At 33.9% G+C, this 57,671-nt stretch carries 44 protein-coding genes, 1 tRNA gene, 3 pseudogenes, 1 riboswitch and 2 other annotated features; of the genes and pseudogenes, 38 read left to right on the top strand and 10 right to left on the bottom strand.

The window, feature by feature from the left end:
- Nucleotides 1–6 precede the first annotated feature (6 nt).
- The 13 genes from BCR26_RS11525 to BCR26_RS11465 all read left to right on the top strand — a co-directional run bounded on the left by BCR26_RS11525 (nt 7) and on the right by BCR26_RS11465 (nt 15,388).
- Nucleotides 7–1,143, top strand: a complete 1,137-nt coding sequence (locus BCR26_RS11525; RefSeq protein WP_069699141.1) for a glycosyltransferase family 4 protein — start codon at nt 7–9, stop codon at nt 1,141–1,143.
- Nucleotides 1,144–1,294: 151 nt separating this feature from the next.
- Nucleotides 1,295–2,077 carry a glycosyltransferase family 2 protein gene (locus tag BCR26_RS11520; protein WP_069699140.1) on the top strand — a complete coding sequence of 261 codons (783 nt, stop codon included), beginning with the start codon at nt 1,295–1,297 and terminating at the stop codon, nt 2,075–2,077.
- A complete protein-coding gene (locus BCR26_RS18785) occupies nt 2,077–2,910 on the top strand; it encodes a glycosyltransferase (protein ID WP_069699139.1) in 834 nt (277 codons plus the stop codon). Before BCR26_RS11520 ends, BCR26_RS18785 begins: the two co-directional genes overlap by 1 nt.
- Complete coding sequence (locus tag BCR26_RS18780; RefSeq protein ID WP_069699138.1) at nt 2,911–3,630, top strand: glycosyltransferase family 2 protein; 720 nt, start codon at nt 2,911–2,913, stop codon at nt 3,628–3,630.
- A 115-nt stretch (nt 3,631–3,745) separates the two neighbouring features.
- Nucleotides 3,746–4,615: a glucose-1-phosphate thymidylyltransferase RfbA gene (rfbA, locus tag BCR26_RS11505; RefSeq protein ID WP_069699137.1), complete on the top strand. Its 870-nt coding sequence runs from the start codon at nt 3,746–3,748 to the stop codon at nt 4,613–4,615.
- A gap of 13 nt (nt 4,616–4,628) precedes the next feature.
- Nucleotides 4,629–5,201, top strand: a complete 573-nt coding sequence (rfbC, locus tag BCR26_RS11500) for a dTDP-4-dehydrorhamnose 3,5-epimerase (RefSeq protein WP_069699136.1) — start codon at nt 4,629–4,631, stop codon at nt 5,199–5,201.
- 23 nt (nt 5,202–5,224) lie between these two features.
- The gene (rfbB, locus tag BCR26_RS11495) at nt 5,225–6,253 is read left to right on the top strand and encodes a dTDP-glucose 4,6-dehydratase (RefSeq protein ID WP_069699135.1); all 1,029 of its coding nucleotides are present in this window, start codon (nt 5,225–5,227) and stop codon (nt 6,251–6,253) included.
- Nucleotides 6,254–6,359: 106 nt separating this feature from the next.
- On the top strand, nt 6,360–7,196 hold the full coding sequence (rfbD, locus tag BCR26_RS11490; protein WP_069699134.1) for a dTDP-4-dehydrorhamnose reductase: 837 nt from the start codon (nt 6,360–6,362) through the stop codon (nt 7,194–7,196).
- Between the two features lie 214 nt (nt 7,197–7,410).
- Nucleotides 7,411–8,580, top strand: coding sequence for a nucleotide sugar dehydrogenase (locus BCR26_RS11485; protein ID WP_069699133.1), 1,170 nt, complete (start codon nt 7,411–7,413; stop codon nt 8,578–8,580).
- 123 nt (nt 8,581–8,703) lie between these two features.
- Entirely contained in the window at nt 8,704–9,504 is an 801-nt protein-coding gene (locus BCR26_RS11480) for an ABC transporter permease (protein WP_069699132.1), read from the top strand.
- A 2-nt stretch (nt 9,505–9,506) separates the two neighbouring features.
- Nucleotides 9,507–10,733 carry an ABC transporter ATP-binding protein gene (locus BCR26_RS11475; protein WP_069699131.1) on the top strand — a complete coding sequence of 409 codons (1,227 nt, stop codon included), beginning with the start codon at nt 9,507–9,509 and terminating at the stop codon, nt 10,731–10,733.
- A 75-nt stretch (nt 10,734–10,808) separates the two neighbouring features.
- On the top strand, nt 10,809–13,925 hold the full coding sequence (locus BCR26_RS11470; protein WP_069699130.1) for a rhamnan synthesis F family protein: 3,117 nt from the start codon (nt 10,809–10,811) through the stop codon (nt 13,923–13,925).
- Between the two features lie 212 nt (nt 13,926–14,137).
- A complete protein-coding gene (locus BCR26_RS11465) occupies nt 14,138–15,388 on the top strand; it encodes a glycosyltransferase family 4 protein (protein ID WP_069699129.1) in 1,251 nt (416 codons plus the stop codon).
- 50 nt (nt 15,389–15,438) lie between these two features.
- Here the strand turns inward: BCR26_RS11465 and BCR26_RS19230 are convergent, their stop codons facing one another.
- Both BCR26_RS19230 and BCR26_RS19000 read right to left on the bottom strand, forming a co-directional pair.
- On the bottom strand, nt 15,439–15,555 hold the full coding sequence (locus tag BCR26_RS19230) for a hypothetical protein (protein WP_425387529.1): 117 nt from the start codon (nt 15,553–15,555) through the stop codon (nt 15,439–15,441).
- Between the two features lie 26 nt (nt 15,556–15,581).
- A pseudogene (locus tag BCR26_RS19000) lies at nt 15,582–16,241 on the bottom strand (transposase); the annotation flags it as partial.
- Nucleotides 16,242–16,767: 526 nt separating this feature from the next.
- Between BCR26_RS19000 and BCR26_RS11450 the strand changes: the two are divergent.
- Nucleotides 16,768–19,236 carry a GBS Bsp-like repeat-containing protein gene (locus BCR26_RS11450; protein ID WP_069699126.1) on the top strand — a complete coding sequence of 823 codons (2,469 nt, stop codon included), beginning with the start codon at nt 16,768–16,770 and terminating at the stop codon, nt 19,234–19,236.
- Between the two features lie 256 nt (nt 19,237–19,492).
- Nucleotides 19,493–20,980 carry a glucosyltransferase domain-containing protein gene (locus BCR26_RS11445; protein ID WP_245341952.1) on the top strand — a complete coding sequence of 496 codons (1,488 nt, stop codon included), beginning with the start codon at nt 19,493–19,495 and terminating at the stop codon, nt 20,978–20,980.
- A 105-nt stretch (nt 20,981–21,085) separates the two neighbouring features.
- Here BCR26_RS11445 and BCR26_RS11440 read toward each other — a convergent pair.
- Nucleotides 21,086–22,196: pseudogene (locus BCR26_RS11440) on the bottom strand (ISL3 family transposase).
- Nucleotides 22,197–22,452: 256 nt separating this feature from the next.
- On the opposite strand from BCR26_RS11440, the gene BCR26_RS11435 reads away from it, so the two are divergent.
- The 17 genes from BCR26_RS11435 (at nt 22,453) to BCR26_RS11355 (ending at nt 44,758) form a co-directional block, all read left to right on the top strand.
- Nucleotides 22,453–23,193 carry a glycerophosphodiester phosphodiesterase gene (locus BCR26_RS11435; RefSeq protein WP_069699125.1) on the top strand — a complete coding sequence of 247 codons (741 nt, stop codon included), beginning with the start codon at nt 22,453–22,455 and terminating at the stop codon, nt 23,191–23,193.
- Between the two features lie 5 nt (nt 23,194–23,198).
- A complete protein-coding gene (gene miaA, locus BCR26_RS11430; protein ID WP_069699124.1) occupies nt 23,199–24,125 on the top strand; it encodes a tRNA (adenosine(37)-N6)-dimethylallyltransferase MiaA in 927 nt (308 codons plus the stop codon).
- On the top strand, nt 24,125–25,360 hold the full coding sequence (gene hflX, locus BCR26_RS11425) for a GTPase HflX (protein ID WP_069699123.1): 1,236 nt from the start codon (nt 24,125–24,127) through the stop codon (nt 25,358–25,360). Before miaA ends, hflX begins: the two co-directional genes overlap by 1 nt.
- A 227-nt stretch (nt 25,361–25,587) precedes the next feature.
- Nucleotides 25,588–25,971 (top strand): MerR family transcriptional regulator, encoded by a 384-nt coding sequence (locus tag BCR26_RS11420; RefSeq protein ID WP_069699122.1) that lies wholly within the window; start codon nt 25,588–25,590, stop codon nt 25,969–25,971.
- 41 nt (nt 25,972–26,012) lie between these two features.
- Nucleotides 26,013–27,353 carry a type I glutamate--ammonia ligase gene (gene glnA / locus BCR26_RS11415; RefSeq protein WP_069699121.1) on the top strand — a complete coding sequence of 447 codons (1,341 nt, stop codon included), beginning with the start codon at nt 26,013–26,015 and terminating at the stop codon, nt 27,351–27,353.
- 242 nt (nt 27,354–27,595) lie between these two features.
- A complete protein-coding gene (gene nifJ, locus BCR26_RS11410) occupies nt 27,596–31,285 on the top strand; it encodes a pyruvate:ferredoxin (flavodoxin) oxidoreductase (RefSeq protein ID WP_069699120.1) in 3,690 nt (1,229 codons plus the stop codon).
- A 160-nt stretch (nt 31,286–31,445) separates the two neighbouring features.
- The gene (gene cdaA / locus BCR26_RS11405) at nt 31,446–32,333 is read left to right on the top strand and encodes a diadenylate cyclase CdaA (RefSeq protein WP_069699248.1); all 888 of its coding nucleotides are present in this window, start codon (nt 31,446–31,448) and stop codon (nt 32,331–32,333) included.
- Nucleotides 32,330–33,433, top strand: a complete 1,104-nt coding sequence (locus BCR26_RS11400) for a CdaR family protein (RefSeq protein WP_069699119.1) — start codon at nt 32,330–32,332, stop codon at nt 33,431–33,433. Before cdaA ends, BCR26_RS11400 begins: the two co-directional genes overlap by 4 nt.
- Before the next feature lie 35 nt (nt 33,434–33,468).
- Nucleotides 33,469–34,824, top strand: a complete 1,356-nt coding sequence (gene glmM, locus BCR26_RS11395; protein WP_069699118.1) for a phosphoglucosamine mutase — start codon at nt 33,469–33,471, stop codon at nt 34,822–34,824.
- 61 nt (nt 34,825–34,885) lie between these two features.
- Nucleotides 34,886–34,985: riboswitch (TPP riboswitch) on the top strand.
- 51 nt (nt 34,986–35,036) lie between these two features.
- Nucleotides 35,037–35,612 (top strand): energy-coupled thiamine transporter ThiT, encoded by a 576-nt coding sequence (thiT, locus tag BCR26_RS11390; protein WP_069699117.1) that lies wholly within the window; start codon nt 35,037–35,039, stop codon nt 35,610–35,612.
- 271 nt (nt 35,613–35,883) lie between these two features.
- A complete protein-coding gene (locus BCR26_RS11385; RefSeq protein ID WP_069699116.1) occupies nt 35,884–36,741 on the top strand; it encodes an SAM hydrolase/SAM-dependent halogenase family protein in 858 nt (285 codons plus the stop codon).
- 13 nt (nt 36,742–36,754) lie between these two features.
- Nucleotides 36,755–37,306, top strand: coding sequence for an ECF-type riboflavin transporter substrate-binding protein (locus BCR26_RS11380; RefSeq protein ID WP_069699115.1), 552 nt, complete (start codon nt 36,755–36,757; stop codon nt 37,304–37,306).
- Between the two features lie 163 nt (nt 37,307–37,469).
- A complete protein-coding gene (locus BCR26_RS11375; protein WP_069699114.1) occupies nt 37,470–39,179 on the top strand; it encodes an ABC transporter ATP-binding protein in 1,710 nt (569 codons plus the stop codon).
- The gene (locus BCR26_RS11370; RefSeq protein WP_069699113.1) at nt 39,176–40,009 is read left to right on the top strand and encodes an energy-coupling factor transporter transmembrane component T family protein; all 834 of its coding nucleotides are present in this window, start codon (nt 39,176–39,178) and stop codon (nt 40,007–40,009) included. The genes BCR26_RS11375 and BCR26_RS11370 overlap by 4 nt, the downstream gene beginning before the upstream one ends.
- A 567-nt stretch (nt 40,010–40,576) precedes the next feature.
- Nucleotides 40,577–42,388, top strand: coding sequence for a glutamine--fructose-6-phosphate transaminase (isomerizing) (gene glmS / locus BCR26_RS11365; protein WP_069699112.1), 1,812 nt, complete (start codon nt 40,577–40,579; stop codon nt 42,386–42,388).
- A gap of 200 nt (nt 42,389–42,588) precedes the next feature.
- Nucleotides 42,589–43,287: a response regulator transcription factor gene (locus BCR26_RS11360; protein WP_069699247.1), complete on the top strand. Its 699-nt coding sequence runs from the start codon at nt 42,589–42,591 to the stop codon at nt 43,285–43,287.
- Nucleotides 43,277–44,758 (top strand): sensor histidine kinase, encoded by a 1,482-nt coding sequence (locus BCR26_RS11355; protein WP_069699111.1) that lies wholly within the window; start codon nt 43,277–43,279, stop codon nt 44,756–44,758. The genes BCR26_RS11360 and BCR26_RS11355 overlap by 11 nt, the downstream gene beginning before the upstream one ends.
- A gap of 249 nt (nt 44,759–45,007) precedes the next feature.
- On the opposite strand, the gene BCR26_RS19225 is transcribed toward BCR26_RS11355, so the two are convergent.
- On the bottom strand, nt 45,008–45,931 hold the full coding sequence (locus BCR26_RS19225; RefSeq protein WP_069699110.1) for a C40 family peptidase: 924 nt from the start codon (nt 45,929–45,931) through the stop codon (nt 45,008–45,010).
- A 717-nt stretch (nt 45,932–46,648) separates the two neighbouring features.
- Between BCR26_RS19225 and BCR26_RS11345 the strand changes: the two genes are divergently transcribed.
- Together BCR26_RS11345 and BCR26_RS11340 are read left to right on the top strand one after the other, a co-directional pair.
- Entirely contained in the window at nt 46,649–46,939 is a 291-nt protein-coding gene (locus tag BCR26_RS11345; protein ID WP_069699109.1) for a hypothetical protein, read from the top strand.
- A 151-nt stretch (nt 46,940–47,090) separates the two neighbouring features.
- Complete coding sequence (locus BCR26_RS11340) at nt 47,091–48,068, top strand: hypothetical protein (protein WP_245676966.1); 978 nt, start codon at nt 47,091–47,093, stop codon at nt 48,066–48,068.
- A 105-nt stretch (nt 48,069–48,173) separates the two neighbouring features.
- Here the strand turns inward: BCR26_RS11340 and BCR26_RS11335 are convergent, their stop codons facing one another.
- The 5 genes from BCR26_RS11335 to BCR26_RS11315 form a co-directional block, all read right to left on the bottom strand.
- Nucleotides 48,174–48,950 (bottom strand): TIR domain-containing protein, encoded by a 777-nt coding sequence (locus BCR26_RS11335; protein WP_069699107.1) that lies wholly within the window; start codon nt 48,948–48,950, stop codon nt 48,174–48,176.
- Nucleotides 48,951–49,873: 923 nt separating this feature from the next.
- On the bottom strand, nt 49,874–50,275 hold the full coding sequence (locus BCR26_RS11330) for a hypothetical protein (RefSeq protein ID WP_069699106.1): 402 nt from the start codon (nt 50,273–50,275) through the stop codon (nt 49,874–49,876).
- A 603-nt stretch (nt 50,276–50,878) separates the two neighbouring features.
- Nucleotides 50,879–50,951, bottom strand: a tRNA-Thr gene (locus tag BCR26_RS11325).
- Between the two features lie 177 nt (nt 50,952–51,128).
- Complete coding sequence (locus tag BCR26_RS11320) at nt 51,129–51,512, bottom strand: VOC family protein (RefSeq protein ID WP_069699105.1); 384 nt, start codon at nt 51,510–51,512, stop codon at nt 51,129–51,131.
- 54 nt (nt 51,513–51,566) lie between these two features.
- Nucleotides 51,567–52,385 carry a DUF6597 domain-containing transcriptional factor gene (locus tag BCR26_RS11315; RefSeq protein ID WP_069699104.1) on the bottom strand — a complete coding sequence of 273 codons (819 nt, stop codon included), beginning with the start codon at nt 52,383–52,385 and terminating at the stop codon, nt 51,567–51,569.
- A 152-nt stretch (nt 52,386–52,537) separates the two neighbouring features.
- Nucleotides 52,538–52,772: a binding site (T-box leader), on the top strand.
- Between the two features lie 44 nt (nt 52,773–52,816).
- Nucleotides 52,817–53,066: a binding site (T-box leader), on the top strand.
- A gap of 66 nt (nt 53,067–53,132) precedes the next feature.
- On the opposite strand from BCR26_RS11315, the gene BCR26_RS11310 reads away from it, so the two are divergent.
- The 4 genes from BCR26_RS11310 (at nt 53,133) to BCR26_RS11295 (ending at nt 57,206) form a co-directional block, all read left to right on the top strand.
- A complete protein-coding gene (locus BCR26_RS11310) occupies nt 53,133–54,203 on the top strand; it encodes a methionine ABC transporter ATP-binding protein (protein ID WP_069699103.1) in 1,071 nt (356 codons plus the stop codon).
- 262 nt (nt 54,204–54,465) lie between these two features.
- Nucleotides 54,466–55,146, top strand: a complete 681-nt coding sequence (locus BCR26_RS11305; protein ID WP_069699102.1) for a methionine ABC transporter permease — start codon at nt 54,466–54,468, stop codon at nt 55,144–55,146.
- Between the two features lie 16 nt (nt 55,147–55,162).
- Nucleotides 55,163–55,996, top strand: coding sequence for a MetQ/NlpA family ABC transporter substrate-binding protein (locus BCR26_RS11300; RefSeq protein WP_069699101.1), 834 nt, complete (start codon nt 55,163–55,165; stop codon nt 55,994–55,996).
- Nucleotides 55,997–56,009: 13 nt separating this feature from the next.
- On the top strand, nt 56,010–57,206 hold the full coding sequence (locus BCR26_RS11295) for an amidohydrolase (protein WP_069699100.1): 1,197 nt from the start codon (nt 56,010–56,012) through the stop codon (nt 57,204–57,206).
- 33 nt (nt 57,207–57,239) lie between these two features.
- Here BCR26_RS11295 and BCR26_RS11290 read toward each other — a convergent pair.
- Nucleotides 57,240–57,671 (bottom strand): annotated as a pseudogene (locus tag BCR26_RS11290) (transposase); the annotation flags it as partial.

The following is a 57,671-nucleotide window of genomic DNA, read 5'->3' as shown; positions in this document are numbered from 1 at the left end:
ACCTTTATGTCCAATTTAGTTTTTGAGGTGTTCATTCGTCTATTTTTGACGTTTATTCTGTCTCTTATAGTTACACCGATAGTTAAATTGCTTGCTTTTCGAATTGGAGCTTACGACGCCCCAGGAGAAAGACGAATCAATACCAAAAATATGCCAACAGCTGGAGGTTTGGCAATTTTCAGTGTCTTCTCTTTTTCTAGTCTATTCTTATTCCAGTTTATTATACCGACTAGTTACATATGGCCTATTATTTTAGGAAGCGGTATTGTTGTTTTGACAGGTCTAATTGACGATATAAAAGAGTTGTCACCTAAGAAAAAAACGCTAGGGATTCTGTTGGGAGCTTTAGTGATCTATTTTGTTGCAGAGATTCGCGTCGATTTTGTAACCCTTCCTTTTTTTGGGCAAATTGATTTACGTTGGTTTAGTTTACCAATTACGTTACTTTGGATATTAGGGATTACCAATGCCGTGAATTTGATTGATGGATTGGATGGCTTAGCTTCAGGTGTTTCGATGATTAGTCTGACAACGATTGGTATTGTAGGTTATTTTTTCTTACATGCTAAAACGATTTATATCCCAATCGTGATTTTTGTTTTAGTGGCAAGTATTGCTGGTTTTTTTCCCTATAATTTTTATCCAGCTAAAATATTTCTTGGAGATACTGGGGCTTTATTCTTAGGATTCATGATTTCTGTTATGTCTCTACAAGGATTGAAAAATGCAACATTTATTACATTTTTTACGCCAATGCTAATACTAGGTGTTCCGATTACAGATACAGTCTACGCTATTATTCGCCGACTAATGAACAAACGACCAATTTCTTCTGCTGATAAAATGCATTTGCATCATCGACTGCTTTCTTTAGGCTTTACACATAAAGGAGCTGTTATGACGATTTATGCATTGGCTCTCGTCTTTTCTTTTGTAGCATTGTTATTTAGCTATGCAAGTAATATTGCTTCGATATTATTGATTGTGTTTTCTCTAATCGGCTTAGAATTATTTATAGAAATGATTGGGTTAGTAGGGGAAAATCATCAACCGTTGATGTATGTACTAAGACTTTTTGGAAATAAGGAATTCAGGCGGGAACAAATGAAAAAAAGATTAGGGAAACATTCTAAAAGAAAGTAAAGAATCATTGAAGAAGCCTTTGCTGTCTTAGGGTCATATGATATAATCTGTTTAGAAATATAATGGAGCATATGTATTAGAACATATGCTTTTTTGATTAAATAAAGATTACTAAGGAAGAACGATAATTGCTTTAGATTGAGGTGTAGATTTGGATAATGGTATAATTATTTCTATCGTTACTTATAATAGTCGTCATATTTTTGAAATACTAGACAACTTAGTTATGGAGTTAAAGGAAGATTCGCGTTATTCTGTCCACATCTATGACAATGGTTCAGAAGCTAACTATTTAGAAAAAATGAAAACTTATGAACCTTTTGTGACAATTCATTCCGCAAAAGATAATCTTGGATTTGGCTATGGTCATAATAAGGTTTTCGAAAAGGCAAATTCAAAATATGGTTTTATTTTTAATCCAGATGTGTTGGCTACCAAAGAAGTACTAGATAATTTAGTGAAAATGATTCAAGCAGATGAAAACTTGGCAGCTGTTTGTCCTAAAGTGTTAAATGAAGATGGAACGACACAACATTTAGTTCGTAGAAAATTAGACGTTTTTGATTATATGCTGAGATTTGTTCCATTTAAAATAGTAAAGAGGCTATTTAACAAACGTTTAAGCTACTATGAATGCAGAGATTTATCAGAGAGTGAATTGACCTATATTAAAATGGGTTCTGGATGTATGATGCTGATTGATATAGGAAAATTCAACCAAATTGGTGGATTTGACGAGCGATTCTTTATGTACTTTGAGGATAATGATTTGTGTTTACGTTTCGGAGAAGAAGGTTATAAAATTTTATATACTCCTTTTGAGACCGTTGTTCATTTGTATGAAAAGGGAGCGCATAAGAGTGCAAAACTATTTAAAGTTTTTATAGAATCAATGATTAAGTTTTTTAACAAGTGGGGATGGCGATTTTTTTGATGGAAAATATCATAGTCACAGTTTTAGTGATTTACAAAGAAAACGTAAACCAAACACCTAGCTATTTATTGTTAAAGAAATTTTTGAAAGAAAAAAGCAATTTCTATTTATTAGTTTATGACAATAGTCCCGAGAAACAAATAGATGAATTGCTTGGCTTTAAAAATGTACGATATATTCATAATAAAGAAAACGCTGGTCTAGCTGAAGCATATAATGAAGGAATTGTTTATTTAGATCAAGTCTCTGGGGATTTCTTATTATTGTTGGATCAAGACACAGAGCTTAAATCAAGGTATTTAGAATTGGCTTTACAATTAGAAAGACAATCGTCTACAGGAGCATATGTTCCTAAAGTAATTTCTGGAAAAAGACAGATTTCTCCAGTATTTAGTGAAGAATATGTTACTATAAATTCTGAAAAACCAGTAGCTGGTCTTTCAGAAAAAAGGGTCATGGCAATTAATTCGGGAACACTTTTACCTAAAGAAACTTTAAAGAAAATTGGAAGATTTAATGTTGAGTTTTCTTTAGATTTTTTAGATCATTGGTTGTTTTGGGAATTGTATCAAAAAAATCTACAGGTGATGGTGTTAGACCGGACTATTACTCATGATTTGTCTGTATTAAGTCATGATTTTGTGAGCATTGAACGATATAACGAAATGTTAATAGCAGAAACTAATTTTTATAAAGAATATGATGTGAAGCAGTTAAAGCGGCATAAAAAACAGCTCTTTTTGAGAACAGTCAAACAATTACTACTGGTTAAAAATCGTTTGATTTGGAAAAGAACATGGCAAGAATTTTATAAGGTAATGAAAGGAAAGTAAATGATTTCTGTTTGTATTGCTACTTATAATGGAGCGTTGTATATAGAAGAACAGCTAGAAAGTATTCTTCCACAATTGGGTCAAGAAGATGAACTTATTTTGTCAGATGATGGATCAACAGATGAAACATTATCTATTTTAAAAAAATATCAGCAAAAAGATTCCAGGGTTAAGCTATTTAATGGACCAGGTAAGGGAGTAGTAGCGAATTTCAATTATGCTATTTCAAAAAGTTCTGGAGAGATCATATTCTTGGCGGATCAAGATGATGTCTGGTTGCCTGAAAAAGTGTTGACAATCATGGTTTTTTTCGCAGAACACCCCAAAGTAGAATTAGTGATTAGCGATCTAACGATTGTTAATGAAAAGTTGGAAATAATTGAACCTTCATATTTTTCATTTCGTGGTGTTAAATTAGGGTTTTTAAGAAATCTTATAAGAAATAGCTATATTGGTGCAGGAATGGCGTTTAAGAGTACGCTAAAAAAAGATGCGTTGCCTATTCCAGCTAAAGTTCCAATGCATGATATGTGGTTGGGACTAATTGCGGATGTCCAGAAAAAAAGTGCAATTGTATCTCGGACGCTAACGTTATATCGACGTCATGAATTTAATGCTAGTCAGATTAAAACGAAAGCAAGTCTCTATCAAATGCTAAAGTGGCGTGTTTCTATTAGTAAAGCTCTTTTTAGGCGATTAATACTAAAAAAAGGACATTAAGACTAGTTTACAATTTTGTGAAATATCGATAAAACACATGACATTTTTCTTTGATAATGTAATAATAGTGAATGATGTGAAAAAATGAAAATACAAACTAAAGGAGTTTTTTTCCATGAAAGGAATTATTTTAGCCGGAGGTAGTGGTACAAGATTATATCCACTGACAAAAGCGACATCCAAGCAATTAATGCCAATATACGATAAACCAATGATTTATTACCCAATGTCTACATTGATGTTAGCTGGGATTAAAGAAATATTAATTATTTCCACACCAGACGACACACCAAGATTTGAGAGCTTATTTGGAGACGGCAGTGATCTAGGAATTCACATTGAGTATGCTGTTCAAGAAAGTCCTGATGGTCTGGCGCAAGCCTTCATTATCGGAGAAGAATTTATAGGTGATGATAGCGTATGTCTTGTATTAGGAGATAATATTTATTATGGTGGTGGGCTTTCCAATATGTTACAGAGAGCTGCCTCTAAAAAAAATGGAGCAACGGTATTTGGCTATCATGTAAATGACCCTGAACGTTTTGGTGTAGTGGAGTTTGACGAAGAAATGACGGCTCTTTCCATTGAAGAGAAACCAGCTAAACCTAAGTCTAATTATGCAGTGACGGGCTTGTACTTTTATGATAACGAAGTCATAGAAATTGCTAAAAACATTAAACCATCTGAACGCGGAGAACTTGAAATAACAGATGTGAATAAAGTTTATTTAGAGAAGAATAAGCTGTCTGTTGAGGTTATGGGTAGAGGGTTTGCTTGGTTAGACACAGGAACTCATGAATCGCTTTTAGAAGCGTCCATGTTTATTGAAACGATTGAAAAAAGACAGAATCTTAAAGTAGCTTGTTTAGAGGAAATTGCTTTTCGTATGGGCTATATTACGAAAGAACAACTAGTCGATTTAGCACAACCGTTGAAGAAAAATGGCTACGGACAATATTTATTACGCCTAACAAATGTAGAGTAGGAGCAAGCAATCAATGAGAGTAATTGATACTAAGTTACAAGATGTAAAAATAATAGAAATGGATGTATTTGGTGACCATCGAGGATTCTTTACAGAAAGCTATTCAAAAGAAAAGTTTTCTAAGCATGGGTTGAATTTTGATTTTGTTCAAGATAATCATTCTCTTTCTAGCCAAGCTGGAGTTTTAAGAGGATTACACTTTCAAACAGGAGAAGCAGCCCAAACGAAATTAATTCGTGTTGTTACAGGAGCAGTTTTAGACGTCATTGTTGATATTCGTAAAGGTAGCCCAACTTATGGGGAATGGGAAGGGTATATTCTATCTGAGCACAATCATCGTCAACTATTAGTTCCTAAAGGATATGCTCATGGGTTTGTAACTTTGACATCAAACGTTAATTTCTTATATAAATGCGACAACTATTACAATGCTGAAGCGGATGGTGGGATTGCTTTTGATGATCCTGACTTAGCGATTAATTGGCCGATAGATATTCAGAAAGCAATTACTTCTGAAAAAGATAAGCAGCATCCAACTTTAAAAGAATTCGAAGCAGATAATTCTTTTGTTTTTGGTAAAATTTAAATACTTTAGGAGAGACCTTGACTATGAAAAATATTATTGTGACTGGCGGAGCTGGTTTTATCGGATCAAATTTTGTTCATTATGTAGTGAATAACCATCCGGAAATCCATGTCACCGTATTAGACAAATTAACCTATGCAGGGAATAAAAAAAACCTTGAAGGATTGCCTAGTGATCGGGTTGAATTAGTAGTAGGAGACATAGCTGATGCTGAATTAGTTAATCGATTAGTAAAAGAGACGGATGCAGTTGTCCATTACGCAGCAGAATCTCATAATGATAATTCATTAAATGATCCTTTTCCATTCGTACAAACAAATATTATTGGAACATATACGCTAATTGAAGCTTGTCGTAAATTAGGCGTTCGTTATCATCACGTTTCGACGGATGAGGTTTATGGAGATTTACCGTTGCGTGAAGATTTACCTGGACATGGAGAAGGTGAAGGAGAAAAATTTACAGATGAAACACCATATAATCCGTCAAGCCCTTATTCTTCAACAAAAGCAGGTTCAGACTTATTAGTAAAAGCATGGGTTCGTTCTTTTGGATTGCAAGCAACTATTTCTAACTGCTCAAACAATTATGGTCCCTATCAACATATTGAAAAATTTATTCCGCGTCAAATCACTAATGTTTTAAGTGGCATTCAGCCTAAATTATATGGAGCAGGAAAAAATGTTCGTGATTGGATTCATACAAACGACCATTCTTCAGCAGTATGGGCAGTATTAACTAAAGGGAAAATTGGTGAAACATATCTAATTGGTGCTGATGGAGAAGAAGACAATAAAACAGTTATTGAATTGATTTTAGAGCTGATGGGTCAACCGAAAGATGCCTATGAGCATGTCAACGATCGCCCAGGACATGATTTACGTTATGCAATTGATTCAAAAAAAATTCGTGAAGAATTAGGTTGGACACCAGAATTTACTAATTTCCGTGAAGGACTAACAGATACTATTAAATGGTATACAGAAAATGAACACTGGTGGTTAGCAGATAAAGAAGCAGTAGAATCAAATTATGCCAAAAATGGTCAATAGAGCTTTAACTTAAAAATATGGAATTCTTAAATAGTGAATTAAATTGAAATAGTATCTTTTTTAAGGCAGGCAAAAGCCTGCTTTTTTTCAAGAAGGAGAGAATAGAATGATTTTACTTACAGGTGGAAACGGACAACTAGGAACAGAGTTACGTCATTTATTAGATGAACAAGGTTTAGAGTACGTATCAACAGATGCTGGGGAAATGGACATTACTGATGCTAGTCAAACGATGGCTTTCATTAAAGAACTAACACCAGATATTATCTATCATTGTGCAGCTTATACGGCAGTGGATAAGGCTGAAGGTGAAGGAAAAGAATTAGATGAAAAAATTAATGTAGATGGTACTAGAAATGTTGCAGAAGCAGCGAAAGAAGTGGGAGCTACTCTGATCTATATCAGTACTGATTATGTTTTTGATGGGACGAAAAAAGAGGGTGTTTATAAGACGGATGACCAGACAAATCCTTTAAATGAATATGGACGTACCAAACTTTTAGGTGAACAAATCGTTCAAGAGATAATGGAAAACTTTTACATTATCCGGACTTCTTGGGTCTTTGGACAGTACGGTCACAACTTCGTTTTCACGATGCAAAAATTAGCAGAAACACGCAATGAGCTGACTGTAGTAAACGACCAGTTTGGTCGACCAACATGGACGAGAACACTTGCAGAGTTTATGACTTTTGTAGTCAAAGAAAAAGTGGCTTATGGTGTTTATCATTTATCAAATGAAAATAGCTGTAGTTGGTACGAATTTGCAAAAGAAATTTTAAAAGATACAGAAGTGAATGTCTTACCAGTTGATTCAAGCCGGTTCCCTCAAAAAGCAAAACGTCCACAGTACTCTGTGATGGATTTAAGTAAGACTGAAGCGCTAGGATTTGAGATTCCTACTTGGGAAGAAGCGTTGGAGAGAATGTTGTCAAGTAAGTAATTTATTAAGACTTAGAGCAGGAGATAGTTTTTTAGATAAGTAGAAGAGAATCTTGGTATTTTACTTTCTAGCGAGTGATGTATGTGCTCTAAGTCTTATACATAGTTGCCAGGACAAGTGTGGTTTCAGAGACGCATCTTTTCATTTTAATTTATGTAAGTTATAATAATTAGATTAGTAAATTCGAATCATTTTTGGATGGAGGATGTAAAGAGTGAAAAAAGTTGCTGTTTTCGGATTAGGCTATGTGGGTTTGGCAAATGCTTTACTTTTAAGCCAAAATGAACATGTAATAGCTTATGATATTGATCAAGAGAAAATTGAGATGCTAAACCAAAGGATCTCGCCACTAGAAGATAAAGAAATACATACATTTTTAGACAGACAGGATTTAAATATTCAATTTATCGCAGATTTTGAAAGTGCTGTTAAATTTGGTGAGTATTTGATCATTGCAACACCAACCGATTATGATGCAAAGAAAAATTACTTTGATACATCTACTGTGGAAAGTGTCATTGAACGGGCACTAAAAATTCGGAAAGATGCAATTTTTATAATTAAGTCAACTGTTCCAGTAGGTTATACGGAACAGTTGAAGAAGAAGTATAAACATCAAAAGATTATTTTTTCACCAGAATTTTTACGTGAAGGAAAAGCTTTATACGATAATCTTTATCCATCCAGAATTGTAGTAGGAGAATGTTCTGAACAAGGAGAAGCTATTGCATCTATGTTTTTAAGAAATACTGCAGAAAAAAATACTGAAGTATTACTTACACATGCTACTGAAGCTGAGGCGATTAAATTATTTTCAAATACTTATTTAGCTTTACGTGTGGCTTACTTTAATGAACTAGATACTTATGCAGAAGTTAGAGGATTGGATACTAGGCAAATTATTGAAGGCGTTGGATTAGATCCTCGAATTGGTTCTCATTATAATAATCCTTCTTTTGGTTATGGAGGTTACTGCTTACCCAAAGATACGAAACAATTAAGGGCAAATTATGATAAAGTACCGAATAATATAATTAGTGCGATTGTGGAAGCAAATACAACTAGAAAAGATTTTATCTCTGAACAAATTATAGCAAAACAACCTAAAGTCGTTGGAATCTATCGTTTAACAATGAAGGCTAATTCTGACAATTTTAGATATTCTTCAATACAAGGGATTATGAAGCGATTAAAAGCAAAAGGGCTTGTGATTGTTGTTTATGAGCCAACACTAAAGGAAAAAATATTTTACAATTCAGAAGTAATAAATGATCTGGAATCTTTTAAAAAAATTTCTGATGTAATTGTGGCAAATCGTATGGAAGATATTTTGGTTGATGTGAAGGAAAAAGTTTATACACGCGATATATTTAAACGAGATTAGTTAAAACTATACTACAAAAATTTAAAATAGCAGATCAATTTTTATTAAATATAAGGTATACTGAAAAACGTAATTCAATATATTGTTGTTTTCAATAACAGCATTTGAAGGAGAAATTTATTTATGTTTGAAAGAAAGAATAGAATTTTACTAAAAGAATTAGTGAAAACAGACTTTAAATTAAGGTATCAAGGGAGTATTATTGGATATCTATGGTCAGTTTTGCGGCCGTTAATGCTGTTTGCAGTAATGTATGTTGTGTTTATTTACTTTCTTCGTTTTGGAGATGATGTCCCACATTTTGCCGTAGCGTTACTTTTAGCGCAAGTTCTTTGGGGTTTTTTTAGTGAGACAACTAATTTGGGAATGGTTTCAATTGTGAATAGGGGAGACTTATTGAGAAAGCTAAAATTTCCAACCTATATTATTGTTGTTGCTATATCCATCAATGCTTTGATTAATTTGGTTATAAGCCTTGTTATAGTGTTTATCTTTGGATTAATTAATCAAGTAGAACTATCAGTTTTTGTATTTTTAGCTCCACTACTTCTTGTAGAATTATATGCATTCTCTTTAGGAATTTCACTTATTTTAGCAACTATTTATGTAAGGTTTAGAGATATAGGACCAATTTGGGAGGTTCTATTACAAATAGGAATGTATATTACACCGATTATTTATCCACTGACGCTAATTGTCCAAAGAGCTGATATTAGAATTGCTAAATTATTATTAATGAATCCTATGGCTCAAATTATTCAAGATATGAGATATTTATTCACAAGTCCAGTTAATACACCTGTTTGGCAATTAATTGATAATAAATTTATAATGATTATTCCATATGTTTTACCATTCGTTGTTCTAATAGCAGGTTTTGTGATTTTTAATAAAAATTCTAAGAAGTTTGCGGAGATTATTTAATTATGAAGAAAAAATATGCAATAAAAGTAAATGGTGTTTGCAAAGATTTTAAACTTCCAACAGAGAGTACATCTAGTTTGAAAAGAACAATAGTAAATTACTTCAAAGGAATTAAAGGATACAGAGAGCAAAAAGTTCTAAGAGATATTTCTTTTGAAGTAGAAAAAGGAGATTTTTTTGGTGTTGTAGGGAGAAATGGAAGTGGTAAGTCTACATTATTAAAAATTATTTCCGAAATATACGTGCCTGAAAAAGGAAAAGTAGAAGTAGATGGTAAATTGGTTTCATTTATAGAATTAGGAGTGGGGTTTAACCATGAGTTGACGGGCAAAGAAAACGTTTATTTGAATGGTGCTCTGTTAGGTTTTTCAACTGATGAAATAGATGAAATTTATGATGATATAGTAGAATTTGCTGAATTAACTGATTTTATGAATCAGAAATTAAAAAATTATTCTAGTGGTATGCAAGTTAGATTGGCATTTTCTGTTGCTATCCAATCAAAAAGTGATATTTTAGTTTTGGATGAAGTTTTAGCTGTTGGAGATGAAGCGTTTCAACGGAAATGTAATGATTACTTTATGCAAGCAAGAGAAGATAAAAAGACTATTGTACTAGTAACACATTCAATGGATGCGGTTCGTAAATATTGCAATAAGGCAATGATGATTGATAAAGGTGAAGTTAAAATTATTGGAACACCAGAAGATGTTGCAAACCAGTACTCCTTATCGAATGTAACGGATAGTGGATCAGCAACTATAATTGAAAATTCAGAAGATAGCTTAGAGGAACCAGAACAAGAGGAATTTAAAAAGATAGAAAATTTGAAAGTAGAATTGCTTTCAGATACGATTATCGATAGTGAAAATTCTATCGTTGAATTTGCTATTTCTTATGATGTTATTGAATCTATGAGAACTTATGTGGCATTTTCAATGGTAGATATTGATAGGAATGTTTGGCTATATAATGATAATTCATATGATGATATGACTGTTGGTAAAGGACAAAAAAAATTAAGATACAAATGCAAATTAAATAATATTAACGGATGTACCATAAAACTAAATGTTGCAATAAGAAATGATAATGACGAACCTTTTGCTTTCGCAGATAAAGAAAATTCACCAATTATTATTGTGGCAAAAAAAGATAATATGGGCAAAAGTGAAAGAATTTCAAGTAGTGGTATTATAAAGAGAAATGGAACTTGGATATCAAAATAGTGATATTCTCAATTTAGCTGACTGTACTAAGAATAGTGATGTCAATTTTTTGTAAAGGTGAGGGTGAAGTTTAAAGTGAAAGAGTTAGTTTCGGTTGTAATAACTTGTTATAATCATGAAACATATATAGAACAATGCTTAAATAGTGTTTTTTCACAGACGTATAACAATATTGAATTATTAATTATAAATGATGGATCAACAGATAGTTCCGATAAAGTCATTCTAGGATTATTACCTAATTCTCCATTTGAGAACACAGAATATATCTCTCAAAAAAATACTGGCATTTGTATCTCTAGAAATAAAGGGTTGGACTGGGTGAGTGGAGAATTCATTTTATTCGTGGATAGTGATAATTATCTTGATAATGACTATGTAGAAAAATTAGTTTTGTTAGCAAAATCTAGAAACTCGGATATTATATATACAAACCTGTATAACGTAGATAAGCAAGAAATCTTCATGGAAGCGAAAGAGTTTGAATTGGAGTCTTATTTATCAGCAAATTATATTGATAATTGCTCTTTAATTCGAACTTCAAAAATTCGACATGCAAAATATGATTTAGAATTAAACAGAAAAAAATTAGTTGATTATGATTTTATTATGAATTTAATTTTAAATAATGGGGCACAACCTTCAAAGTGTCACGGTACTAAATTGAATTATCGTGTTTTAGAAAATTCAATCTCCAGAAAAGCTAACCATTCATCTGATAAGTACTATTTTGAGATTTATCTGTACATTTTAAGCAAGTATATAGACAAGTATCCCCAAAAAATTATGCGTGCGATTGGTAACAATATAACTGGAATATTAGATAGGTTAGTGGATCTTATAAGTCATTTGGAAGACTTAACCAGTCATATTCATAATCAAGAACATGAATTAAAAAAACTTTATAATAAAATGGAAGAGTTGAATGCGGAAGTTGCTATTGGAAGAACCTTAGAAGAGAAAGTACGCTTTGAGAATAAAAACTTGATGTCAGAGAATAAAAACTTGATATCAGAGAATAAAAACTTGATATCAGAGAATAAAAACTTGATAAGTGATAATTTAGATCTAAATAATATTGTATCAATCTTGAAACTAGAGAAAGAGCAAATTTTAAGCTCTAAATCATTTAGATTGGGAAATTTTATTATTAAGCCAATTAGTTATGGGGAAAGGATTTTAAAAAATCCTAAATTACTTATCAAGGTGGTTCATAAATTAAAGCGATTTTTGGCTGTGAAAGTTCAACAGCTACCTACTCCAAAAACTTTGTTTCTTAAATGTAAAAGAAATATGAGACGTAAAAAAAACAACTATCAAAATCCAAAAAGATATTTAATTTTTGTTATTTATGAAAATCAAGAAAATCTTCATAAGTATAAGTTGTATTTTTTAAAAGCTCTAGCTGAGATTGTTGATGATGTGCTTATTGTTGTAAATGGATTTTTACCAGAGAGTGACATTATTGAATTGTCAAAATTAGGTCATGTTGAATCGAGAGATAATGTTGGTTACGATACAGCTGCTTTTCGCTATGGCATTAAATACTTAGGAAAAGATATATTAAGTAAATATGATGAACTATTGTTAGTCAATGATACTAATGTAGGGCCTATTGGAGAATTTTCTACTGTATTTTCAAAAATGTCAGAAAAAGAGTTGGATTTTTGGGGAATATCATATGGTGAAGCACAAAATGATTTTACTCAATATAATAAATACGGATTTATTCCTATCCACTTGCAATCATATTTTTTAGTAATTGAAAAATCATTACTAACATATCCAGGCTTTTATGAATATTGGGAAAATTTAAGTGATACTAATTCAAGAAATAAAGCAATCGGAAAACATGAGACAGTTTTCACTAAGTATTTTGAGGAACTAGGTTTTAAACATGGAGCTTTGACAGATGTTAACACAGATAGCCCAATGTATATCCATCCTTTAATGATGGTAAATGAAGGAGTTCCTTTAGTAAAATACACGGCATTTTCAAATTACAATAGTGATAAATTTGCTTGGCAAGGCTTGCATAGAGAGTCCGAGATTCCTGAACTTGTAGAATATATACGTAATGAAACAGATTATCCTATAGAAATAATTGAGAAAATTATGATAGAAACTAAAGAGACAAAACACAAAGAACACATATTGATTATTGATGGTGTAGAAAATGTAATTCCTCAATTGACACAATATAGAATTCAGAACAAAATAGAACAATTAGAATCTCTAGGCTATGATGTTTGGAGTGTAAATCTGTCTTCTTTCCAAATGGGGTATGCGGAACATGCAAGTCATATCATTATTTATCGTGCGCCCCTAGATAATAGATTAGTTGATTTAATTCGTTTAGCACGAAAATATAATAAGGTCATCTTATATGATATTGATGATTTGGTAATTGATACAAAATACACTAATCAGTTAACGTATGTTCAAAATTTATCTAATTCTGAGAAGAAAAATTATGACATCGGCGTTATTAGTTATGGAGAAATGCTTAAACAGTGCGATGGTGTAATCACTTCCACGAAAAAAATGAAAGATGAACTTCATAATTACAAGGGGTTGGTTTTATTAAATCGAAATCTTGCAAACATGCAATTAGTTGAATTAAGTCAAAAAGTGATGAGGAATTATGAGAAACAAAGCGGGACAATAAAAATAGGTTATTTTTCTGGATCAATAACTCATAATGAAAATTTTGAACTAATAAAAGAATCTATCAAGAAGTTATTGAGAAAATATGATAACTTGGAACTTCATCTAGTGGGACATTTGGATATACCTGATGATATGAATGATTTTAAACAAAGAATTAAAGTACATTCTTTCGTACATTGGGAATTACTACCAGACTTAGTTAGTCAAGTTGATATCAATTTAGCTCCCTTGGTAACTTCGATATTTAATGAAGCGAAGTCTGAAATAAAATGGATTGAGGCTGCCCTTGTAAAAGTTCCAACAGTTGCAAGTAATATTGGAGCGTTTAAAGAAATGATTATAGAAAATGAAACAGGTATACTTGCAGATGATTCAGAATGGTATGAAAAATTGGAACGTTTGATTAAGTCTTATGATATGAGAAAATATATAGCTGAAAATGCATATAAGTATGTACTTGAAAATGCTACAACATTAAAACATGATGATGAATTAACTGATTTTCTAAGCAATTCAATATAGAATTACTCAAAAAAAGGAATATAAATTATCGTTGAAAATCAAGAAAGAAATCATTTTGAATCTTAGATTTCTTTCTAGCACAATTTTATTCTTTATTATAAAATTCTGGTTTTTAATAAATATTTTTTTATTGCCATGTTGCTGTTTCTGATTTAAGTATGTAATAAAAGTATTCAGTATCTGAATCTTTATAAAAAGTGGGGGATATAAATATGCAAACCATTCTTTTTGTTTCACCAACAGGTACATTGGACAATGGTGCAGAAGTATCTGTGTTTAATTTGATGAAGTTTCTAGTGAATGAAGGGTATAAAATAATAAATGTTGCTCCGACTCAACAGAAAAATGTGGAAAATGAGTATTCCAAAAAATTTACTGAATACGGTATTGATTGTGTGTTGATAAACACACAACGTTGGTGGTGGGAAGATGCACCAGGGCATTTATTTGGAAATGAGATTGAGCGAGCAGCTTCATATAGAGAAGCTATAAACAAAATTACTTGTTTAATTGAAGAGAACAATGTTGATTTAGTCATTAGTAACACGGTAAATATCTTTCAAGGTGCTCTGGCAGCGGCATTGATGAAAAGACCACATTTTTGGTTGATACATGAATTTCCAGAAAATGAATTTTCTTATTACATTGATAAATTAGACTTCATTGATGATTATTCTACTGAAATTTTTGCTGTAAACGGTCAATTAAGCGACAAAATAATAGAACTTTTCCCAAATAGAAAGATAAAGTCATTTGCTCCTTATACAGAAATCGAGACACAAAAACTCTCAATCGGGAAACAGCAAAGAATTGTTTCCATAGGTAGAATTTCAGAAAGAAAGAATCAGCTTGAACTTATCCAAACCTTTGAAAAACTTAACCGTTCAGATGTTGAACTTGTTTTTATTGGTGGTTGGGATGAAGCGTATAAAAAAAAATGTGTGGATTATATAAAAATGAAACATTTAAAAAAGATTCGTTTCTTAGGAAATAAAGAAAATCCTTGGGATGAGCTGACTAATAAAGACATTTGTGTATTTCCTTCAGCGATGGAAACTTTTGGATTAGTTTACGTAGAAGCATTGTTAAATGGTATTCCCGTAATTTTATCAGATAACCCAGGCCATTCTTCTGCCTATGAAATGTTTAAGTTTGGTCAAATGTATCAAGTAGGAAATATTGATCAATTAACTATTCTAATTGAAAATAAATTAGACAATTTCGGTCAGGCTAAAAAAGAATCCAGTGACTTTATATTAGAAGCTAAGAATATTTATAAGCTATCTGTTGTTTACAGTGAAATCATAGAATCAATAGCTACCCAAAGTAATTATCAAAAAAATTCTGTCCAACACATCAAGAACCTATTAACTTTGAATGAAAATAAAAGCAAATTATCACGACTTGAACTAAAAGTAAGAAGAAAAATACAGCGAATTATTTATAGACTTTTAAAGAAGTAGTTAGGAACTGTTCTTGGTCACTAAATTTAGGCTCAAAGTATGCAGAGGGATTATTTCTCTGCAGGCTTTTTCTTTTTCATAGGGTTGAAAAGGGTTGTTCCTAGGGGGAATAGAATTCTTAGTTTAAAGTTATAGAAGCGCCTAAAGCCATATGCATTTTGTTTCAATACATTAATGTGATTGTTCAAACACTTTAAGTGACCATTAGAGTAGGGGGGGGGAGTGCATTTAAAATGCCTTTTTGATATTGGTTGAATGTCTTAATGGTTGTTGCGTATTTCTCTGGTAGGTGAGAATAGTTTTGTTCTAAAAGCTCTGGAAACCATTGGGAATCTTTCGTCCTAATCGCTGATAAAAAGTTTTGGTAAACCTCATATCCTTGCTGGAGCTCCAGACTATAGGAAAGCAAGCGATCAACGACTTCTGATTCGGTCAAATGCGCCCTAAAACTAGGATGCCAAACCTGTTTTTTATGCTCTAAATGCCAAGCATTTTGTTGAAGCAATTTCCAATACTTCTTTAAATATTTGTATTGTTGCTCTTCTTGATATTATTTTCGATTTAATTGGTTCATTTGTTGAATACAGTGTGTTAGAAATGTACGCCCGATATGTTGAACAACATGAAATCGATCAATCACTAGTTTTTCATTAGGAAAGAGCTCTTTTATTAGAGTAGCAGATGGCTTGTACATGTCGATGACATTCAACTGAACCTCATATTCATGGGGATAAAAGTATTTTTTCAAAGCATCTAGTTTTTGATACTCTACAATGTCTAGTAACTGCTTTGTTTGTCCATCCATAAAAACAAAGCTCATCGCCTCGGAACTTTCTTTTAAAAATATAAATTCATCAAAACAAAGAACAGTATGTCATATCTTTTTCTTTTTGGTAATGCAGATATTTTTCAGAAAAATAAGTCAGTGTATAAACTAGAAACTTTACAAATGTGCTCACTTATTATCTCATGAGTCAAACAATTTTAGTAAAAATAAGGTTTAGGTCTAGAATAACGAGAGTTTATTAGATAAGATTGCTTTTGGTCGACTTTATTCTATAGGATTTGAAGGTGTCTGTCTTTTTTATGCAAAAAAGTGCTGGTGAATTCTGTCACCAACACTAGATATTGTTGGGCCAAAAGTATTTTATCTATAGTTTTTTTCTTTATATCTATTACCAATCTAAAAAAATTTACCATCAGAACAATTTTAATATGTTTTGGAAATACGCGGAAAATATGTTAATATTTTTTTAGTGAAAATGATTCAATTTCTAGAGCTGTAAATGATAACTTTAGTGACATTATAAAACAAAACTATCATACAGGGAAGTAGCATGTTCTCTAGAAATATTTAAACTTTCGGGAGGAAATTATTAATGAAAAAATCAGTAACGTTAGCAGCGATTATCAGTTTAATATATATAAACACTTTAGATATAGTTGCTTATGCTGTTGAAGGAGAAAACCTTGATTCAAGTTCACCCAGTAGCGAAGTAATTGAAAATCCGCAAAAAAGAACGTTAGATACATATTTGAAAGGTGCAGCTAACATAGAAAATCAAACAGGTAGTAGTGAAACAGGAAATACAGGGACTAATGACACAACTAAAGTGGCTAGTGAAGAGGATTTTGAAGATGTATTCTATGATGGAGAATGGATTAGACTTCCAAAACAACTAAATGGAGAGAGAGATGGTAGTGGAGAAGGAATAACTGAGGAAAATCAGAATACTTTGGGCAGAAATTTCAAAGACACTGCAGAAGGAAGAGCTCCTAGGGGGGTTACTACAATTCATGCAGGAGATACAACTAGGCCAAGCAGGGATTTTGTAGATATTTCGTCTTATCAGCCTAACATTTCTGTTTCACAATTTGAAGTAATGAAAAAATATGGTGTTACCGGTGTTGTTGTTAAGCTAACGGAAGGAACCTCTTATCGAAATCCCTATGCAAAACAACAAGTAACAAATGCAAAAGCAGCTGGTTTAAAGGTAAGTACCTACCATTTCAGTTGGTTCACCAACAAAGCCCAGGCTGAAGCGGAAGCAGATTATTATGCAAATTTTGCAAAAGAACTGGGTTTAGGTCCAGATACTGTAATGGTAAATGATGCAGAAACTCCAGTAATGAATAATGGCTATGCAACAACAAACTCGATATATTTTGCTTTAAGATTATTAAATACACATAAATTTAGTTCTGTTATTCATTACTCGTCATTGTTTTGGTTTACTTCAGGAATTTTGGATGCTAAAATCTTACATGAAGGGTCAATCTGGGTAGCACAATATTTGTATAATCCGCTAGGAACAGATTTAAGACATTCTCAAACCTCGGCTTGGCAGTGGAGTGATGGTGTGTATTTCCCAGAGATTCCAGGATTAGAATTTGATATGAACATAGATTACAAAGGCTATTTTGCAAAGGTGCAAGAACCCGGTGTACCAATATCAGGTACCACAACTATTGAAGATGTGGATGGAAAAGGAATGAACTACAAGGCAATCTTTACGCCTTCGGAAGGTGCAGAAAATGTTAAGAAAGTTGAGTTTCCTACCTGGGGTAATATAAATGGTCAAAATGACCTTATTTGGTATAACGCGACAAAACAGAGTGATGGAACGTGGACTGCGAGCATCGATGTTGCAAATCATAAAGAAGTTGGACAATATTTTGTTCATACGTATGCAACAAATAATATAGGGATTAGAACAGCTGTTGCGAACAATGGCTTTATAGTACAAAATCCAACCATAAGTGGAGCTAAAAGTGTGACAAGCACCGATAATGGTACTTTTAGAGTGACCATAACAGTTAATTCAGCAATACCAGTAGACGGAGTGAAAGTTCCTATTTGGTCTAAACCAGACCAATCGGACATTGTTTGGTACAAAGCAAAAAGACAGGCAGATGGAACATGGGTTGCAGATTTTAACCAATCCAATCATAAGAACAATACCGGTGTTTATATTGTACATGCTTATGCAGATTTATCTAATAAAACAAGTATTAGTATTAATTTAGGTACTGTTACTGTGACTAATCCTGTTTTATCAGGTACCACAACTATTGAAGATGTGGATGGAAAAGGAATGAACTACAAGGCAATCTTTACGCCTTCGGAAGGTGCAAAAAATGTTAAGAAAGTTGAGTTTCCTACCTGGGGTAATATAAATGGTCAAAATGACCTTATTTGGTATAACGCGACAAAACAGAGTGATGGAACGTGGACTGCGAGCATCGATGTTGCAAATCATAAAGAAGTTGGACAATATTTTGTTCATACGTATGCAACAAATAATATAGGGATTAGAACAGCTGTTGCGAACAATGGCTTTATAGTACAAAATCCAACCATAAGTGGAGCTAAAAGTGTGACAAGCACCGATAATGGTACTTTTAGAGTGACCATAACAGTTAATTCAGCAATACCAGTAGACGGAGTGAAAGTTCCTATTTGGTCTAAACCAGACCAATCGGACATTGTTTGGTACAAAGCAAAAAGACAGGCAGATGGAACATGGGTTGCAGATTTTAACCAATCCAATCATAAGAACAATACCGGTGTTTATATTGTACATGCTTATGCAGATTTATCTAATAAAACAAGTATTAGTATTAATTTAGGTACTGTTACTGTGACTAATCCTGTTTTATCAGGTACCACAACTATTGAAGATGTGGATGGAAAAGGAATGAACTACAAGGCAATCTTTACGCCTTCGGAAGGTGCAGAAAATGTTAAGAAAGTTGAGTTTCCTACCTGGGGTAATATAAATGGTCAAAATGACCTTATTTGGTATAACGCGACAAAACAGAGTGATGGAACATGGACTGCTTTATAGAAATAAATCGGAGTGGGTGAAGCTAAATTACATCTGCTCTTTCTTTATTTATTCCCTATTACTTCCGATTGCTTTGATACCTTCACAATGATAAAATTAACCAAGTATTATTTTTTTGTTCATGTTAAGTAAAGCTCTGTGATGTCATTATAAGTCGGCTTTAATTTACCCTATTTGTAAATTAAAGATATCATGAGCACTAAAAGATAGAATAAAAAAGACTAAAAACATAGAAAAAAATTCTGAGGTGTAAATTTTGAAAAGTAGAATTGGAAAAATAAATATAAATTGTTATAAAAGTTGGTTATTAGAAAATAGGAATAAATTAATTTTAGTATTCGTAATTTACCAAGTAGCTATCTTATCTATTGGAATTATCAATTATCCATATATAGACGATGTTATTCGACAATTAGATGGAAGAACCGATTTCGCTTGGGCGTATTCAAGGTGGGGGAGTGAGATTGCCTCATGGCTTGTCCAAGGGAGTAGACACTTAACTGATATGGGATTAACAACCCATATTCTTACAGGAATAATTCTGTCTTTTTCTAGTATTATTGTAGTCTATGTGTTGAATGGTAAAAAGTTGGAATGGATGCCAGTAACTGTTTCTATATTGATAGGAATTAACCCGTGGTTTTTACAATGTATTAGTTTTCGTTTTGATAGTCCATACATGGCATTAAGTATATTAGTTTCATTCATTCCTTTTTTATGGTGGAATAAGAATAAATGTTTTTTTATTGCTTCTATAGTAGGAGTTTTTCTAATGTGTAACACTTATCAAGGATCTTCAGGTCTTTATATAATAATGGTTCTTGCTCTTACTTTTAAAACTTTAACATCAAATAACTCTTTTTTACCAAGTTTGAAAAAAGTTACATTAGCAGCAATTGCATATGTTTTAGCAATGATTATGTATATTTTTGTGACAAAGCTTAATCCAGAGATGTCTACACGTGATACAGCAGCCATAGCTAATATTAGAGAACTACCTTCAATTATAGTCAGAAACATAACAGAATATTTTTCTACTATTATTAATCAAAGTGCAAAAATATGGATTGTATTTTTGTTAATATTGCTGATATTGTTTTTGATTTCCAGTATTTTTCGTTCAGAAGTAAGCCCTGCTAAGAGTTTTATTTATAGTCTAGTCTATTTAGCTTTAGGCTCAATAATGAGTTATGGCGTATTTTTAATTTCAGAACACTCTTTGGTAACAATGGCACCAAGATATGGATACGGCTTAAGTATATTTGCAAGTATTACATTGATTATGCTAACGCAAAAAATAAATGTAAGGTTCTTAGATATTTCAATCAAAGTTGTTGCAAGCCTCCTATTTTACTATATACTTACCTTTTCGTTTATTTATGCATCAACTTTAAATGTTCAAAAAGAAGCCTTTGAAAGGCAAAGTGTAATCTTATCTACAGATCTAAAAAATATTGTCAATAATGATAGAAAACAGGTTTACATGAATAAATTATTCAAAGATTCACCAGTACTTTTAAATAGTACAAGAAACTATCCTATTTTAAGAGATTTAGTGCCTAAAAATGAAAGTTTATATTGGCCTAATATAACGTTATTCAATACTTATTCTGGATTAAACGTAAATATTCAGCCATTTGATTTTAACAATTTTGATAGTACTAGTAAAAATTTAGAAACATCCAATTATTACTATGACATTTTTTCTGAAAAGAATAAAATCTATATTATTGTTAAAGATTAACATCTAGCATAATGAGGTTTAAGTCTTAATTTAAGTTTAAGAAGAGATTGACAAACGGATTATCATGTTATATTTTTTGATTTTTATTGGACACTATGAGAGATGTTATTCTAAAAATTTTAGTGAATTTTTATGGGTCAGGGTGGTTCCTAGGGTTAATAGAATTCTCAGTTTGAAGTGATAGAAGCTTCTAAAGCCATACGCATTTCGTTTCAATGCTTTTATATGGTTGTTCAAACACTCTAAGGAACCGTTAGAATATGGCTGTTCAAGTGCGTTTAAAATACCTTCTTGATACTGTTTAAACGTCTTAATGGTTGTCGCATATTTCTCTGGTAGATGAGAATAGTTTTGTTTTAAAAGCTCTTGAAACCAGTGAGAATCTTTCGTCCGAACCGCTGCTAGAAAATCTTGGTAGACACCATATCCTTGCTTGAGTTCTGGGCTATAGGAAAGCAAGCGGTCAACGACTTCTGATTCAGTCAAATGCGCCCTAAAACTAGGATGCCAAACCTGTTTTTTATGCTCTAAATGCCAAGCATTTTTCTGAAGTAATTTCCAATACTTCTTTAAATGCTTGTATTGTTGTTCTTCTTGATACTTTTTTCGATTCAGCTGATTCATCTGTTGAATTCGGTGCGTCAGAAAGGTACGTCCAATATGTTGAACAATATGGAAACGATCAATGATCAATTTTGCATTGGGAAAAAGCTTTTTTACAAGAGTGACGTAAGGCTTATACATGTCAATGACAATATATTGAACGGTGGCTCTTGTTTTATAAGCATAGGAATAAAAGTTTTTTTTCAAAGAGTTTAGTTTTCGATTTTCTACAATGTCCAGTAACTGCCTTGTTTGTCCATCCATAAAAACAAAGCTCATCGTCCCAGAACTTTCTTTCACAGACTTAAATTCATCAAAGTAAAGAACGGTCGGTAAGGTCTTATTCTTTTGAGGGAGCGGTGTATAGTATTCTTTTAGAACCCGATAGATAGTGGTTATAGAGGCATGTTTGGCACGAGCAATTCCTGTCATAGAAGTGTTTTCTTTCAGTTTCTCTGTAATGGAGACATTTTTCAGGAAAATACGTCAGAGTACCACTATAAACCTTACAACTATCTTCGCCTATTTTCTCATGGGTCAAACAATTTTCAGTAAAAATAAGGTTTAGGTCTAGAATATCGAGGGTTTCTTTGATAAGATTTGAGAGAGACATCTTCATTTCTCCTTTAGATTGGTTTTCGTCGACTTTATTCTACAGGATTTGAAGGTGTCTGTCTTTTTTTATGCAAAAAAGTGCTGGCGACATCTGTCACCAACACTAGATACTATAGGGCCATTTGATTTTATAAACGGAAGGATTGTATTTCCATCTAAGTAAGACTTGATAAAAATATTATCATCTCTTCCACTATTCATATTTGCCCCCACACCTCCTCAATGATACAATTAATCCAATTGGAGTGAGAGGAATGACACGAATCATTGCCCATCGTGGGAGCAAAGGAACACATCCAGAAAATACTCTGGCTGCTTTCAAGGAAGCTATTAGAGTTGGAGCCGATGGTATTGAATTGGATATTCATTTAACGAAAGACAAGCAGTTAGTAGTTATTCATGATGAAACAGTTGATCGAACGACAGATGGAGTGGGTGAAATCAATCAGTTGACTTTGAAGGAGATAAAAAAGTTTGATGCTGGTAGTTGGTTTGACAATAATCCAATCAAGCAAGAGATTCCAACATTTGATGAGGTACTAGAGTTGCTAGTAGAGGAGCATTTTAAAGGATTATTAAATATTGAAATTAAAACGGATCATTTCCAATATGTGGCTATTGAAAGAAAAATTGTAGAATGTTTGAAATCAAGTGAGTGGTTGTTTGATTATATGTATTCAAGCTTTCATTTTCCTAGCTTAGAAAGACTTTTGGAATTTGATAATTCGAAAAAATTTGCTTATATTGTTAAAGATTCGGATAGAGAAGTTGAAAAAGGTTTAAGTGCCTCTTTCATTGAGGGCGTTCATCCTAATATTCAATGGGTTTTAAAACATTTAGATGAACTTGAGTCAATTCCAAAGGCCATTCGTCCGTGGGCTATTAACAATAAAGAACTGCTGGAGCTATGTTTGAATCACCATTTGTCGGGAATTCATACAGATTTTCCGGAAAATGCTTTATATTTACGTGATATGATACAAAATAAAGGATGAATTTAGTGAAAAAAGTATTAGTGATAGTAGGTCCTACGGCTGTAGGAAAAACAGCGTTGAGCATTGAATTTGCAAAAAAGTTTAATGGTGAGATTATTAGTGGAGATTCCATGCAAGTGTATAGAAAACTGAATATAGGAACGGCTAAAGCAACCAACGAAGAGCAAGCAGGGATTCCTCATTATTTACTTGATTGTCGTGAAATAGATGAGAATTACTCTGTGGCTGATTTTCAAAAAGAAGGTCGTGAGGCAATTGAAGATATTTCAAATCGAGGAAAGTTACCTATTGTGGTGGGAGGAACAGGTCTTTATATTCAAGCGTTACTTTACGATTATCAATTGGGAAGTCAAGATGAAACTACCGAAACTCGTGAGTATTATGAAGTATTAGCTGAAGAGATTGGTAATAAAAAGTTATGGGAATTGTTGCAACAAAAAGATCCTTTAGCGGCGAAAGCTATTCATTTTAATAACAAAGTAAAAATGATTCGTGCGTTAGAAATTTTTGATAAAACGGGAAGAAGTATTCTAACCCCAAAAGAGCAGCCAAAGAAATTATATGATTATTTTTTAGTTGGTTTGGAGACCGATCGTCAGCTTCTTTATCAACGAATCAATCAACGAGTAGATAATATGTTGCAAGAAGGTATTCTGACTGAAGCAGAACTTTTATATAAGACTAAAAACGCTCAATCTGTTCAAGGGATAGGGTACAAAGAATTTTTCCCCTACTTTGAAAATAAAGAAACCTTAGAACAAGCTGTTGATAAGGTGAAACAAAATTCTAGGAGGTATGCCAAACGCCAGTTAACATGGTTTAAGAATCGATTACAAGCAAGCTGGTGGGATTTAGTTCAAGACTCTTCTTCTAAGTTGCAATTAGAGCAAGAGGTAAAGAAGTGGCTAGACACTTCGGAAGGAGAGCGCTGATGAGAAAAAATCTTGAAAAAGTCATTTTAGTTGGTGTAGAAACAGAAGAAAACTATACGTATTTTAATAGCTCGATGAGAGAGTTAGAAAATTTGACGCAGACGGCTCAAGGGGAGGTAGTTTTTACTTTAACCCAAAAGCGACCTCGAGTAGATAGACAAACCTTAATTGGTAAGGGAAAAGTGGAAGAACTGATTCAATTAGTAGATGCCTATGAAGCAGATTTGGTCATTTTTAACCATGAATTATCGCCGAGACAAAACCAATTACTTGCAGAAGCCTTAGATATTAAAGTGATTGATCGCGTTCAATTAATATTAGATATATTTGCTATGCGTGCACGTTCAAGAGAAGGAAAGTTACAAGTAGAATTAGCCCAATTGAATTATCTATTGCCTCGATTAATAGGGCAAGGGAAACAATTATCACGGTTAGGTGGAGGAATTGGGACTAGGGGGCCAGGAGAAACCAAACTAGAATCGGATCGAAGACATATCCATAACAAGATAACGGCTATAAAAAGAGAGCTAAAAGAAGTGTCAGCACATCGTGAACGTAGCCGTAAGAAACGTCATTCATCTGAGTTATTTCAAATTGGTCTAATCGGCTATACAAATGCTGGAAAATCGACAATATTAAATTTGTTAACAACCGCTGGAACTTACTCGGAAGATCAATTATTCGCTACGTTAGATCCTTTAACAAAGAAGTGGCAACTACCTCAAGGAATGATTGTCACTATAACAGATACTGTTGGATTCATTCAGCAATTACCAACACAGCTAATTGAGGCTTTTCAGTCAACACTTGAAGAGAGTAAAGAAATGGATTTGTTGTTGCATGTCGTCGATGCTAGTGCACCAGATCGCTTACAGCATGAGCAAACTGTTGTTGAGTTATTAAATGATCTTGATTTGGAGCAGATTCCTGTCTTAACAGTTTATAACAAAAGCGATCAAGTGAACGAGAATGATTTTATCCCAACATTGTTTCCAAATGTGTTAATTTCAGCTAAAAATTTAAATGGTAAAGAAAGGTTAACTAAGGCTGTTAGAGAAAAAATGATGGAATTATTGGTTCCATATGAGGCTGAGATACCTTCAAATAAAGGACAGCTTTTAAGTGAAGCGAAACGGCATACGCTTCTTTTAACAGAGGAATATGAAGAGCAGAAGAATGTTTATTTTGTTAAAGGCTTTGCTAAGGAAGAATCAAAATGGGTACGAAAAGAATAAAAAATAATTTAAATTGAGTTTTAGAAGGTCTGTCAAAGTCTTGTTGATTTTGATAGACTTTTTTGTATGCGTCATTAATAATGATGACCAAGGAAGTTAGGCTTTTCCTATATTTCTGGTATAGATAAAAATCCAAAGAGAATGTATGTTAGAAAAGCTGACATAAAGTTATTGACAACAAGAAAAACTACTGCTATTCTATATCTAACTAAGAGAGGGGGGTGGATATGAGAGAGAAGGAACTGAGAAGGTCAATGTCCGTTTTTCCAATTGGTACAGTTATGAAGTTGACGGATTTATCTGCACGTCAAATTCGATATTATGAGGAACAAGATTTGATACATCCAGAGCGGAGCGAGGGAAACCGCAGGATGTACTCACTAAATGATATCGATGTTCTGTTAGAAATAAAGGACTATTTATCTGATGGCTTAAATATGGCTGGAATCAAGCGTGTATATGAAATGAAGTTAGAAGAAAAGAACCAAGTAAAAGAATCTGGAAAACCATTAACTGATGCAGATGTTAGGAAAATTTTGTATGATGAGATTATTTCACAAGGTGGACTTGCTCAACAAAATCCATTCCAATCGAATACACCAAGACTTTAACGTTGAAATGTTCATAAAAAAGAATGATGGGAAGGGAAACAATGACAAAAAAAGAAAAGACAGTAGAAGATATCAAACGTATCGCAGAAGAAGAGAATGTTCGTTTTTTAAGATTAATGTTTACAGATATTATGGGAACAATCAAAAATGTTGAAGTCCCAGTAAGTCAATTAGAAAAAGTACTGAGTAATAAAATGATGTTTGATGGTTCTTCTATTGAAGGGTTTGTTCGGATTGAAGAAAGTGATATGTACTTATATCCTGATTTATCTACATGGATGGTTTTTCCTTGGGAAAGCAATCATGGAAAAGTAGCTCGTTTAATTTGTGATATTTATAATCCAAATGGCGAACCTTTTGCTGGGGATCCTCGAGGGAATTTGAAACGTGTATTAAAAAACATGGAAGAATTAGGCTTTACTTCATTTAATTTAGGACCTGAACCTGAGTTTTTCTTATTTAAGCTTGATGAAGATGGTGAGATTACGACAGATCTAAATGATAGAGGCGGCTATTTTGACTTTGCGCCTACTGATTTAGGAGAGAATTGTCGTCGAGATATTGTGCTAGAATTAGAAAGTCTAGGGTTTGAGGTTGAGGCTTCTCACCATGAAGTAGCACCTGGACAACATGAAATTGATTTTAAATATGCAAGTGTTATTGAGGCTTGTGATAATATTCAAACGTTCAAACTAGTCGTTAAAACAATCGCTCGAAAACATGGACTTCATGCTACGTTTATGCCAAAACCCTTATATGGAATTAGTGGTTCAGGAATGCATTGTAACATGTCTTTATTCAATGAAGATGGGAATGCTTTCTTTGATGAAAAAGGACCGATGCAATTGAGTCAAGCAGCCTATTATTTTTTAGGTGGACTATTAAAACATGCTCGTGCTTACACAGCAGTGTGTAACCCAACCGTCAATTCATACAAACGATTGGTCCCTGGATATGAAGCGCCAGTTTATGTTGCTTGGAGTGGTCGTAATCGTTCACCACTGGTTCGTGTGCCAGAATCACGTGGCTTATCTACACGACTTGAATTGCGTTCAGTAGATCCAGCTGCAAATCCTTATTTAGCTATGGCGGTTGTTTTAGAAGCTGGGTTGGATGGAATTAGAAATGAAATTATACCGCCATCAGCAGTAGATAGAAATATTTATGTAATGAATGAAGAAGAACGAGCAGAGGCCCATATTCATGATTTGCCTTCGACCATTCATAATGCCATTAAAGAATTGCGAAAAGACCAAGTGATGATAGATGCTCTTGGAACCCATATTTATGCAAACTTTGTTGAAGCAAAACGCATGGAATGGGCTGCATTCCGCCAAACTGTTTCTGAATGGGAACGTGAGCAATATTTGGAATTATACTAGACTTAAAAAATGGATTTCTTCTTTTGAGGAGGTTCATTTTTTTTGCCTTTTCCTATTCAATACCTTTCTAAAAAAATTGCTTTCACAAATAAAGAACTTTTTGTAATTAAATACAACCACTTTGTTAGTCAGTTTGTGAATGATTAGCATAAGCGGTTCACAATTTTTGTTTCTTCCGTTATAATGTACAAGAATATGCGTGCAACTATTCTACTTTAATAATAGAAGGATGATGAAATGTAATGCGAAAAATGAAGACAATGGATGGAAATACAGCAGCAGCTCATATTTCTTATGCCTTTACTGAATTAGCGGCAGTTTATCCCATTACTCCAAGTTCAACAATGGCAGAACTTGTCGATCAATGGTCAGCTGATGGGAAGAAAAATATTTTTGGACAACCTGTTAAAATCGTAGAAATGCAATCAGAAGCTGGGGCTGCAGGTGTTGTTCATGGTTCACTAAAAACAGGGGCCCTAACCACTACTTATACTGCTTCGCAAGGTTTGCTATTAATGATTCCAACTATGTACAAAATTGCAGGGGAGTTATTACCCTCTGTTTTTCATGTGGCTAGTCGAGCAGTTACTACGAATGCTCTAAATATTTTTGGAGATCATGGCGATGTTATGGCAGCTCGTCAAACAGGATTTGCAATGTTAGCTGAAAGTAGTGTTCAAGAAGTAATGGATTTATCTGCGGTAGCTCACTTGGCTTCTATCGAATCTAGAGTTCCTTTTATTAACTTTTTTGATGGTTTTAGAACGAGTCATGAAATTCAAAAAATTGAAGTTATCGAATACGAAGAATTGTTACCATTCGTTAATCAGGAAGCTTTACAATCATTTCGTGATAGAAGTATGAATCCGAATCACCCATTTGTTAGTGGGACAAATCAAAATCCAGATATTCATTTTCAACAACGTGAAACAATTAACCAATACTATGAAAATTTACCTGGAATTGTTCGGAAATATATGGAAGATATAAATCAACTAAGAGGAACAAACTATGATTTAGTGACGTATTATGGCGCAGAAGATGCTGAAGAAGTGATTATTTCGATGGGGTCTGCGGCTCAGGCGATTGAACAAACAATTGATTATTTAAATCAACAAGGTCGAAAAGTAGGGTATCTGAATATTCATCTTTATCGCCCGTTTCCAATTGAGTGTTTCTTAGAAAAAATGCCTAAGAGTGTTAAAGCAATAGCGGTCTTAGATAGGACAAAAGAACCTGGTGCTGGTGGAGAACCCTTGTTATTAGATGTACAAAGTGCTATGTATGAATCTGATTTACGCCCGATGATTATTGGTGGACGATATGGATTAGGTTCTAAGGATGTGACACCGAATCAAATTGTCGCTGTCTATGATGAATTACAAAAAGAAAAGACGCATGCTAAGCATCGATTTACAATTGGGATTGTTGATGATGTAACCTATACATCTCTTGATTCAGGGAGTCCTTTAGATTTAACAGATGCTAAAACATATCAAGCGAAATTCTGGGGGTTTGGTTCAGACGGGACAGTAGGTGCCAATAAATCAGCAATCAAAATAATTGGGGATCATACTGATAAATACGCTCAAGGTTTCTTTTATTATGATTCTAAAAAATCTGGTGGTTTAACGGTTTCCCATTTACGTTTTGGAGAAACACCAATCCGTTCAACGTATTTGATAGAAAATGCTGATTTTGTTGCCTGTCATACAGCAGCGTACTTGAATACTTACGATCTGGTTAAAGGGCTAAAGAAAGGCGGCACATTTTTACTAAATACGGTTTGGAATGATGAACAGCTAGAGCGCTTTTTACCGGCTAAATTAAAACGTTATTTAGCAGAAAATGACATTCAATTTTATACAATTAACGCGGTTAAATTGGCCAGTGAAGTTGGATTAGGTGGAAGAATTAATACAGCGATGCAAACAGCATTTTTTAAACTTTCCAATGTTCTTCCTTTTGATGAAGTTCTTCCAATTTTAAAAGAAGAGGTTTTTAAAAACTACGGCAGAAAATCAATGACAATTGTTGATAAAAATGTTCAAGCGATTGAGCAAACGGTGGAACGATTGCATAAAGTTGATGTGCCAGAATCTTGGAAGCACGTTGAGATAACGCCTAGAATACGTGATAAAAATGTTTCCGACTATGTATTCAATATTGTCGAACCAATAAATCGACAAGAGGGAGAGACACTTTCTGTCGGCACGTTAGTTGATAATGGTATGACAGATGGACGGATGCCATTGGGAACAACAGCAGTTGAAAAAAGAGGGATTGCATTAGAAATTCCGGAGTGGATTAGTGACCGATGTACAATGTGTAATGAATGTGCGTTTGTTTGTCCACATGCAGCTATTCGTCCGTTTTTAGCGGATGAAGAAGAGATGACTGAGGCACCAGAAGGCTATACTACTCGAGAAATGCGTGGGCAAGATGGTTTGAAGTACCGAATTCAAGTATCTGTAGAAGATTGTACGGGTTGTGGGCTATGTGTAGAAGCTTGTCCTGCTAAAGGGAAAGCATTAGTAATGAAGCCTTACGAAGAGCAAAAAGAGCAAGCGATGAACTGGGCTTTTTCAATGACGTTGAAACAAAAAGAAAATCCTGCTAAGCCGAATACAGTGCTAGGAACGCAGTTCAACAAACCATTGTTAGAATTTTCTGGAGCTTGTTCAGGCTGTGGCGAAACGCCTTACGTGAAATTATTGACACAAATGTTTGGCGATCGCATGTTGATTGCTAATGCAACTGGCTGTTCGTCTATTTGGGGCGGGGCAGCACCCGTTTCTCCTTATACAACAAATGATCAAGGGCAAGGACCCGCTTGGTCTAACTCTCTATTTGAAAATAATGCTGAATTTGGATATGGTATGTTACTGGCGAATCAAACACGCCGAGAGCATCTTGCAATTGATATGTCGAAAGCAATGAAAGATGTTTCTCCAGAATTAAAAGCTTTAATGATTGACTGGATCGACCATATGAATCATGGGGAAGGGACGCAACAACGAGCTGCAAAACTAAAAGCTGCTTTGCTTGAAGAGAAGCAAGGAAATCCTTTGCTGGAAGAATTATTTACCCAAAATGATTTATTTGTGAAAAATAGTCAATGGATGATTGGTGGCGATGGTTGGGCATATGATATTGGCTATGGTGGGATTGACCATGTTTTAGCTAGTGGTGCAGATGTAAATATATTGGTTTTAGATAACGAGGTCTATTCCAATACCGGAGGTCAAACCTCCAAAGCAACACCAGCTTCAGCAATTGCCAAGTTTTCTGCCAGTGGGAAATATGTTTCTAAAAAAGATTTAGGAATGATGGCGATGACTTATGGAAATGTTTATGTGGCTCAAATTGCTTCGGGAGCGAATCAAATGCAGACCATTAAAGCTTTTGAAGAAGCAGAAAAATTCCCTGGCCCTTCTTTAATCATCGCCTACACACCATGTATTGTTCATGGATTAAGTGGTGGTATGGGCAAAACGTTGCAAGAAGCAAAAGAAGCGGTAAGTTCTGGTTACTGGTCCTTGTACCGTTTTAATCCTGAGGCAAAAGAAGTTGGTAAGAATCCTATGAGCTTAGATTATAAAAAACCTAAGTTTGAAGAAATGAAAGATTTCATGCGAAAACAAGTCCGCTTTTCTTCATTGGAAACCACACAACCACAGTTTGCAGAAAAATTGTTTGATAAGACGGTTGAGGATGCTAAAGAACGTTTTTATAACTATGCAAGGCTTGCAGGTCAAGAAGAAAAAATCCGAGCGAAATTGGAAAAGACTGAAACAGTGACAAAGTCTGTTGCTATCGACAAGAGTGAAATGAAACCAAGTAGAAAGAAAGCTGCTGTTGATCCAGAGGCGGAAGCTAGAAGAGCCGCTAGGAGAGCTGAGCGAGCAGCTAGACGAAAGCAAAATGAATAGCTAAATTGACAAGAGTAGAAAATAAGTTTTTTTCTGCTCTTGTTTTCATTAAAGGTTCTCAAAAAAATAAATTTCTCTTTCTTTTGCTCGCCCTTCTGTAATGAATAAAAATAATATGGTATACTTGAAAAGAAATCTTCAGAGGGAAGTGAGGTTTATGATGTTATTTCAGTTTAATCAGCTACTCGATTTTAATTATTGGAAGCAAATCATCTCAGCGGATTTTTTATCCCGAGATTTTATTACTAATATTATTGATATTCTTGTAGTATGGTACCTTGTATATAAATTAATCCAACTTGTTAGAGGCACAAAGGCAGTCCAATTATTAAAGGGAGTTGCTGTTTTTATTGTCATTCGTATGATAAGTGAAGTAATCGGTCTACATACTCTATCTTGGTTAATGAACCAAGTAATTATGTACGGTGTGATTGCTGCTGTGGTCATTTTTCAACCAGAAGTTCGGCGTGGCTTGGAGCACTTGGGAAGAAGTTCTTTCTTTAGAACCACCAAGTCAGAGCAGCAAGAAGATGAAAAAATGATTCTTGCTTTTGATAAAGCGATTCAATATATGTCGAAAAGAAAAATTGGCGCTTTGATTACCATTGAACGTAATACGGGGCTAGATGAATATATTGAAACAGGAATCAGATTAGATTCTGACATTTCGGGTGAATTATTAATTAATATTTTTATTCCCAATACACCATTACACGATGGAGCAGTGATTGTAAAAAAAGAAAAAATTGCAGTCGCATGTGCCTACTTGCCACTCTCAGAAAGTAATTTAATTCCTAAAGAATTTGGGACACGCCATCGCGCTGCTGTAGGGATTAGTGAAGTAAGTGATGCAATCACCATTGTTGTGTCAGAAGAAACAGGAGATGTAAGTTTAACTATCAATAATGAATTACTACCACGTCTTTCCCAAGAAGACTACTTAAAGATTTTAAGAGATGAGCTAATTTCAGAAGATAACGATAAAGAGAAGAAAAATATCTTGCAAGACTTTATCGATGGTGTGACGAAAGGGGCGAAAAGAAAATGAAGAATGCCTCTCAAAGTAATTTGTTTTACAGCTTGTTAGCACTCTTATTTTCTTTATTACTCTTTTTTAATGCTAACTCACAAGGTAGCGGTACAAACAGTACTTCAAATACCAAAACTTATGATGAAATGCTTTATAACATCCCAGTACATTTAGAATATGATAAAGATAAATATTTTGTTTCTGGTTATGAGGAAGCAGTCAACGTTCATTTAAGTAGTGCTAATAGAATTCAACTTAATTTGGAATCTAATGAAGACACTAGAAATTTTCAAATTGTAGCTGATTTAACTCAAACTCCGTTGGGAACTTCAGAAGTACGTTTAAGAGCAAAAGGCCTAAGTACAGCCGTAACAGCGGAAATTGATCCACAAACAATAACTGTAACGGTTGAAAAAAAGGCAACAAAAACCTTTGATGTGGAGGCACAACTTCCAGATAGTCTAGAGAATAATGGCTATATTGTTGATAATACAGTCGTAACACCGAAGACGGTACAAATTACAACAGGTGAAGAAACACTCAAAGCAATTGATCGAGTGATTGCGCCAGTATCTAGTACAAAACAAACTTTGGAGAAAATTACTCAAACAGTAAACGTTCAAGCGGTTGATGCCAAAGGACAGATTTTAAGTATTGAAGTCCCAGCACCTCAAGTTAAAGTTGACGTAGAGCTATCCGCTCCTACAAAAGAGCTTCCTTTACAAGTGGTTGCAACTGGAAACACACCAGAAGGGATTTCTCATTATACATTTAGTCTTTCAGAAACAAAAGCAACCATAAAAGGGGCTAACCAAATTTTGGAGAGTCTTGAAAAAATTGATGTTCCTGTTGATATTACGGGAATAAAGACGTCAAAAAAGAAAACGATAAAGATACCAAACAAAGTGGATTATGTAATTAATCCTAGTGAGGTTGAGGTAACCATTATACCAGTTTATGAACAAACACCTTCTAGTTCGATAGACGGAAATGCTGGTAATACTGGAATCGTTATTCCTAATCGAACTAGCTCAATTGAATCGAATTCATCTGCTAGTAGCAGCACGTCAAGTGATTCAAGTTCATCAAGCAGTTCGCTAGAAAATGGAAATAATTAAAGTGTAGAGAATTAAGGAATTTAAGGAGAATGGGAATGGGTAAATATTTTGGAACAGACGGTGTCAGAGGAATTGCCAATAAAGAGTTAACACCAGAATTAGCATTTAAATTGGGTCGTTGTGGTGGCTATGTTTTAAGCCAACATGAAGATACAACCAGAAGACCACGAGTTTTAGTTGGAAGAGATACACGTATTTCTGGTCAAATGCTTGAACAAGCGTTGATTGCTGGATTATTATCAGTAGGGATTGAGGTGTTTCAACTTGGTGTTATTTCTACGCCAGGTGTAGCCTACTTAACAAGATTACAAAAAGCATCTGCTGGTGTTATGATATCAGCATCGCATAATCCTGCCGAAGATAATGGAATAAAATTCTTTGGAGCAGATGGATTTAAACTAGTCGACGATCAAGAATTAGAAATCGAAGCGTTGCTAGATGCTGAGGAAGATAAATTGCCAAGACCGTCAGCGGATGGATTGGGTACACTTGATGAATTTCCGGAAGGATTGCTTAAGTATTCGCAATTTTTAGTGCAAACAATTCCAGGTGATTTGTCTGGTTTAACTGTTTGTATTGATGCTGCAAATGGTGCAACAGCAACTTCAGTTAATCGACTTTTCGCTGATTTAGAAACAGATTTTTACACAATGGGAACTAGTCCTAACGGAGTCAATATCAATGATGGCGTTGGGTCAACACATCCAGAAAAATTAGCTGAATTTGTTCTTGAAAAAGGAGCAGATGCAGGCTTGGCTTTCGATGGAGATGGCGACCGAATTATTGCGGTTGATGAATTAGGAAACATCATTGACGGCGATAAAATTATGTTTATCTGTGCGAAGTACCTTTCTGAAAAGAAACGTTTGAAAAAGAATACCATTGTAACGACTGTCATGAGTAATTTAGGATTCCATAAAGCAGTGGAAGAAGCAGGGATGGAAGATGTAATCACCCAAGTTGGGGATCGTTATGTTGTAGAAGAAATGCGCAAAAACGACTATAATTTTGGTGGAGAACAATCTGGACATATGGTTTTCTTAGATTATAATACCACTGGTGATGGCATGTTATCTGGTATTCAATTGTTAAATGTCTTAAAACAAACAGGCAAAACATTATCTCAATTAGCTTCAGAAGTGACGGTTTATCCACAAAAATTAGTGAATATTCGCGTGACAGATAAACATGGAGCTATGGACGTTCCGGCGATAAAAGCAATTGTTGAGGAGACGGAAGCAGAAATGAACGGCGACGGCAGAATTTTAGTACGTCCTTCAGGAACAGAACCATTGCTACGCGTGATGGCTGAAGCACCAACAAAAGAAAAAGTGGATTACTATGTTGATAAAATTGCTGATGTAGTGAGAGCAGAAATCGGTGTGAATTAATTTACAGCTGTATTGAGTTTTTTTAATAAGTAGAAAAAAGTAACAAAAAAATTAAATAGAACCCATCGCAAAGGGGAGCCATGTTGCTGAGAATGAGTATAACTCTAAACCCTTGAACCTGAATCGTTAATACGAGCGTAGGAATTGTGATGGAGTAAGATATGTGTTTACTCCTCCTTTGTGACTTGGTTGTTCTAGATGGAGGATTTTTTATGCAGAGAAAAATGGTTTTGAGAGTCTGGATAGAAGGAACGATTTTTGCAGCAATAGCTATGGCGTTATCGTTTCTTCCAGTGAGAATTGGTAGTAGTTTTGAAATTTCATTGGGAATGATACCGATTATTCTTTATTCGTTAAGAAGAGGGGGCAAAGCTGGAATCCTGTCAGCTTTTATATGGGGATTGTTACACTTTCCTTTGGCGCAAGTCTACTATTTAACCGTTTTTCAAGTAATCATAGAATATATTTTAGCATTTGGCTTTGCTGGCTTTGCAGGAGCGTTTAGCATTAAGTTGCAACAAGCTATAAAAAATGATAATAAAAGAAAAGGGAGATTTTTGATCGTCAGAGCTGTCTTTTTGGGAACCTTTATGAGATATTTTTGGCATTTTATAGCTGGAATTCTTTTCTGGGGAAGTTTTGCATTCGGAGGTATGAGTCCTGTAGCTTTTTCATTTGTAATGAATGGTCTTAGCGGTTTAGCAACAGCAATCGTTGCTAGTATCGTGTTGGTTATTCTTTTTAATGTGCAGGAGCATTTATTTATTGTGAAAGAAACAAGTGGTTAACGGAGCGAAGGATTGTCGAAAAACTTGCTCTATTTAGGCTTATATGTTGTGGTAAATAGAAGGCTTCAAAAAGAAATAAGTTATTTAATAAGTTGACGAACATTTTGTGTCAATTGATGGTTATCGTTCGATAATGTTATTGACAGAATTGTCTGGAAAAGGTACTATAGATTTGGAAATGTAGGCGGAAAATGAAATGATTTCTGTCTATTTTTTATTTTCCGATTGGTTTTATTAGCAACAAAAGAAGATGAATTGAAGGAGCTATGGGATGGGTAAATATTTAGTTTTACAAACCGATTTTGGTTTAGGTGATGGTGCTGTAAGTGCAATGTATGGTGTTGCGCATATGGTAAGTGATGAAGTAGTAGTGGAAGATTTGACGCATGATATCCCTCCTTATGATATTTGGGTGGCTTCTTATCGTTTATATCAAACAGTAAAATATTGGCCGAAAGAAACAGTATTTGTTTCAGTGGTAGATCCGGGCGTAGGTAGTGAAAGACGAAGCGTGGTAGCGAAAACTAAGTCAGGACATTATATTATCACACCCGACAACGGTTCGTTAACGCATATTCAACATTACCAAGGAATTGAAGAAATTCGTACGATTGATGAAGTAAAAAGCCGTTTGCCGCATTCAGAAGAAAGTCACACTTTCCATGGAAGAGACATTTATGCCTACAATGGGGCTCGTTTAGCAAGTGGAGAGATTTCTTTTGAAGAATTAGGTAGCGTTGTACCAATGGAATCAATTGAAACAATAGGGTTAGTAGAGGCGAAGAGTGAAAAGAGTATATTAGAAGGTAGTATTGATGTTCTTGATGTGCGTTTTGGTTCTCTTTGGACGAATATTCCACTAGCTTTAATGAAAGAAGAAAATATCCAACATGGGGATAATCTTCAAGTAACGATTTACCATCAAGGGAAAAAAGTCTATCAAAATATTATGCAATTTGCGAAATCCTTTGCAGATGTAAATATAGGTGAGCCTCTTGTTTATGTCAACTCATTAGTTAATATCGGTGTGGCAGTGAATCAAGATTCTTTTTCTGACTTATACCATATTGGCACTGGAACTGATTGGATTATTAAATTGAGAAAAGCACCAAAAATTATTTTTGAATAGGAGCTGTTTTAAATTGAAAAAAGATATTTCTGTTAAAACAATTGTTGCGATTGGCATCGGTTCCGCTGTCTTTGTTATATTAGGCCGTTTTGCCGTGATTCCTACGGGGTTTCCTAATACCAATTTAGAAACTGCGTATCCATTTCTAGCCTTGATGTCGGTTATCTTTGGACCAGTCGCAGGGGGATTAATTGGTTTGATTGGTCATACCTTAAAAGATTTCACTACTTATGGCACACCCTGGTGGAGTTGGATCATTTGTTCAGGTATTATTGGTGTTATTTATGGATTTGCTGGTAGAAAAATTGACATTCAGCATGGTGAATTTAAGAAAAGTGATATGATTCGATTTAATATTTATCAAGTAATTGGTCATGCTGTCGTTTGGGGACTAATTGCGCCAACGCTAGATGTGCTAATTTATAGTGAGCCAGCAAGTAAGGTTTACACACAAGGAGCAATTGCGATTGTAACGAATAGCCTCTCAGTAGGAGTTATTGGGACAATCTTAATGGCTGCATATGCCGCAAGTCGGACAAAAAAAGGCAGTCTTTCAAAGGACTAATGAACATGTTATTATAATATTGTCAGTATTTTTTTGGAAAAAAGTAGAGGGATAGGTTTGGTAAAAACAGTTAATCAGCCTATTCTTTCTCTTTGTCAAAAAACTTACTGGGGATTAATGAACGTAATTATTTTATACATAGTATTAAAAGGAGCGACAAAGAATGAAAAGACCATTGATTACATTTCAAAATTTTACTTTCCAATATCACAGTCAGTCAGAACCGACCCTTCATCATATTGATGTCACTATTTATGAAGGAGAAAAAATTCTAATTGTTGGTCCAAGCGGCAGTGGGAAATCGACTTTTGCCCAGTGTATCAATGGTCTGATTCCTAATAATTATGAGGGAGAAATTCAAGGAAACGTCATAATTGGTGACAAAGAGCTAACCAAAACTAGTTTGTTTGACTTGTCTTTTGATGTTGGAACAGTTTTACAAGATACCGATGGTCAATTTATAGGTTTAACAGTTGCAGAAGACATTGCATTTGCTTTAGAAAATGACGAAGTCCCCTTAGAAAAAATGAGAAAAGAAGTGGAGCTCTGGGCTGAAACAGTTGAGCTTCAAGACTATTTAAAACATAGACCGCAAGATTTATCTGGAGGTCAAAAACAACGAGTGTCGATGGCAGGAATTCTGATTAATAATGCACCTATTTTGTTATTTGATGAACCTTTAGCAAATTTAGATCCTAAAGCTGGTAAAGAAGCAATTGATTTAATTGATGACATTCATAAAAAAACAGAAACAACTATTTTAATCATTGAACACCGACTTGAAGACGTGTTATACCGACCAGTTGATCGAGTAATTGTTTTTAATGAAGGACGGATTGTTGCCGATTTAACACCTGATGATTTATTGAAAAGTAATATTCTTCTCGAACAAGGGATTCGCGAACCACTATATGTTACTGCCATGAAGTATGCAGGGGTCGATTTAAATCAGGTGCAAAAATTATCTGAAATTGAGCAGCTTCAAACACCCAAATTGAAAGAGAAAATGGAAGCTTGGACGAAAGAATTACACTACGAGAAAAAGACATCTCCTGATGAGTCTCTTTTAACCCTAGAAAATGTCAGCTATCAATATCAAAAAAATGATCGTAAAGTTTTGGATGAGGTATCTGTTACGTTTCACCGTGGCGAGATGGTTAGTATTGTTGGAAAAAATGGGGCTGGTAAATCTACTTTAAGTAAAGCGATTTGTGGTTTTATTCAATCGCAACAAGGAACAATGTCTTGGGCTGGAGCTGATTTTAATCAATTCTCAATAAAAGAGCGAGCTGACAAAGTCGGATTTGTTATGCAGAACCCAAATCAAATGATCTCAAAAAAAATGATTTTTGACGAAGTAGCCTTAGGTTTAGTTCTTAAAGGTGTTGAAGAAACGGAAGTTAGAGAACGTGTTGAAAAAGTTTTAAAAGTTTGCGGGCTGTATGAATTTAGAAATTGGCCGATTTCTGCATTAAGTTTTGGGCAGAAAAAAAGGGTGACTATTGCGTCAATTTTAGTTTTAGATCCTGAAATGATTATTTTGGATGAACCAACTGCGGGTCAAGATTTTAAACATTATACCGAGATGATGAGCTTTTTAGAAGAGTTAAATCACAAAGGAGTTACCATTGTGATGATTACTCATGATATGCATTTAATGTTGGAATACTCACAACGTGCATTAGTTGTTTTTGATGGGAAAATTATTGCTGATACAACACCAGTAAATGTGCTGACAAATCAAGAATTGGTAGAGAAGGCATCGCTAAAAGAAACTAGTTTATACACCTTCGCTAAATTGATTGGATTAAAATATCCATTTTTATTTACTGAAAACTTTATTGCTTATGATCGAGAGGTACGTTTGAAATGAATCAGCATCAAATGTTAGGATATACTCCTGGAAATACATTTATTCATCGGTTAAATGGAACAACAAAATTGTTATTTTTAATTTTGTTATCTGTTGCCTGTATGACTACTTATGATACGAGATTTTTATTGGCTATGACAGTTTCGTCATTAGCATTGTTTAAAGTCTCTAATATTAAATGGCATCAAATTTCTTTTGTTGTTAAATTTATCTTTGTATTTTCATTGTTAAATATCATTGCTGTCTATTTGTTTGCTCCTGAATATGGGGTGGAACTTTATCAATCTCGAACGGTTATTTGGGAAGGAATAGGGCGTTACACTATTACTCAGCAACAATTATTTTATGAGTTTAATTTAGTTTTGAAATATTTCTGTACAATTCCTTTGGCACTTATTTTTTTGTTAACAACAAACCCAAGTGAGTTTGCTTCAAGTTTAAACAGATTAGGTCTAAGTTATAAAATTAGCTATGCAGTAGCTCTGGCTATTAGGTATATTCCTGATATTCAAGAAGATTATTTTAATATTTCTTTGGCACAACAAGCTCGTGGGTTTGAAATGTCTAAGAAAGCTAAATTTAGTCAGAGAATTAAAGGGATTGCTCAAATTATTTTACCACTTATTCTATCTAGTTTAGATCGGATTGAAACCATTAGTACGGCTATGGAATTAAGAAGATTTGGAGAAAAAAAGAAACGAACATGGTATTCACAACAACCTTTTAGACAGAATGATTTTGTCGTTATTGGTTTAGCAGTGATTTTAACTGCGATCAGCTTCTCTCTATTTTATGTAAATGGTGGTCGTTTCTACAATCCTTTTAAGTAGTCATCTAAGATTAAATAACGAATTTCAATAGTTTAGAATTAGCGAATAAAAAGAATAAAATTAGAGGGAAAAGTTGCTATATACTTGTTGGCAGCTTTTTTCTTTGCGATTCTTTTTCTTTTTTTGAACTATACCAATTTATTTTTTATGAGTAATCTATTGACTATCGTTATGGTTTTGTTGTATTATTTTAACAGTTTCTATTGTAATAAAGATAAGGAGGGTAGTTATACCAATAATTAGGATAGCGCCAGACCTGTTAAACAGGTGACGAGGAAAGAGTTTATCGAAAGCATCGGCGGATGACTCTAGGGACTGCACTCTAAAGGAAAGAATCAAAAAATAATTGCGAAATTATAACAAAGGTCTTTCCATGCAGAATAGAAACATATAATGAATAGATAAGAAATAGGCGCTGTCTTTTATCGAAAGAAGTGGTTCGTTTTTCTTATCTGAATCTTCTAAAATGAGTATTTAAACTAGATTGATGCTATCTAGCTTAACAGGAATGGATCGTGTGACTAGTTTTTATGTTCAAGACAAATTGGAAAGTAGGAATTAGACATTATGTGTGGAATTGTTGGAGTTATTGGAAAAAAGAATGCGACAGAAATATTAATTCAAGGATTAGAGAAACTAGAATATAGAGGATATGATTCAGCAGGGATTTATGTGACTAGTAATCAACAGCAAAATTATTTAATAAAATCTCAAGGAAGAATTGCTGATTTACAATCTAAGATTGGTAAAGATGTTGAAGGATCGATTGGGATTGGTCATACGAGATGGGCAACACATGGTGAACCTAGCGAAAGAAATGCTCATCCTCATACATCGGGTAACGACCGATTTGTGTTGGTGCATAACGGTGTGATTGAAAACTTTGAAGAGATTAAACAGGAATATCTTCAAAATAAGCAATTATTAGGAGAAACTGATACAGAGATTGTCGTTTATCTGATAGAATATTTTGCAGAACAAGGCTTAGAAACGAAAGAAGCTTTTAAAAAAGCTTTATCTATAATTGAAGGCTCATATGCTTTTGCTTTGATTGATAGTGAAAATCCAGAGGTGATTTATGTAGCAAAAAATAAAAGCCCATTACTAATTGGTTTAGGAAAAGATTTCAATGTTATTTGTAGTGATGCAATGGCTATGTTACAAGAAACAAATCGCTTTTTAGAGATTGTCGATGGAGAGATGGTTATTGTTAAAGCAGATGAAATCAAGATTGAGGATGAAAAAGGCAACGCCGTATACCGAGAATCTTACGAAGCTCAGTTAGACTTAAATGACATTGAAAAAGGAACCTACCCTTACTATATGTTGAAAGAGATCAATGACCAACCAACAGTGATGCGTCGAATTGTCAAAGAATATACAAAACAGAACGGATCGGTTGTTATTGAACCTGAAATAGTTGAAAAAATAAAAGCAAGTGACAGAGTCTATATCATTGCTTGTGGCACAAGTTATAATGCTGGTTGGGTAGGAAAAGCATTGATTGAAAAAATGGCCCAAATACCGGTAGAAGTCCATCTTTCAAGTGAGTTTGGCTACAATATGCCGTTGCTATCGAAGAATCCATTTTTTATTTTCTTAAGCCAAAGTGGAGAAACTGCTGATAGTCGCCAAGTTCTAGTGCAAACAAACCGATTAGGATATCCTTCGTTGACCTTAACCAATGTAGCAGGCTCAACGCTATCTAGAGAGGCAGACTATACATTATTACTTCTTGCTGGTCCAGAAATCGCCGTTGCTTCAACAAAGGCTTATACAGCTCAAATTGCAGTTTTAGCGATAGTAGCAAAAGCGATTGGAGATGCAAGCGGTAATGAACAATCAGAGAAATTTGACATTGCTCATGAACTAAGTGTCATTGCATCAATTATGGAAACAATTATTGATGAAAAAGCGACAATCGATCAACTAGTTACAGAGTATCTATCAGATACTAGAAATGCTTTTTATATTGGGCGAGGTGTCGATTATTATGTATCGATGGAAGCTTCTTTGAAATTGAAAGAGATCTCTTATATTCAAGCAGAAGGATTCGCCGCTGGGGAATTAAAACATGGAACAATTGCATTAATTGAAAAAGGAACGCCAGTCTTTGGTGTGATTACAGATAAAAAAACAGCTGCTCATACAAGAGGGAATTTAAAAGAAGTTGAAAGCCGAGGTGCACATAATTTTGTTATTTCGTTAGCTTCTTTATCCAAAGAGAGTGATCAGCTGGTTCTGCCAGATGTTCATTCGTTATTAACTCCTTTAGTTAGTGTCGTACCAACACAATTAATTGCCTATTTTGCTACTTTACAAAGAGGATACGATGTAGACAAACCAAGGAATTTAGCAAAAAGTGTGACAGTAGAGTAATTTGTTATTATGTGAATAGCAGACGATGAAAAATGTTAATTTTTTGTCGTCTGTTTTTTGTTATGATATCGTTCTTAAGTTGTCCAGTGGAATATATATAAGCTCGTTAAATGTGTCAAATTTGTGTCGAAAATAAATTCCCTTTTTTTAGTATTCTTGCTTATAATGGAAGTAAGGCAAGGGGGGGGGGCTTGATCGCTATGAAAAAAATCTTAATTGTAGATGATCATTTGCAGATCACTGAAGTGCTAAAAGAGTATGTACAGAAGGAAGGGTTTCATCCGATTATTGCAGTTGATGGAGCACAAGCACTGGAAAAATTTTACGAACAACCAGTTGAGCTGATTTTATTAGATGTGATGATTCCTAAAATGGATGGCTTTGCAGTTTGTAAAAAAATTCGTGAAACATCGAGTGTACCTATTATTATGGTAACGGCTAAAGGGGAAGACTATCATCGAATTATGGGGTTAGATATTGGCGCAGATGACTATATTGTAAAACCATTTTCTCCTAGTGAAGTGATGGCTCGTATTCGGGCAATTTTAAGAAGAATTGAGCAAACCGATGAAAACAAACATTCCATGAAGCAGTTGAATTATGATAATTTGACCGTTTATTTAGAAGAAAAGCGTGTAGTAATTAATCAACATGAGATTATTTTAACAAAACGCGAGCTGGAATTGCTATGGCTATTGTTATCCAATAAAGAGAAAGTTTTTTCTAGAGATAATTTGTTAGATAGTTTGTGGGGATTTGATTACTATGGGGATGCTAGAACGGTAGATACACATATTAAACGACTTCGTGCTAAATTAGATGAAGTTAATCATTCTAATTGGGAAATAGCAACTGTTTGGGGACAAGGCTATAAGTTTGAGGGTAGACATGAAAAATAAACTGACAAGGAAACTAGTACTGTATTTTTCTTTAACCTTATTGATCTTTTCTTTGGTGATTGGTATTGCATTCAGTGTTCTTTTTTCAAAACAAACAATTACAATACATACAGAGGAAATGACACGTAGAGCAGCAGTTATTGCAGAAACTTTAGATGGCTATTTTTCAAAAAATGATCGTAATGAAATGAATCCCCAGGGAGGAAAAAGACATGGGATGGGAATGGGCATGGGGTACGGTTCTTTTATTCAATTTATGGATAAATTGGCAATGGATGATATCTGGATTGTTGATGAGAATGCGAATACAATTACAATTGGCAGTACCATGCACCATAAAGAATATAGTGAACTTCCTGATAATGCTCAGAATGTCATAAAAAAAGTCTATCAAGGAAAAACAACCACTAGTGAAGAATTTAGTAACGTTTTAGGTGAGCCGACAGTAACGGTTGGTGCACCCATTAAGAATACATCAGGAGAGATTTTAGCGGTTGTGTTGCTTCATTCTTCAATTTCTGCTGTTCATAAAACGCAGCATCAAGGCTATTTACTGTTGTTTATTAGTATTTTAATTGCTTGGATCATTGGTTTACTTCTTTCAATTATATTTTCAAGACGATTTATTGCTCCGATTTCGAAAATGAGTTCTTTTACAGAAGAACTAGTTGTAGAACATTATGATACAGAACTAGACGTCCATACAAACGATGAAATAGGTGCTTTAGGGAAAAAAATGACTATTTTAAAAAATAGGTTAGCTGAAGCAAAATTTGAAAGAGACAACAAAGAGAAAGCCCAGAAAAATTTCCTTTCGACAATCTCTCATGAATTAAGAACGCCTGTTACAGTGATTCGTGGTTCAATAGAGTCTTTAAATGACGGAGTAATTAGTGAGCCAGCAAAGGTAAAACAATATTATGAACAATTGTTATCAGAGTCAGTAGTGTTAGAAAGATTAATTAACGATTTACTTGAACTATCTCGTTTAGAAAATCCGGAATTTACAATTACAATGGAACAGGTAAACGTAGTCGATATAATAACCGATAGTATAAGAAGCTTACGAGTCAGAGCCTCAGAAAAAAATCAATTACTGGAATTTGACAATCAATTTAAAGAATCGATTATTATAGAAGGCGATTATGGTCGGATTAGACAGTTGTTTATTATCATCTTGGAAAATGCGTTAAAATTTTCCCCTGAATCAACTGCAATTACAGTTGAAATGAAGAAAATAGAACAAAGGTTAGTTGTTTCTATTCACAATCAAGGTTCATTCATTTCAGAAGAAGAAAAAGTTAATATTTTTGAAAGGTTTAGAAAAATTGATGCGGATAAACGAGTAGATGGAACTGGCTTGGGGTTAGCGATTGCGAAAGAAATTGCTGAAAGGCATCAGTTTAATTTAAGTGTTGAAAGTGATAGAGAATTTGGAACAACGTTTATCGTGAAGATTCCATGTAATTAATGCGAAAGAAAAGAGGATGGAACAAAACTAAAAATCAGTTTTGTTTCATCCTTTAAATCCGAATAAACGGTGGTCAAAAGTCAGGGTCTTCGGAAATTTCCCACAAATCACTCAATAGATAAAGCGTATTGTGTGCTTTGTAGTCCAATTTCTCGCCCCAAAACGACTTCTGTCTCAATTTCTTCATTCTATGTTAAAAAACGAAGATGTACATGCCGGTATCTCATGACTATGTAGATTCATCGATTATTAGACACGTAAAGCAAAATCTGGAGAGTAATCAGCGACAGAAGTGATTTTGACTACATCGCCAGGTACAGGAGCATGGATAAAAGTATTATCGCCTAACGAAATACCTACATGATGTGTTCCGCCTGCGCTACCCCAAAAAACTAAGTCCCCAGCTTGCGCTTCTGATACCGGAATAGGTATTCCAGCAGATTCTTGATCGATAGTGGTTCTACCTATAGAACGACCAGCTGAAGCGAAAGCAACTTGGACTAAACCAGAGCAATCAAAAGTGTCTGGGCCCGCTGCACCATAAACATACGGTTTTCCTAGATGAGACTTCGCAGCTTCTACAATCGCTGCTTTTGTGCCAGTTTGCTGTGTTAACGTTTTTTGAAGAGCTTCTTTTTTCTCTTTAGAGTCATTCACCAGTTGAGTTAGCTGAGAAAGCTGTTGAGATAATTCATTTTGAGTAGTATCTAGCTTATTTTTTTCTTCTATGTATTCAGATTGTTGCTTATGTAGTATTTCTAGTTCTGCTTTACTTTGTTCCATAAGTTCTTGCGTGGTGTTATTTTCTGCTGTAAAAGGTAAAACTGAGCTGTCTAGTATGCGTAGTTCTTTTTTATTATTTTCTATAATTAGTGTTGGGATTTTTGAAATAGCAGTTATTTTTTCTAATGCTTCGACTTGAGAATCTTTTTCTTTAATTGTCGTTGCTAACGAATTGATTTCTTTGCTAATATCTCTTTGTTTGAGCTCGTGAGTTTGTTTTGTTTCTAATAGTTTTGTTTGTTTTTGAGTCGACTCTTGAATGATTTTTTCCTGGGCTAGAATAGACTCCTCATTAGAAGTGGCGGCTTCAGTAACGGTACTTGTAAAGAATAAGCCAGAAAGAACCAAGCCACTAATAATGGCGGTAGATAATAAATAGTTATATTTCATCGAAAAACTCCTTACTTATTTTTTTGACCAAAGACAATTAAAACATATTATCAGACAAATGTATGTAATAGAGGGATTAAGAATCGATGACCAGAATAACAAAAATAGGTTTCTTTATGACGAAATCAGTTGGAATGTTAAGAAATGTGACAGCTATTTAAAAAGTAGTTGTTATTTTTACATAAGTATTATCTTGTTACCGAAGCCATTAGATAAATAAAATTCAAAATAGACATTAATTGACAAAAATTATAAAAACTTGTTTTGTTGTTATTTATTTGTAAGGGATTGTTTCTTTATTTTGAGATATTTATGCTGGTAGCATTAGACTATTTCGCTCTCAAGGTTTCATTAGTGATGAAAATTTATAGGTTTTTTATCTTCTTTTTTTGTATATGAAAATAAATTATCATGTTTTTCCATTATTTTATTGAACATTTTAGTATTAAGAAAAATGATTTTGAGTTATGATAGTAGTATATAAAAAATAAAAGGGAGAGGGATAAAAAAAGAACAATTTTAAACGTTAATGCTGTAGTAGTAAAAGATGATTTTGAAAAGCAAGAAGATACTTCTCTGTTTTTTAGATACTTTTTTCCATTTCTCTGTTTTCTTATCGATTCAAAAAAGTTCTATGTTTAAAGTTTTCCTAAATAAAGCTAGGAATTTGAGCAGATTTTAAGTAAAATAAGTAGACAGTGAAAGTGAGGAGATATAGTGAATAATCAAGTAAATGTAATGACGTTTTCACAGTTGAAGAAAATTGTGGAAGAATTAAGTGAAAATAATGAGATTATGGATACAACAAAGATTTTTATTGATACGGGTTGGGATAGTGTGCAAGAAGTGGATCCTAAAGCAATCTCAATAGAAAAAGTGAAACAGTTTAAAGTCCAAGATGAGTTAACGAAAGATGTTTTTTCGGGGTATTCTTTACTTGAAAAAGCTGAACGGATGGAAGCTGAAGGGGAGCCAGAAGCAGCAATAATCATTCGGAATCTTTATTAAGATAACAAACAGAGTGGTGAATTCAATTGTAATCAGATTGTTTTTCTGAAATTTACAAATATATTTTAATTTTGGAGTATACACACTTTGCTTCTTTTGTTATGATTTATCTGAACTGGTCACTATTTATGAAACAATCCAAAGAAAGGTGGTGGTTGTTTTGGCCAATAAAATACCATTTCCGAAAAATTATGAACGATTTATTGAATTGGGACAAGAAGCAATGGCGGAATCAAAGCTGATGGATGCAGTAGAATATTTTCAAAAAGCGTATGCGATTAGACAAGATTTTCCATTGAATTTTTTGATAACTAGCACCTATTTAGAAATTGGTGAAAATGAGCAAGCCTTGTTTCTTGCTTCAGAAATGAAGGAAGAGTACATATCCTGTTTAGATTATTTAGAATTATATATTCAAATTTTAATTGCAAACCACAAGTTTATCCATGCGCATAGCATAATCAATGAACGAATTTTAAGGGAAAAAAGTGGTGAAATGAAGCAATTAATTTCCTTGAAGAAAAAAGTACGAGCTTCAGAATTGATGTATGAACAATTTGAAATTTGTAAGATCAAGGAATTGAAAGATGAACTCTCCCGCTTGAAAGAGCATAATTATTATGAACAATTAGCAATTGTAAAAAAATCTGTTCATTTACCTCAAGAATCATTTATCAGTATTGGGAAAAATATTTTGTTAGATAAAGAGGTACATAATCTTGTTCGTTCATGGGTTTTAGAAGAGTTTGCTCATCTGCATATTAAAGAAGAAGTTGATTTTCTGACAGGGGATCAAGAAGTCCATAAAATTATACCAGCAAAAATTGGTGGGCCATTAGATTGTGCAGCCTATCAAAGAATATTACTCTTTTTAGAGAAAGAATTGATTAATGACGATCCAATATTACTTTTGGATTTGATGGAAGAAATTAGGCTACACTTTGCGTTACTCTATCCTTTAGCTGATCAAGTGATTAATGATCCTCATCTGTGGGCAATTAGTTATATCATTGCCCACAATGAATCTGTTGCAACTAAATATCAGATTCAAGAAAAGATGAATGAAATTGAACGAATTCAAAAATTACAGTACAAAATTCGTTATCAGTTAGAAGAAATGATATTGTAGAATGTTGCTATGTAAGGTCGACTATCTTTACTGAGGTAGAAAAGATAATAAGCCTCTAAAAGTTGTGCATGAAAAGCTCAATTTTTGGAGGCTTTTTTGATGGAATTAAAGAATAATAATATCTGAAAGATAAATTCTACGCTCACATTTATCTTTGGAAATTTTCGACTTTCCTGTTATTTTGAACCTTACATAATCATTTTCAACAATCGGACAATCCATTCCGTTTAAGTAAACAAGCCAGTGTGTTTCATTGTCTAAATGTATTCTATCTTCTAGTTTGTTTTGAGGAATGCGTTTTTCGATTTTTAAAAATTGTGCTTCTGGCCAATAATCAGTTGAGCGAGTTTCTAGAATAGTGGAATAGAAGTAGTTATTTGAGTCTTCCGTTAATGAAGCAAACTTTTGAATAAACTTATTAATTTCCAACTGTTTTTTGTGAGACAAACCTTGAGATTCTAAACCTAAGTAGGCATAGAGATCCGTAATTAGTTGAGAAATTCGCTGATTGCAATGGAGTTGAGAGAGTTTAATACCAATCGGTCTAGGTTCAATTGCTCCTTGGAGGTTAGAAAAATTAAAGTCATCAAGTAACAGTGCAAGTTGTTGTTCCTCTTTTGCTGTTACCCATAAAGCACCCATTTCATTCAAGCAAGCATAATCGCCATAGTAATTTTCAGATAAAAAGTAAATGACGTATGGGGAATGTTGAGAAGTATTTTTCAAATAGTCGTAGATGTTTTCTTCATTAGGCAGTTTGTACTGAGACAAAGAACTGCAAACAATTTGATGGATATCTAGAGAAGCCAAAAGTTCAATGAAACCATTTACAATGATATGATCTTTTTCACAGTGACTAATAAAAATTTTCTCATTAGGCATTTTTTCGCATCCTTTCATAGGTAGAAGAATTCCAGTCGCAAACATTACTCTTACATGGTATATTTTACCATAAACTGTGATGTCTAATTGGAATTTCTCTGGAATTAATTTAGAAGGAGTCCAACTTATTTTTTATGCTTTTTCGGTTGAATAACAAATAAGGAAAAAATAAATGAGCATGCAAAAAATAGGAAGATAATACCTTGAAGTAGCGTAATTAAAATAAATAGAGGTTTAAGATATCTTTTTGTTGTAAAGATAATTTCAATTAAGGCTAGAAAACAGGATAAAATTAGGAGTAATTTATGGCGTCTATTCAAAATTTTTGAGACCTCCAAACGATAGGTAACTTTAATCATGTTAAGTATAATAGCATAGATTGAAAAGAAACTCTTCCATTTTGTCATTTAATGGATTTTGATAAAGATTAGGATTAAAGACGCATTGCAATGGTGTAAAAAATTTGATGGAATTGTGAAGGGGAGTGGGAATTCAAGAAAACCGTTAAGGACAATACCGAGATGTAATGAAGTGGGAAAGATAAAATAAAATTTACGTGGCAGTTTCAAAAGTACAGAAGAAGAGAAAGTTGGAGCAGTATCGGTTGTTTGTCTATTGAAGATGTAGGGATAGTAAAAATAATGTTAAAAGAATTGATAAAAAAGACTTCTTTTCATAATTACATGATTACACAATCCTAAGAATACAGATTTAAGTGATGCTGTTTATCCCCCTTCGATTGCGATGACAAGGGAAGAGTTCAGGTTGTAACAACTAGCCTCCAAGCTGATAAAAAATAGAGCATTATTTAGAAATTCTTTTCTAATAGAAAAATAAAAAAGTAAATGACTCTGAAAAATGGTGTAGATTTTGAACTTTTCAGAGTCATCTTAAGTAAAATTTCAGTAAATATTTCTTTTCTGCTAGTTGACTTTTGCTAATATACCATCTATTTCTGTTTTAATTGTTTCCAATTGTGTTTTAACATCGCCACTAGCATTAGCTATTTCAGTTTCTAAATCAGTTTGGAATCCTTTTAAGCCACTTCTCAATTGATCGCTAATTTGTTCTTTTTTCATATCTGTGCTAATGACACTTGATAGATCATCCCACGTTGTTTTTATTGTGGCTGGCATGGAACTATCTGACATTTGTTGTGCTACAGTATCTAATTCTTTTTGAACCCATTTTCCGGTTGATTCTGTAACGGAAGCACCAGACTTAGTGTCATAATTAACAGTTGATGTTGACTTATCAGGGGAACATGCAACAAATAGAAAGAGTACAGGCATAATAAGGAAAAATTTCAACAAGCTCTTTTTCATTTTAACTCCTCTTTTCTACAAAAATATTTATAGTACTAATGTTATCAGCTTTTGTTAATTATATAAAATGAAAAGGTTGTTTTAGAATATTATTTTGGAGGAAGACAATTATTATTTTTATCAAGGGTTATTCTTTGAATATTCTGTTAAGGCATACTATTATGTAAATAGAAACATTATTCTATTTTTCCTCCCTCTAAGCCCATTTATAAATAGATGGGCTTATTCCTTATAAATAATTTTTTTGATTTTTAATGTTGGTTGATTACAGGAGGAAGTATTTGAAACGAATAACTTTTTTAGCGATATACTTTATACTAGATTTATTCTTTTATTGATTTTAAACTAGAGATAGAAAAATGGGAGGTGCTATAATGACGGAAGCAAAGGTTGGTCAGAGGAAAGTGAATAAGATTAAAGTATTGCGAGCTGTAACAACCATTGTAGCTGGTGCCATAATGCTAAAAGCAGCTATTAGAGGTGCAGAAAAGTAAGAAGTAAGTGAAGAAGTAGATAGACAGTTTTTTAGCTGCAAATCTACTTTTTTTGTTGTATCAATAAAAAAGAACCTTGAATTTCAAGATTCTTTTCATCCTATTTATAAGCCACCTGTCGGATTCGAACCGACGACCCCCACCTTACCATGGTGGTGCTCTACCGACTGAGCTAAGGCGGCAATGATTCACACAAGCAATAGAATACCTTAAGTGACAGTTTTTGTCAATTGGTTAAAGGGGTTTTATTCAAATTTTTTGTTTATTAAAATGAGATCCAGCTATTAAAAGATTTTAACTAAATCATAAATAAAAAGGAATCTGTTAGATAGAAATTTACTCTAACAGATTCTTTTCCATTATTTTTCTGCAAAAGTTAGAACATAGCCATTGTTATCAGCAATGGCAAATTCTTTAGTCCCATAAGATGTTTCATGAATTTCTTTTAGAAAAGGTGCTTTTTTCTTTACTAAAGCTGCTATTTTTGTGATGTCATCCGTTAGAAAAAATAAAGATAGAGAAGGTTTGACTTGATCAGTTTCTAGAATCGGATATTCTTCTATTAAGCTCTCTTTTTTTTGAAGCATCAGTGTGCATTGATCTTTTGACAAAATAGCAAAATCGAAATTGCCCTCATTATTTGGAACAGAATCAATAATTGAAAATTCTAGGACATTTTTGTAAAAATCCATTGTTTTTTTGACATTTTCCACCATTAGATTTGGTGTAATGTTTGTTAGCATAATCATCACCTCATAAACATTTTAACTAAGAGAGGAGAAAATAAATTGTATATTTCAGACAACTCTTTTATCTGAATATAAGTCAATCAATTCTGTAGGAGTAATTCCGATATTTTTTTTAATTGACTTAATCATATGGGGTTGGTCATAATAGGGAAGATTTTCCAGATTGCGAAAACCAGTTTGTCCATTCGGTGATTTCAGTGCATGTAGAGTTTGTTGAAAACGAATGACACTTAATAATTTATTTGGAGTCAAACCATATTTCTTTAGAAAAATTCGTTGTAACTGTCTAGTCGAGACAGCTATTTCTTTTGCTAATTGTTCAACAGTTGGTAATGTGTCATTTTTATACAATGATTGAAACAGTAAAATATAAGCGGGATCAAGTATTTTTTTCTTGTGTTTTTTTTCAATGTATTTTTTTACAAAAAGAATAGCATCGTCAATATTTTTACTCTTCCAGAAGGTTTCGCTATCGAAATAACTATCGATTTCAGAAATTGGGATAAACCGATCCATTGCTGACGAACCATCGATGTCAAAAAATTCTGAAACAGCTCCAGGTAAAAAACGCAACCCAAAATAGCTTTCATCAGGCTTTACCGAGAAGTCAAAATTGGTTTTCGACATTCCAGAGAGGCCAATCCTTTTATTTGTAAAATCAACCACTAAGTCAATACAACCATCAGGAACAATAACATTTTTTGATAAGTAAGTAGCTTCATTTCTAGGAATAGATTTCCAAAAACAAATAATCAATTCTTCAAAATTTGAATCTATTTCTTCACTGTATAGGATAGAACGATTGAAATCTTTATTTAATAAATAAGGGATTTGGATAGGGAAATAAGAATTTTTTGCTAGAGTCATTTTGACTTCCTCCTTTTCGTTATATTTATTTGTAAGGTAGATGACTAAGAATAGTATAACAAATTTGTTGGGGTGAGCTAGAGACTAATTTAAAAAAGTGTTTGACTTTTAAATTTTTGTCTAGTAAAATGAAAAACAACACATAGTGAATAGTTACTCCTTTGAAGAGAAGAGTAAGCCTGGAAAATCTTTAGTAGAGAGTCTCGGTTGGTGAAAAGAGATAAGATAGGAAAAGTTGAAGATGGTCTCTGAGGAAAAATTGTTGATAAGTAAGCAATTTCGGAAAGCACCCGTTATCAAAGCTATAGGTTGATTTAGAGACCTGATTAAGAAAATAACAATTTGTTATTTGAAACAAAGGTGGTACCGCGATTATTCGCCCTTTTACTAATTATTTAGTAGAAGGGCTTTTTATTTTAAAAAATTAAATAGAAAAAGCATTGAGATGGAAAGTACAATCAGTAAATTTATCAAACAGAGAGCTTGGGTAGCTGAGAACAAGCGATAAACACTGATTAGAAAATGGCCATTGAGCAGCGTTCCGAATGGATAGTTTCATGAGGCAACGACGTGAGCACACGTTAACGTGCTAGAGTATCCTATAAGTAGCGTACTTGAAGAGGATCGTTATGTGAATAACGATTAAAATAGAGGTGGTAACACGCAAAAAGCGTCCTCAAGCATACAAACAATTAGTTTGTGTGTTTGAGGACGCTTTTTATTTTTATCGAAAAAAGGAGGAAAATCATGATTGAACTAAAAAATATCAATGTTACGTTTCATCAAAAGAAAAAGCGAATTGATGCAGTAAAAAGTGTATCAATAAAAATAGATAAAGGAGATGTTTTTGGAATTGTTGGCTATTCTGGAGCTGGAAAAAGTACGTTAGTAAGAGTGATTAATTTACTTCAACGTCCGACTACAGGGGAAGTGTTAATTCAAGGGAAAGATATTTTAGACTTTTCAGCCAAAGAGTTGCGACAGCAAAGGAAAAAGATTGGCATGATTTTTCAGCATTTTAACTTAATGAAAGAACGAACGATTTCTGAAAATATTGATTTTTCCCTGAAATATTCTGGATTATCGAAAGCTAAACGAAAAGAAAAAATAGAAAGCCTTTTAACATTAGTTGGGTTGGAAGAAAAACGGGAAGCCTACCCTAGTCAATTGTCAGGAGGACAAAAACAGCGAGTGGCGATTGCTAGAGCCTTAGCTAACGATCCAGAAATTTTACTTTGTGATGAAGCAACTAGTGCCTTAGATCCTAAAACAACGAGTCAAATTTTAGAATTGTTAAAAAAATTGAACCAAGACTTAGGTTTAACGATTGTTTTAATTACTCATGAAATGCAAGTCGTGAAAGAAGTTTGTCATAAAGTGGCTGTGATGGAAGCTGGAGAAGTGATTGAGGAAAATGATATCGTCTCAATTTTTAGTAATCCACAAAAAGAATTAACAAAAGATTTTATTCGGACAGCAACCCATATCGATCAAGCAATTGAAACAATTGCTCAGCACCCAACACTAACTAATTTAGCTGAAGATGAAGAATTGATTGAATTCTCATATGTAGGGGAGCAAACAAGCGAGCCGTTAATCGCCCAGCTGTATAGCAAGTATCACATTGTAACAAATATTCTCTATGGAAATGTCGAGATAGTACAGCAAGTGCCGATTGGTAATCTAATTGTTATTCTATCAGGAGAAGAAACGCAACGAGAAAAGGCACTAACTTTTTTAAAAAAGCAAGGAGTAAAAATAAAAGTGTTAAAGACCGCAAAAACAGAAAGGTTGAACGTTCCATTGCAAGTTGTCTGATTATCTAGTAAAGATTATAGAAATAGCGGACATCGGACCTATAAGAAAAAGGAGTGCCACTTATTCTTACGAGTTTTACTCGTTAGAGATAATGGACATCGGACCACCAAGAAAAAGGAGTGCCACTTATTCTTACGAGTTTTACTCGTTAGAGATAATGGACATCGGACCACCAAGAAAAAGGAGTGCCTCTATTCTAGGAAGCAAAGCTGACGTAGAAATAGCGGACATCGGACCTATAAGAAAAAGGAGTTGAAATGAATTGAATCAATTTTTTGAGAAATATTTTCCTAATGTTCTTCAACTAAAGGAAGAATTTATTACGAGCACTATAGAAACCCTGTACATGGTTTTCTGGACCGCTCTTCTTGCAGGGGTACTAGGCATTTTATTAGGGGTGATCTTAGTTAGTACAGGTCAAAAAGGGATCTTAAGTAATTCGTTTTTATATAATATTTTAGATAAAGTTATTAATTTTTTTCGTTCCATCCCATTTATCATTATGTTAACCCTTATCCAGCCGATTACTCGTTTTTTGGCGGGAACAACGATAGGGACAACTGCTGCATTAGTGCCTTTAGTGGTGGGAGTGATTCCATTTTTTGCACGTCAAATTGAGAATGCATTATTAGAAGTCGATCCAGGTGTGATTGAAGCGGCAGAGTCAATGGGAACCAGTCCAATTGGAATTATTGTTCGAGTGTACTTAATTGAAGGATTGCCTAGTATTATTCGGGTATCGGCCGTTACAGTTATTAACTTGATTGGATTAACTGCAATGGCTGGTGCGATTGGTGCAGGTGGTTTAGGGAATTTAGCGATTACGAGAGGGTATAATCGTTTTCAAACGGATGTCACAATTGTAGCAACTGCAATCATTTTACTACTCGTTTTTATTAGTCAAGCATTTAGTAATTTTTTGATTAAACGAACATCACATTAAGAAAAGGGGAAAAGAAATGAAAAAATTTGGAAAAGTATTGGCATTTATTTTAGTTACAGTATTTGTATTGGCAGGTTGTGCTGGTGGAGCAAAAGAGAGTAAAAAAACAGAAACAGTGAAATTAGGTGTTGTTGGTGCTAACAATGAGGTGTGGGAATCAGTAAAAGAACAACTGAAAAAAGAGAATATTAATTTGGAAATTGTAGAATTTTCTGATTACACTCAACCTAATGCAGCATTGTCAGAAAAGGAAATTGATTTAAATTCATTCCAACATCAAATCTTTTTAGATAATTACAATTTAGAACATAAAACAGACTTAGTTTCGATTGGTAATACAGTCAGTGCTCCATTAGGAATTTATTCTGATAAACTAAAAGACGTGAAAGAACTGAAGGATGGTGCTGAAATTGCGATTCCCAATGATGCTACTAATGGAGGAAGAGCGTTACTATTATTGCAAACGGCAGGGTTAATTAAGGTAGATCCAGCAAAAAAACAAACGCCAACAGTAAATGACATTACGGAAAATAAACAAAAGTTAAAAATTACTGAATTAGATGCTTCTCAAACCGCACGGGCTTTACAAGATATTGATGCTTCAGTAATTAATAGCGGTATGGCTGTGGATGCTGGGTTGGTCCCGAATAAAGATGCTATCTTTTTAGAACCAGTAGATGAAACATCAAAACCATATGTGAATATTATCGTGGCTAGAGAAGCCGATAAAGACAATGCCGTTTACAAAAAAATTGTTGAAGCATATCAACAAGATGGAACGAAAAAAGTGATAAAAGAAACTTCTAAAGGAGCCAGCATACCAGCGTGGGAAACTTTTGGTAAAAATTAAGGGGGAAGATTGAATGACAGGAATAAATAAAGAAGCGATTCGGAACGAAATTCAAAAAAATAAAGATGAAGTGATTGCGCTGAGGAGGTATTTTCATCAATACCCAGAAGCTAGTTTAAAAGAATTTGAAACGATAAAAAGGATTAAAAAAGAATTGAACAAGTTATCCATTCCGTTTGTAGAAGTTGGAGAGACTGGGGTTTTAGGAACTATTGAAGGAAAAAAAGGAACTGGTAAGACCATTTTGTTACGTGCCGATATTGATGCCTTGGAATTAGAAGACGCTACCGATAAACCGTATCAATCTAAAAATATTGGGTTAAACCATGCTTGTGGGCATGATGGACACGCAGCTTCTTTATTGGGAGCAGCGAAAATATTGAAAGAACATGAAGGGAATTTTGCTGGAACAATCAAATTGGCTTTTCAGCCAGCGGAAGAGATAGGAGCTGGTGCTTGCCAATTTGTCGAAGGTGGGTTTGTAGAGAATATAGATCAGGTTTTTGGCATTCATTTAGATTCAAGTGTGCCAGTCGGTCAATTAGTGGCAACAGAGGGTCCAACCAATGCTTCTTGCGATATTTTTAAAATAGAAGTCTCAGGAGTCAGTAGCCATGTTGCGCAACCTGAACAAGGGAGAGATGCTGTGTTGGCAGCTGCAAGTATTGTTGTAGAATTACAAAAAATTGCTGCGCGAGAAGTGGCACCTTTAGATCCCGTCGTTGTTGGAATCGGTGTGTTGAGTGCGGGAACTAGATATAATATTGTGGCAAATCATGCTTCTATTGAAGGAACAGTTCGAACCTTTAGCCATGAAACTAGAGCATTCGTTTTAAAACGTGTGGAAGAAATTGCTCAACAAGTAGCTGCTGCTCACCGTACAGACATTTCATTATTTACAGTTTATGACGCAGCAGGTCCATTAATCAATGAAAAGCATGCAACTGAACTGGCTCAACAAGTAGCAGCCGAAATTGTTGGAAGAGAAAATGTCATCACAGACTATCCGAAAAGTTTAGGAGCAGATGATTTTGCTGATTTCTTAGCAAAAGCTCCAGGTGTTTATGCTCGTGTAGGGACTAGAAACCTAGAGAATCCAGAGACACACTATGGTCATCATCATGAAAAATTTGATATTGACGAAGCTGGGCTAGCACTGGCAACAGAATACCATGTAAATTATGCACTAACTTATTTAAATGCTTTTTAATAAACAAGAGAGTGGGACAATAAACTACTATTTATAGAAAACAGAGACGATTTTGACTATTATTATCAAAATCGTCTCTGTTTTTTCTTTTGAAAGAGCTTTTCGCTCCATATGTTTTCCTAATTTTCTTAAATTTAGTGCCATAAGCGCCAAGCTTTCCTCGTAGGTGAAAGCGATGGAACGCCAAATGAGCCTTTAGATGACCGAACACAGGTTCAACTTCAATTTTTCGTCTCCGATAAATTGTTCCTGTCGTTTCATCCAAAAGCTTCTTCTTGCATTCGGCTTTAAAATAACGCCATGAATTGTTCACGAGAATCTGCCGATTCTTTCCACTCGTAGCTCTGGTACATTGGCTACGAACAGGACATTCCCGGCAATCTTCACATTCATACACTTTGAAATCTCGTACAAAGCCACCTTTGTCTTTTCTTCTACTGTATCGTTTGAAAGAGACAGGGCGAT

Source organism: Enterococcus rivorum (assembly GCF_001742285.1).
Classification (GTDB): domain Bacteria; phylum Bacillota; class Bacilli; order Lactobacillales; family Enterococcaceae; genus Enterococcus_L; species Enterococcus_L rivorum.
The sequence above is the reverse complement of the archived record's forward strand: the minus strand, read 5'-3'. Positions and strand labels throughout refer to the sequence as shown.

Excerpts from the sequence above, each read along its gene's own strand:
- BCR26_RS11525 (WP_069699141.1), top strand. The coding sequence starts at position 7 with ATGTCCAATTTAGTTTTTGAGGTGTTCATTCGTCTATTTTTGACGTTT.
- BCR26_RS18785 (WP_069699139.1), top strand. The coding sequence starts at position 2,077 with ATGGAAAATATCATAGTCACAGTTTTAGTGATTTACAAAGAAAACGTA.
- BCR26_RS18780 (WP_069699138.1), top strand. The coding sequence starts at position 2,911 with ATGATTTCTGTTTGTATTGCTACTTATAATGGAGCGTTGTATATAGAA.
- rfbA (WP_069699137.1), top strand. The coding sequence starts at position 3,746 with ATGAAAGGAATTATTTTAGCCGGAGGTAGTGGTACAAGATTATATCCA.
- rfbC (WP_069699136.1), top strand. The coding sequence starts at position 4,629 with ATGAGAGTAATTGATACTAAGTTACAAGATGTAAAAATAATAGAAATG.
- rfbB (WP_069699135.1), top strand. The coding sequence starts at position 5,225 with ATGAAAAATATTATTGTGACTGGCGGAGCTGGTTTTATCGGATCAAAT.
- rfbD (WP_069699134.1), top strand. The coding sequence starts at position 6,360 with ATGATTTTACTTACAGGTGGAAACGGACAACTAGGAACAGAGTTACGT.
- BCR26_RS11480 (WP_069699132.1), top strand. The coding sequence starts at position 8,704 with ATGTTTGAAAGAAAGAATAGAATTTTACTAAAAGAATTAGTGAAAACA.
- BCR26_RS11475 (WP_069699131.1), top strand. The coding sequence starts at position 9,507 with ATGAAGAAAAAATATGCAATAAAAGTAAATGGTGTTTGCAAAGATTTT.
- BCR26_RS11465 (WP_069699129.1), top strand. The coding sequence starts at position 14,138 with ATGCAAACCATTCTTTTTGTTTCACCAACAGGTACATTGGACAATGGT.
- BCR26_RS11450 (WP_069699126.1), top strand. The coding sequence starts at position 16,768 with ATGAAAAAATCAGTAACGTTAGCAGCGATTATCAGTTTAATATATATA.
- BCR26_RS11435 (WP_069699125.1), top strand. The coding sequence starts at position 22,453 with ATGACACGAATCATTGCCCATCGTGGGAGCAAAGGAACACATCCAGAA.
- hflX (WP_069699123.1), top strand. The coding sequence starts at position 24,125 with ATGAGAAAAAATCTTGAAAAAGTCATTTTAGTTGGTGTAGAAACAGAA.
- BCR26_RS11420 (WP_069699122.1), top strand. The coding sequence starts at position 25,588 with ATGAGAGAGAAGGAACTGAGAAGGTCAATGTCCGTTTTTCCAATTGGT.
- glnA (WP_069699121.1), top strand. The coding sequence starts at position 26,013 with ATGACAAAAAAAGAAAAGACAGTAGAAGATATCAAACGTATCGCAGAA.
- nifJ (WP_069699120.1), top strand. The coding sequence starts at position 27,596 with ATGCGAAAAATGAAGACAATGGATGGAAATACAGCAGCAGCTCATATT.
- cdaA (WP_069699248.1), top strand. The coding sequence starts at position 31,446 with ATGTTATTTCAGTTTAATCAGCTACTCGATTTTAATTATTGGAAGCAA.
- BCR26_RS11400 (WP_069699119.1), top strand. The coding sequence starts at position 32,330 with ATGAAGAATGCCTCTCAAAGTAATTTGTTTTACAGCTTGTTAGCACTC.
- glmM (WP_069699118.1), top strand. The coding sequence starts at position 33,469 with ATGGGTAAATATTTTGGAACAGACGGTGTCAGAGGAATTGCCAATAAA.
- thiT (WP_069699117.1), top strand. The coding sequence starts at position 35,037 with ATGCAGAGAAAAATGGTTTTGAGAGTCTGGATAGAAGGAACGATTTTT.
- BCR26_RS11385 (WP_069699116.1), top strand. The coding sequence starts at position 35,884 with ATGGGTAAATATTTAGTTTTACAAACCGATTTTGGTTTAGGTGATGGT.
- BCR26_RS11375 (WP_069699114.1), top strand. The coding sequence starts at position 37,470 with ATGAAAAGACCATTGATTACATTTCAAAATTTTACTTTCCAATATCAC.
- BCR26_RS11370 (WP_069699113.1), top strand. The coding sequence starts at position 39,176 with ATGAATCAGCATCAAATGTTAGGATATACTCCTGGAAATACATTTATT.
- glmS (WP_069699112.1), top strand. The coding sequence starts at position 40,577 with ATGTGTGGAATTGTTGGAGTTATTGGAAAAAAGAATGCGACAGAAATA.
- BCR26_RS11360 (WP_069699247.1), top strand. The coding sequence starts at position 42,589 with ATGAAAAAAATCTTAATTGTAGATGATCATTTGCAGATCACTGAAGTG.
- BCR26_RS11355 (WP_069699111.1), top strand. The coding sequence starts at position 43,277 with ATGAAAAATAAACTGACAAGGAAACTAGTACTGTATTTTTCTTTAACC.
- BCR26_RS19225 (WP_069699110.1), bottom strand. The coding sequence starts at position 45,931 with ATGAAATATAACTATTTATTATCTACCGCCATTATTAGTGGCTTGGTT.
- BCR26_RS11335 (WP_069699107.1), bottom strand. The coding sequence starts at position 48,950 with ATGCCTAATGAGAAAATTTTTATTAGTCACTGTGAAAAAGATCATATC.
- BCR26_RS11330 (WP_069699106.1), bottom strand. The coding sequence starts at position 50,275 with ATGAAAAAGAGCTTGTTGAAATTTTTCCTTATTATGCCTGTACTCTTT.
- BCR26_RS11320 (WP_069699105.1), bottom strand. The coding sequence starts at position 51,512 with ATGCTAACAAACATTACACCAAATCTAATGGTGGAAAATGTCAAAAAA.
- BCR26_RS11315 (WP_069699104.1), bottom strand. The coding sequence starts at position 52,385 with ATGACTCTAGCAAAAAATTCTTATTTCCCTATCCAAATCCCTTATTTA.
- BCR26_RS11310 (WP_069699103.1), top strand. The coding sequence starts at position 53,133 with ATGATTGAACTAAAAAATATCAATGTTACGTTTCATCAAAAGAAAAAG.
- BCR26_RS11300 (WP_069699101.1), top strand. The coding sequence starts at position 55,163 with ATGAAAAAATTTGGAAAAGTATTGGCATTTATTTTAGTTACAGTATTT.
- BCR26_RS11295 (WP_069699100.1), top strand. The coding sequence starts at position 56,010 with ATGACAGGAATAAATAAAGAAGCGATTCGGAACGAAATTCAAAAAAAT.